This window comes from Deferrivibrio essentukiensis (assembly GCF_020480685.1).
Classification (GTDB): Bacteria; Chrysiogenota; Deferribacteres; order Deferribacterales; family Deferrivibrionaceae; genus Deferrivibrio; species Deferrivibrio essentukiensis.
In genome coordinates this window covers 1-57,671 of record NZ_JAJAFU010000009.1, presented here as the reverse complement: position 1 = coordinate 57,671, position 57,671 = coordinate 1, and the positions used below count along the sequence as shown (strand labels likewise).

The 57,671-nt window shown below is 30.9% G+C and carries 64 protein-coding genes, 1 tRNA gene and 1 pseudogene (1 of these 66 running past the window's edge); 58 read left to right on the top strand and 8 right to left on the bottom strand.

Features of this window, described 5'->3' with window-relative positions; all coding sequences use genetic code 11:
- From LF845_RS06190 to LF845_RS06175, 4 genes and pseudogenes are all read right to left on the bottom strand, one after another.
- Positions 1 to 975: the 5' portion of a helicase-related protein gene (locus LF845_RS06190; protein WP_242820135.1), read on the bottom strand. It extends 2,259 nt beyond the left edge of the window; 975 of the gene's 3,234 nt are visible here — the first part of the coding sequence; the start codon lies at positions 973 to 975; its stop codon lies beyond the left edge, outside the window.
- Positions 976 to 1,099: 124 nt separating this feature from the next.
- Positions 1,100 to 1,279, bottom strand: a pseudogene (locus LF845_RS06185) (IS256 family transposase); the annotation flags it as partial.
- Positions 1,280 to 1,350: 71 nt separating this feature from the next.
- Positions 1,351 to 1,773 (bottom strand): hypothetical protein, encoded by a 423-nt coding sequence (locus tag LF845_RS06180; protein WP_242820134.1) that lies wholly within the window; start codon positions 1,771 to 1,773, stop codon positions 1,351 to 1,353.
- Between the two features lie 16 nt (positions 1,774 to 1,789).
- Positions 1,790 to 2,308, bottom strand: a complete 519-nt coding sequence (locus LF845_RS06175; protein ID WP_242820133.1) for a thermonuclease family protein — start codon at positions 2,306 to 2,308, stop codon at positions 1,790 to 1,792.
- Positions 2,309 to 2,509: 201 nt separating this feature from the next.
- On the opposite strand from LF845_RS06175, the gene LF845_RS06170 reads away from it, so the two are divergent.
- The 22 genes from LF845_RS06170 to LF845_RS06070 all read left to right on the top strand — a co-directional run bounded on the left by LF845_RS06170 (position 2,510) and on the right by LF845_RS06070 (position 20,980).
- Positions 2,510 to 3,235 carry an XRE family transcriptional regulator gene (locus LF845_RS06170; protein ID WP_242820132.1) on the top strand — a complete coding sequence of 242 codons (726 nt, stop codon included), beginning with the start codon at positions 2,510 to 2,512 and terminating at the stop codon, positions 3,233 to 3,235.
- 15 nt (positions 3,236 to 3,250) lie between these two features.
- The gene (locus LF845_RS06165) at positions 3,251 to 4,147 is read left to right on the top strand and encodes a DUF5655 domain-containing protein (RefSeq protein ID WP_242820131.1); all 897 of its coding nucleotides are present in this window, start codon (positions 3,251 to 3,253) and stop codon (positions 4,145 to 4,147) included.
- The gene (locus LF845_RS06160; protein ID WP_242820130.1) at positions 4,137 to 4,466 is read left to right on the top strand and encodes a hypothetical protein; all 330 of its coding nucleotides are present in this window, start codon (positions 4,137 to 4,139) and stop codon (positions 4,464 to 4,466) included. Before LF845_RS06165 ends, LF845_RS06160 begins: the two co-directional genes overlap by 11 nt.
- On the top strand, positions 4,463 to 4,729 hold the full coding sequence (locus LF845_RS06155) for a hypothetical protein (protein ID WP_242820129.1): 267 nt from the start codon (positions 4,463 to 4,465) through the stop codon (positions 4,727 to 4,729). The genes LF845_RS06160 and LF845_RS06155 overlap by 4 nt, the downstream gene beginning before the upstream one ends.
- Positions 4,719 to 5,210 (top strand): putative molybdenum carrier protein, encoded by a 492-nt coding sequence (locus tag LF845_RS06150; protein ID WP_242820128.1) that lies wholly within the window; start codon positions 4,719 to 4,721, stop codon positions 5,208 to 5,210. Before LF845_RS06155 ends, LF845_RS06150 begins: the two co-directional genes overlap by 11 nt.
- Positions 5,211 to 5,456: 246 nt before the next feature.
- A complete protein-coding gene (locus LF845_RS12115) occupies positions 5,457 to 5,714 on the top strand; it encodes a pPIWI-associating nuclease domain-containing protein (protein ID WP_479723419.1) in 258 nt (85 codons plus the stop codon).
- A 16-nt stretch (positions 5,715 to 5,730) separates the two neighbouring features.
- The gene (locus tag LF845_RS12110; protein ID WP_479723418.1) at positions 5,731 to 5,937 is read left to right on the top strand and encodes a pPIWI-associating nuclease domain-containing protein; all 207 of its coding nucleotides are present in this window, start codon (positions 5,731 to 5,733) and stop codon (positions 5,935 to 5,937) included.
- A 371-nt stretch (positions 5,938 to 6,308) separates the two neighbouring features.
- Entirely contained in the window at positions 6,309 to 7,124 is an 816-nt protein-coding gene (locus tag LF845_RS06140) for a hypothetical protein (protein ID WP_242820127.1), read from the top strand.
- Between the two features lie 30 nt (positions 7,125 to 7,154).
- The gene (locus tag LF845_RS06135; RefSeq protein ID WP_242820126.1) at positions 7,155 to 7,829 is read left to right on the top strand and encodes a nucleotide-binding protein; all 675 of its coding nucleotides are present in this window, start codon (positions 7,155 to 7,157) and stop codon (positions 7,827 to 7,829) included.
- A gap of 318 nt (positions 7,830 to 8,147) precedes the next feature.
- Positions 8,148 to 8,366 (top strand): hypothetical protein, encoded by a 219-nt coding sequence (locus LF845_RS06130; RefSeq protein ID WP_242820125.1) that lies wholly within the window; start codon positions 8,148 to 8,150, stop codon positions 8,364 to 8,366.
- A gap of 14 nt (positions 8,367 to 8,380) precedes the next feature.
- Positions 8,381 to 10,147 carry a hypothetical protein gene (locus tag LF845_RS06125; RefSeq protein ID WP_242820124.1) on the top strand — a complete coding sequence of 589 codons (1,767 nt, stop codon included), beginning with the start codon at positions 8,381 to 8,383 and terminating at the stop codon, positions 10,145 to 10,147.
- Between the two features lie 1,139 nt (positions 10,148 to 11,286).
- A complete protein-coding gene (locus tag LF845_RS06120; RefSeq protein WP_242820123.1) occupies positions 11,287 to 12,138 on the top strand; it encodes a dCTP deaminase/dUTPase family protein in 852 nt (283 codons plus the stop codon).
- Between the two features lie 19 nt (positions 12,139 to 12,157).
- Positions 12,158 to 12,427: a hypothetical protein gene (locus tag LF845_RS06115; protein WP_242820122.1), complete on the top strand. Its 270-nt coding sequence runs from the start codon at positions 12,158 to 12,160 to the stop codon at positions 12,425 to 12,427.
- A 17-nt stretch (positions 12,428 to 12,444) separates the two neighbouring features.
- Positions 12,445 to 13,437, top strand: coding sequence for a hypothetical protein (locus tag LF845_RS06110; RefSeq protein WP_242820121.1), 993 nt, complete (start codon positions 12,445 to 12,447; stop codon positions 13,435 to 13,437).
- A gap of 13 nt (positions 13,438 to 13,450) precedes the next feature.
- The gene (locus tag LF845_RS06105; protein ID WP_242820120.1) at positions 13,451 to 13,993 is read left to right on the top strand and encodes a hypothetical protein; all 543 of its coding nucleotides are present in this window, start codon (positions 13,451 to 13,453) and stop codon (positions 13,991 to 13,993) included.
- An 80-nt stretch (positions 13,994 to 14,073) separates the two neighbouring features.
- Positions 14,074 to 14,871 (top strand): hypothetical protein, encoded by a 798-nt coding sequence (locus tag LF845_RS06100; protein ID WP_242820119.1) that lies wholly within the window; start codon positions 14,074 to 14,076, stop codon positions 14,869 to 14,871.
- The gene (locus LF845_RS06095) at positions 14,861 to 16,504 is read left to right on the top strand and encodes a type IV secretory system conjugative DNA transfer family protein (protein WP_242820118.1); all 1,644 of its coding nucleotides are present in this window, start codon (positions 14,861 to 14,863) and stop codon (positions 16,502 to 16,504) included. The genes LF845_RS06100 and LF845_RS06095 overlap by 11 nt, the downstream gene beginning before the upstream one ends.
- 10 nt (positions 16,505 to 16,514) lie before the next feature.
- On the top strand, positions 16,515 to 18,110 hold the full coding sequence (locus LF845_RS06090; RefSeq protein ID WP_242820117.1) for a hypothetical protein: 1,596 nt from the start codon (positions 16,515 to 16,517) through the stop codon (positions 18,108 to 18,110).
- Positions 18,111 to 18,214: 104 nt separating this feature from the next.
- Positions 18,215 to 19,231, top strand: coding sequence for an ArdC family protein (locus LF845_RS06085; RefSeq protein ID WP_242820116.1), 1,017 nt, complete (start codon positions 18,215 to 18,217; stop codon positions 19,229 to 19,231).
- Positions 19,232 to 19,234: 3 nt separating this feature from the next.
- On the top strand, positions 19,235 to 19,459 hold the full coding sequence (locus LF845_RS06080; protein WP_242820115.1) for a hypothetical protein: 225 nt from the start codon (positions 19,235 to 19,237) through the stop codon (positions 19,457 to 19,459).
- 89 nt (positions 19,460 to 19,548) lie between these two features.
- Complete coding sequence (locus tag LF845_RS06075) at positions 19,549 to 19,767, top strand: hypothetical protein (RefSeq protein WP_242820114.1); 219 nt, start codon at positions 19,549 to 19,551, stop codon at positions 19,765 to 19,767.
- Positions 19,768 to 19,798: 31 nt separating this feature from the next.
- Positions 19,799 to 20,980: a site-specific integrase gene (locus LF845_RS06070; RefSeq protein WP_242820113.1), complete on the top strand. Its 1,182-nt coding sequence runs from the start codon at positions 19,799 to 19,801 to the stop codon at positions 20,978 to 20,980.
- Positions 20,981 to 21,010: 30 nt separating this feature from the next.
- Here LF845_RS06070 and LF845_RS06065 read toward each other — a convergent pair.
- Positions 21,011 to 21,108 (bottom strand) — tRNA-Sec (locus tag LF845_RS06065).
- Positions 21,109 to 21,212: 104 nt separating this feature from the next.
- Here LF845_RS06065 and LF845_RS06060 point away from each other — a divergent pair.
- From LF845_RS06060 to LF845_RS06045, 4 genes are all read left to right on the top strand, one after another.
- Positions 21,213 to 22,133: a ketopantoate reductase family protein gene (locus LF845_RS06060; RefSeq protein ID WP_242820112.1), complete on the top strand. Its 921-nt coding sequence runs from the start codon at positions 21,213 to 21,215 to the stop codon at positions 22,131 to 22,133.
- A complete protein-coding gene (locus LF845_RS06055) occupies positions 22,130 to 22,993 on the top strand; it encodes a DMT family transporter (RefSeq protein ID WP_242820111.1) in 864 nt (287 codons plus the stop codon). Before LF845_RS06060 ends, LF845_RS06055 begins: the two co-directional genes overlap by 4 nt.
- Positions 22,994 to 23,076: 83 nt before the next feature.
- Complete coding sequence (locus tag LF845_RS06050; protein ID WP_242820110.1) at positions 23,077 to 24,294, top strand: type II secretion system F family protein; 1,218 nt, start codon at positions 23,077 to 23,079, stop codon at positions 24,292 to 24,294.
- A 2-nt stretch (positions 24,295 to 24,296) separates the two neighbouring features.
- Positions 24,297 to 24,659: a type II secretion system protein GspG gene (locus tag LF845_RS06045; protein ID WP_242820109.1), complete on the top strand. Its 363-nt coding sequence runs from the start codon at positions 24,297 to 24,299 to the stop codon at positions 24,657 to 24,659.
- Positions 24,660 to 24,663: 4 nt separating this feature from the next.
- Here LF845_RS06045 and mltG read toward each other — a convergent pair whose 3' ends face one another.
- From mltG to LF845_RS06030, 3 genes are read right to left on the bottom strand one after another with little or no spacing between them, the layout of a single operon-like run.
- Complete coding sequence (mltG, locus tag LF845_RS06040) at positions 24,664 to 25,659, bottom strand: endolytic transglycosylase MltG (protein ID WP_242820108.1); 996 nt, start codon at positions 25,657 to 25,659, stop codon at positions 24,664 to 24,666.
- The gene (carA, locus tag LF845_RS06035) at positions 25,659 to 26,780 is read right to left on the bottom strand and encodes a glutamine-hydrolyzing carbamoyl-phosphate synthase small subunit (RefSeq protein ID WP_242820107.1); all 1,122 of its coding nucleotides are present in this window, start codon (positions 26,778 to 26,780) and stop codon (positions 25,659 to 25,661) included. The genes mltG and carA overlap by 1 nt, the downstream gene beginning before the upstream one ends.
- A 54-nt stretch (positions 26,781 to 26,834) precedes the next feature.
- Positions 26,835 to 28,079, bottom strand: coding sequence for a S1C family serine protease (locus LF845_RS06030; protein WP_242820106.1), 1,245 nt, complete (start codon positions 28,077 to 28,079; stop codon positions 26,835 to 26,837).
- Between the two features lie 97 nt (positions 28,080 to 28,176).
- Between LF845_RS06030 and LF845_RS06025 the strand changes: the two genes are divergently transcribed.
- The 32 genes from LF845_RS06025 to LF845_RS05870 form a co-directional block, all read left to right on the top strand.
- The gene (locus tag LF845_RS06025; RefSeq protein WP_242820105.1) at positions 28,177 to 29,721 is read left to right on the top strand and encodes an ATPase, T2SS/T4P/T4SS family; all 1,545 of its coding nucleotides are present in this window, start codon (positions 28,177 to 28,179) and stop codon (positions 29,719 to 29,721) included.
- 1 nt (position 29,722) lies between these two features.
- On the top strand, positions 29,723 to 31,507 hold the full coding sequence (locus LF845_RS06020; RefSeq protein ID WP_242820104.1) for an ATP-dependent DNA helicase: 1,785 nt from the start codon (positions 29,723 to 29,725) through the stop codon (positions 31,505 to 31,507).
- Positions 31,494 to 32,849, top strand: a complete 1,356-nt coding sequence (locus LF845_RS06015; protein ID WP_242820103.1) for a glucose-6-phosphate isomerase — start codon at positions 31,494 to 31,496, stop codon at positions 32,847 to 32,849. Before LF845_RS06020 ends, LF845_RS06015 begins: the two co-directional genes overlap by 14 nt.
- Complete coding sequence (gene tilS, locus LF845_RS06010; RefSeq protein ID WP_242820102.1) at positions 32,833 to 34,065, top strand: tRNA lysidine(34) synthetase TilS; 1,233 nt, start codon at positions 32,833 to 32,835, stop codon at positions 34,063 to 34,065. Before LF845_RS06015 ends, tilS begins: the two co-directional genes overlap by 17 nt.
- An 8-nt stretch (positions 34,066 to 34,073) precedes the next feature.
- Positions 34,074 to 34,613, top strand: coding sequence for a hypoxanthine phosphoribosyltransferase (gene hpt / locus LF845_RS06005; RefSeq protein WP_242820101.1), 540 nt, complete (start codon positions 34,074 to 34,076; stop codon positions 34,611 to 34,613).
- Between the two features lie 8 nt (positions 34,614 to 34,621).
- Positions 34,622 to 36,457 carry an ATP-dependent zinc metalloprotease FtsH gene (gene ftsH / locus LF845_RS06000; protein ID WP_242820100.1) on the top strand — a complete coding sequence of 612 codons (1,836 nt, stop codon included), beginning with the start codon at positions 34,622 to 34,624 and terminating at the stop codon, positions 36,455 to 36,457.
- Entirely contained in the window at positions 36,441 to 37,628 is a 1,188-nt protein-coding gene (gene folP / locus LF845_RS05995) for a dihydropteroate synthase (protein WP_242820099.1), read from the top strand. Before ftsH ends, folP begins: the two co-directional genes overlap by 17 nt.
- Positions 37,621 to 38,406, top strand: a complete 786-nt coding sequence (gene cdaA / locus LF845_RS05990) for a diadenylate cyclase CdaA (protein WP_242820098.1) — start codon at positions 37,621 to 37,623, stop codon at positions 38,404 to 38,406. The genes folP and cdaA overlap by 8 nt, the downstream gene beginning before the upstream one ends.
- Positions 38,399 to 39,301 carry a CdaR family protein gene (locus tag LF845_RS05985; RefSeq protein ID WP_242820097.1) on the top strand — a complete coding sequence of 301 codons (903 nt, stop codon included), beginning with the start codon at positions 38,399 to 38,401 and terminating at the stop codon, positions 39,299 to 39,301. Before cdaA ends, LF845_RS05985 begins: the two co-directional genes overlap by 8 nt.
- Positions 39,298 to 40,650 carry a phosphoglucosamine mutase gene (gene glmM, locus LF845_RS05980; RefSeq protein WP_242820096.1) on the top strand — a complete coding sequence of 451 codons (1,353 nt, stop codon included), beginning with the start codon at positions 39,298 to 39,300 and terminating at the stop codon, positions 40,648 to 40,650. The genes LF845_RS05985 and glmM overlap by 4 nt, the downstream gene beginning before the upstream one ends.
- Before the next feature lie 24 nt (positions 40,651 to 40,674).
- Positions 40,675 to 41,400 (top strand): pyridoxine 5'-phosphate synthase, encoded by a 726-nt coding sequence (locus LF845_RS05975; RefSeq protein WP_242820095.1) that lies wholly within the window; start codon positions 40,675 to 40,677, stop codon positions 41,398 to 41,400.
- Complete coding sequence (gene acpS, locus LF845_RS05970) at positions 41,394 to 41,741, top strand: holo-ACP synthase (protein WP_242820094.1); 348 nt, start codon at positions 41,394 to 41,396, stop codon at positions 41,739 to 41,741. The genes LF845_RS05975 and acpS overlap by 7 nt, the downstream gene beginning before the upstream one ends.
- Before the next feature lie 11 nt (positions 41,742 to 41,752).
- Positions 41,753 to 42,478, top strand: coding sequence for a 3-deoxy-manno-octulosonate cytidylyltransferase (kdsB, locus tag LF845_RS05965; RefSeq protein ID WP_242820093.1), 726 nt, complete (start codon positions 41,753 to 41,755; stop codon positions 42,476 to 42,478).
- A 15-nt stretch (positions 42,479 to 42,493) separates the two neighbouring features.
- On the top strand, positions 42,494 to 44,119 hold the full coding sequence (locus LF845_RS05960; RefSeq protein ID WP_242820092.1) for a CTP synthase: 1,626 nt from the start codon (positions 42,494 to 42,496) through the stop codon (positions 44,117 to 44,119).
- On the top strand, positions 44,116 to 44,898 hold the full coding sequence (kdsA, locus tag LF845_RS05955) for a 3-deoxy-8-phosphooctulonate synthase (RefSeq protein WP_242820091.1): 783 nt from the start codon (positions 44,116 to 44,118) through the stop codon (positions 44,896 to 44,898). Before LF845_RS05960 ends, kdsA begins: the two co-directional genes overlap by 4 nt.
- Positions 44,877 to 45,839 (top strand): KpsF/GutQ family sugar-phosphate isomerase, encoded by a 963-nt coding sequence (locus LF845_RS05950; protein WP_242820090.1) that lies wholly within the window; start codon positions 44,877 to 44,879, stop codon positions 45,837 to 45,839. The genes kdsA and LF845_RS05950 overlap by 22 nt, the downstream gene beginning before the upstream one ends.
- Positions 45,836 to 46,336, top strand: a complete 501-nt coding sequence (locus LF845_RS05945) for a KdsC family phosphatase (RefSeq protein WP_242820089.1) — start codon at positions 45,836 to 45,838, stop codon at positions 46,334 to 46,336. Before LF845_RS05950 ends, LF845_RS05945 begins: the two co-directional genes overlap by 4 nt.
- A 20-nt stretch (positions 46,337 to 46,356) precedes the next feature.
- Positions 46,357 to 46,824 carry a hypothetical protein gene (locus LF845_RS05940; RefSeq protein ID WP_242820088.1) on the top strand — a complete coding sequence of 156 codons (468 nt, stop codon included), beginning with the start codon at positions 46,357 to 46,359 and terminating at the stop codon, positions 46,822 to 46,824.
- Positions 46,814 to 47,287: an LptA/OstA family protein gene (locus LF845_RS05935; RefSeq protein WP_242820087.1), complete on the top strand. Its 474-nt coding sequence runs from the start codon at positions 46,814 to 46,816 to the stop codon at positions 47,285 to 47,287. Before LF845_RS05940 ends, LF845_RS05935 begins: the two co-directional genes overlap by 11 nt.
- On the top strand, positions 47,271 to 47,993 hold the full coding sequence (gene lptB / locus LF845_RS05930; protein WP_242820086.1) for an LPS export ABC transporter ATP-binding protein: 723 nt from the start codon (positions 47,271 to 47,273) through the stop codon (positions 47,991 to 47,993). The genes LF845_RS05935 and lptB overlap by 17 nt, the downstream gene beginning before the upstream one ends.
- On the top strand, positions 47,990 to 49,384 hold the full coding sequence (gene rpoN / locus LF845_RS05925; protein WP_242820085.1) for an RNA polymerase factor sigma-54: 1,395 nt from the start codon (positions 47,990 to 47,992) through the stop codon (positions 49,382 to 49,384). Before lptB ends, rpoN begins: the two co-directional genes overlap by 4 nt.
- Position 49,385: 1 nt before the next feature.
- Complete coding sequence (gene hpf, locus LF845_RS05920) at positions 49,386 to 49,916, top strand: ribosome hibernation-promoting factor, HPF/YfiA family (RefSeq protein ID WP_242820084.1); 531 nt, start codon at positions 49,386 to 49,388, stop codon at positions 49,914 to 49,916.
- An 11-nt stretch (positions 49,917 to 49,927) separates the two neighbouring features.
- Positions 49,928 to 50,389, top strand: coding sequence for a PTS sugar transporter subunit IIA (locus LF845_RS05915; protein ID WP_242820083.1), 462 nt, complete (start codon positions 49,928 to 49,930; stop codon positions 50,387 to 50,389).
- Positions 50,389 to 51,366, top strand: a complete 978-nt coding sequence (gene hprK, locus LF845_RS05910; RefSeq protein WP_242820082.1) for an HPr(Ser) kinase/phosphatase — start codon at positions 50,389 to 50,391, stop codon at positions 51,364 to 51,366. The genes LF845_RS05915 and hprK overlap by 1 nt, the downstream gene beginning before the upstream one ends.
- Entirely contained in the window at positions 51,367 to 52,218 is an 852-nt protein-coding gene (rapZ, locus tag LF845_RS05905) for an RNase adapter RapZ (RefSeq protein ID WP_242820081.1), read from the top strand.
- Between the two features lies 1 nt (position 52,219).
- The gene (locus LF845_RS05900) at positions 52,220 to 52,618 is read left to right on the top strand and encodes a PTS sugar transporter subunit IIA (RefSeq protein WP_242820080.1); all 399 of its coding nucleotides are present in this window, start codon (positions 52,220 to 52,222) and stop codon (positions 52,616 to 52,618) included.
- Positions 52,615 to 53,106 carry a PTS sugar transporter subunit IIB gene (locus LF845_RS05895; RefSeq protein ID WP_242820079.1) on the top strand — a complete coding sequence of 164 codons (492 nt, stop codon included), beginning with the start codon at positions 52,615 to 52,617 and terminating at the stop codon, positions 53,104 to 53,106. Before LF845_RS05900 ends, LF845_RS05895 begins: the two co-directional genes overlap by 4 nt.
- The gene (locus LF845_RS05890) at positions 53,099 to 53,752 is read left to right on the top strand and encodes a PTS sugar transporter subunit IIC (RefSeq protein WP_242820078.1); all 654 of its coding nucleotides are present in this window, start codon (positions 53,099 to 53,101) and stop codon (positions 53,750 to 53,752) included. Before LF845_RS05895 ends, LF845_RS05890 begins: the two co-directional genes overlap by 8 nt.
- Positions 53,749 to 54,447 carry a PTS system mannose/fructose/sorbose family transporter subunit IID gene (locus LF845_RS05885; RefSeq protein WP_242820077.1) on the top strand — a complete coding sequence of 233 codons (699 nt, stop codon included), beginning with the start codon at positions 53,749 to 53,751 and terminating at the stop codon, positions 54,445 to 54,447. Before LF845_RS05890 ends, LF845_RS05885 begins: the two co-directional genes overlap by 4 nt.
- Positions 54,448 to 54,449: 2 nt before the next feature.
- A complete protein-coding gene (locus LF845_RS05880) occupies positions 54,450 to 54,737 on the top strand; it encodes an HPr family phosphocarrier protein (protein WP_242820076.1) in 288 nt (95 codons plus the stop codon).
- Positions 54,734 to 56,476: a phosphoenolpyruvate--protein phosphotransferase gene (ptsP, locus tag LF845_RS05875; RefSeq protein WP_242820075.1), complete on the top strand. Its 1,743-nt coding sequence runs from the start codon at positions 54,734 to 54,736 to the stop codon at positions 56,474 to 56,476. The genes LF845_RS05880 and ptsP overlap by 4 nt, the downstream gene beginning before the upstream one ends.
- 29 nt (positions 56,477 to 56,505) lie before the next feature.
- Positions 56,506 to 57,671, top strand: a 1,166-nt coding sequence (locus tag LF845_RS05870) for a hypothetical protein (RefSeq protein WP_242820074.1), incomplete at its 3' end; no start/stop codon positions are given.

The following is a 57,671-nucleotide window of genomic DNA, read 5'->3' as shown; positions in this document are numbered from 1 at the left end:
ATCGTATGAAAATCTATCGTTTAACAATATGTTTCTTCTATCATTTTGCCTATAAATCAGCCAATTTTCTCTAAGCTTTTTTGGAGCTAAAACTAAAACTCTATAGTTTTTAAGTTCGTAATACTTAATTATTGCCAACGCTTCGAAAGTTTTTCCTAATCCAACGCTGTCAGCAATTATACAACCACCATGAGTTTCAATTTTATTAATAGCTCCCAAAACAGCATCTTTTTGAAAATTATATAATTTATTCCATATGTTAGTGTCTTTAAAACCTGTCCGGTATTGAATATTCTCTCTAAATTTGTTATCTTCTAAAAACTCATTGAATATATTATATAATGTAACAAAATATATGAATTCAGGCGTGTTATCTTTAAATAGCAATTCTATTTTTCTTAAGATTTCTTGTTTAACATCTTTGACTAACTTTTTATTGTTCCAAATATTATTGAACCAAGTTAAATAGTTATTGTTACTTTTTTCTTCTAATGCTGTAACAATGTAATTGTTTGATGTTGTAATAAATCCTAATCCACTTGTAGTAAATGGTGTTCCGCCTATAATAACAATACTTTTATTCTCATTTTCAATATTATATAAATTACCCTCGATTTTATTGTTTGTTATAGATTTAAATTGAGCACTACTTTTTACCCACTCATAAAATTTATTGGCAATATATGAAGTATTTAATTTATTCCTATAAATGTTTTCATCATCGATTCCAAAAAGGGCTTCTTCGAAGGGCTTTATTTGGTTTTTTAATAATTTGTTTTCTGTTCCCACAAAAACTGGGTTAGTATACAAAAATCTAAACTCAGATGCATTGTTAAGATTTTTCATTAATTCATAAAAAGCATAAATAGATATTGAAGAAGCAGCTATTGAAATTTTTGAGCCTTCTTTGATATGTTCCTTAAGTATTGTACCTACCGGTAGTTTCTGTTTGCCATTAAACACACGACTATTCATCGAAAGTCTCCGTTAAAATAACACTTTAAACATTCAGATACATTTTAACATAACATAATTTTTTTTCTATAAAAATAACGGTAGTGTCAATTTAATTGTGTCATCCATCCCCCTTGAAATCTTTTTATTCATTGAAGGTTTCTTCAAGAATATGTGAATATCTTAATTTTCTTAGCTGATATTTTAAGCTCTTGTCATTAAAGAGTAAGTATAATAATTTATTGGCTCTTTTCTCTGAGTGATAATATCACCTAGTTCTGATATTATCTTTAAGTTTCTTAAAACATCTCTCAATCCAATTAGTGAGTATCTATAAGTAGTTAAATCCTAGCTACCCATATTTTAATTTGCAAATTTTAGTAGAGTTATTCAGTTTTATTTACTGAACACACTTTTATTAATAATTTTAAGTATCTCTGTGAACCCTTTTTGTACTTCATTTGTCGATATTTCATCTGCCATAATATCTTCAATATTGTTACATAGTTCGTTTAGTGGAGTAAAATTAACAGCAGAAAAATTAGAACCTTTACTCCATCCTATTTCACGTGCAAAACTGACATTAATACTGTGGATTATTCTTCTTATTTTACCTTTATTAGCTAATTTTATGAAATTTTCCATAGACTTGTCGTTAGTACTTGCTTTATCCCACCTGCTTTTTAAATATGATATAACTGGTTTAACACAAACAATAATTTCGCCTGTATTTATATCTAAGTATAAAGGTAGTGCTATATTCATGTCCTTATCCAATGTAACTAAAATGCATTCATCTTGAGATAATTCTTTTTTCATTTGTAACCTCCTAATCTTATTCTCCACATAAACATTTCATTACTTTATAATCAACTCCCCAAAGTCCTCTACGTTCTAACTTTGCTCTCTCTAAAAGAGTATCTAATACTTGTTTAGGATACTTTTCTTTTTTGTAGATACATGCATAGCCATCTGCTACTATATCAAAATTATATGGTATCTCAGAACCTCTTTTATAAACTACAGCAAGACTTCGCTGATAATAGCCTTTGCCATAAAAATCGACTTCTACATTTTTAGAACCTGAAAAATATTTTTTAGCATAACTTGTAGCTAAATTACCTAATTTTATCATCCTACCTTTATCTACTCCACATTTATAAGCATCCTTTTCAAGTTTTTTGGAATTAAACTTTTCAGGTGTGTCAATCCAAATAAGTCTTAATGTAATATCTTTGCCATCTTGTAAAATATGGAAGGTATCACCGTCACTTATTTTTGTTATACGAGCAGGTGTGCCTGCAAAGGCAGTAACTGAGAATAAAAGAATCAAGATTGATAACAATTTTTTCATATCGATTCACCTTTTATTATAATATTTGTGACATTTGCTTTAATATTTCACCGAATATTCCTAAATGTTTTTACTATGGAACTTAATGGTTGTCGAGGATTTTTCAAAAATAAACAAGAAGGTAAAGTTGTTCAATATAATAGTGATTCATTTATTTTAAATTTAATTTGCAATATTATAACCAATCGGCTATAGTTAAGTATGTTTAATTTTGATGTTCTTATTAAACGACTGAAAACTGCTATAGAAGAATCTGGTCTATCTGTTAGAAAAGTAGCTAAAAAAGCAGGTATTCACGAAGTTTCTTTATATCGTTATTTAAATGGTGAAAGAAAGTTAAATAACATTGATGTAGTTTACAAAATATCTAAAGCATTGGAGATAAATATGGATACTTTTTTTAAAGATTTTAATGCTTATGAAGAAAATTCTTTATCTGATGTGTTTGTTACCTATGGTGATGAAGAATATATTAATAACAAATACGATAATTATATCAAACTACCTCTTATGGAATGTAAAGTAGGTGCTTATCCAGGTATTATTGAAATTGCAGATGATAAAGTAGATGGTTGGGTTTGTATAGATGCTAAAAACCTACCTAAAAATATATCTGAAAGATGTTATGCTTTTAGAGTGAAAGGCGATAGTATGGAGCCATACCTTTGTGATAACGATTTAGTAGCTATACTACCTTATCAAGAACAACCATCTTTAGAAACAATAATTAAAACAAATGTTTACCTTGTAAAAATCCCTGACGGATTTGGAAGCTATGGGCTTTCAATTAAGCATATACACGTTATTGACAATAAAACAGTTGAGCTTGTATCAGATAATAAGCAATACCCACCATTAACTATAAATCTTGAGGATAGTGATTTTAGGATAATGGGCAGGGTGGTTTGGATGTGGAGAGAAATGTAAAATGAAGGTGAAGTTATGGCTGACATAAAACTATTCAAGATTAAAAATAGTAAAGCTATTGAGCTCTATGGAACAAATGTAACTTTGGAAAAATCCTTACAAAATTTAATAGAAAAAAACTTAAACGAAATATTAGGTATTAAATTTATATGCTCTGAGCATACAACAGGTAAAACACATGCAGGAAGAATTGATACTTTGGGCTTGGATGAAAATGGTAATCCAGTAATAATAGAATATAAAAGAACAATGACTGAAAACGTAATCAATCAAGGTTTATTTTATTTAGATTGGCTTTTAAGTCACAAAGCAGAATATGAACTTCTTGTCCAAGATATATTAGGAATTGATGAACGGAAAAGAATTGACTGGAGTATGCCGAGACTTATTTGTATAGCAGGTGATTTTACTAAATATGACCTGTACGCCGTTCAAGTAATGAATAGGAATATTGAGCTTATAAGGTATAAGTATTTTGAAGACGATTTATTATTACTGGAATTAGTAAATACTGTTACAGCCGAAAATAAACCAAAGAATAATGGTGAAAAGAAATACTCAGGAGTATCAGACTTTATACCAAAGCTGAATGGAGAGCTTTCTGATTTACTCGAAGACTTAAGGAATTACTTAAAATCTTTAGGCGACGATGTTCAGGAAAAGTTCCTAAAATATTACATAGCTTATAAACGTTTTAAGAACTTTGTTTGCTTAGAAGTACATCCTTCTAAGGAGTGTTTAACCTTATATTTAAAGATAGACCCCACAAAAGTAGAATTAGAGGAAGGTTTTTCTAGAGATGTTACTCATGTAGGACATTATGGAACAGGAGATTTAGAGGTTATTATTAAAAATAGGACTGATTTAGAGAAAGCCAAACAATTAATAGAGAAAAGCTACAATGAAAACTAAGGTATTTATAATTACGGTAATTCTATTTATATTCTTTATTTTCTTTGACGTAGGCTTTGCACAAGACAATAAAACTGATGATGGCTACTATTGTAACGACAAGGAAACATTACAGGAATATGAGGATTTAATAAAAAAATATCCTGATGATATGAACGTACAAACATTGCACGCTTTGTGGTTGGGGCTATGTCTCAAAACAGGTAGGGGAGACATAACAATAAATCAAGGGAATGAAATATTTGATAAATATAGAAAGCAAATTATTGATAAACTACACAAACAAAAAATGAAGGATGAATCGAGCAAAAGCCTATGAAAGAGCTGAATATTAACCAGATAAAGGATATAGTTTTTCAGATTGAAAAAAGAAATTTGTATAGGAAAATTAAGATTTACGAATACGGAAAAGGATTGCCTTCCAATTGTTTCATCTACAATATTTCTGAGTATGAAAACAAAGATGTTTGGTTTATAATATATTCTATTGAAGACTTATGCCTTAAGAGTTCTTCTGTTATTATTCTTGAAACAGGTACTAACAAGGTTTTGTACGAAGGGAGTTGTCATGATGAAGGATAAAATAAAGATTGTCTCTGGCGGCCAATCAGGAGCTGATAGGGCTGGTTTAGATTTTGCAATTGCTAATGGTTTCCCATACGGCGGTTATGTTCCAAAAGGTTTTAAATCAGAAGATGGTGGGTTAACTAAAGAAAAGTACCCTAACTTAGTTGAAACTAATAGCTCAGATTATAAAGTAAGAACAGAAAAGAATATAATGGAATCTGATGGCACATTAATTGTGTTTTGTAGTTTATCTGGAGGAACAAAATTAACTGTTAAATATTGCGAGAAACATGACAAACCTTACATCCTCATAAATATGAAAGATGATATTTTAGAAAATGCTAAGAGTGTTGTTGAGTGGCTACAAAAGAACGGTATAAAAGTGTTAAACGTAGCAGGCAATAGAGAATCCAAATGTAAGAATAGTATTTATAAATACACATACTCTCTATTGAATACTACCTTTAATTTAAAAGACTCTATTTATAGTATTTGATTGTATCAAAGCTATAAAAATAGGTCAGGTAATGTAAACTTTTGTTTGTAATTTACTTACTGATAAAAAAGGACTACGTTTTTAAAAGTTTTTATTGTTACCCAATCTTCCATACTTATCACCCCTTTCACCTCCACAGTTAACTCTCTGGAGGCTTATTATATTCACAGGTGGGTCAATTTTAATGAAAAAACTGGGTCAATTTTACATGAAAATTTACACAAAATAAATAAATCAATAAAAATATTGAATAAGTACACTCATATTAATGAAAATACATTTAATATTAATAGGGTTGAAATTGAAGAATATGTGATTGAGGTAGTTAAAGCATTTAGTGACTTTTTTTATACTATTCAAGAAACTAAGGATAAAATAAAAAATAAACTTTATAATTATTCCATTCATAAAGAACTTTTTGCTTATACAATAGAGAATTATATAAATGAATTAGATTGCTTAGCAACTCACTATTTTGTTAAAGATATTAATATTGAATATTAAAAATGATTTAATTTTAGTGGAAATAAAAGGCTATGTTTTTGTTTATTTACAATGGGGATCTTCAAGTGATTTAAAAAAAGGTGATGGAGTTGAAACGGAACATGCTTTCCCTTTTAAAGCTTTACTTAATGTTGCAATAACTGAAAATGGTAATATTTATCTTAATGAACTAGACATAAAAATTCAGAATTTTAACGTAAATAATAGGAGTTGGTTTGAATAAAAACTAATTCTGCAGGAAATAATACAAACTTTGCGAAAGCAAAGTAGTTAATACACGCAAATTTTTTTTGCGGATAGTTTCAATTTATTTTTCTTATAAAAGACTTATAAAAGACTTATAAAAGACTTATAAAAGACTTATAAAACTCTATAAAACTCTTATAAAACTTTATAAAACTCTATAAAACTCTATAAAACTCTTATAAAACTTTATCAAACTCTATAAAACTCTATAAAACTCTTATAAAACTTTATCAAACTCTATAAAACTCTATAAAACTTTATCAAATATTATAAAATACTATCAATCATTTATAAAAATTCTACTTTAAAATTACAGTATATATGTTGAAAACAAAAAAGGAGGTAAAAATGGATAACCTAGAAAAATTAATCGACGAAGTAAAAATAGAATATGGTGAGCAAAACAAAAAGAAAAAAAGATTTATTTTTAAAACTGTAAAAACAGAAGATATTTTAAAATTATTAGAATCGAATTTGCCGTTACATTTGCAACTGGAAGTAATATGTAAAGCTTATAAAATAAAAAGCAATATAATGAGTTATTCTAATTTTTTAAAAAAGTTTTATCCTGCTGAATATGAAGCCTTTTTGTTGCGAACTGGTACTAAAAAGAAAACTAAAAAACAAAATATAAATAATGATAATAATGTACAAAATAATAATAATGATAATAATAATGTACAAAATGATAATAATAATAATGTACAAATTGAATTACCAAATAATGTAAAAACTATACAACATATTGATAATAATGAATTTATTAAAAAAGAAGATGATTTTTATGTTATTACGTTTGATAAATTTGAAGAATATCTAAATTTAGATAAAAATGAAATTAAAAGCAAAATTACAAAATTAAAACAAGAAAGTAATTTAAGCACATATAAACAAAAGCAACTGGAATATTATAATAATATTTTAAAAGGTTATATCGAAACTGTAGTAAATAATGAAGTAGTAAAAGTCAGATTTCCATTTCATTTTCAATTAACTAAAAATTTGGAAGATACAATTTTATTAAATACCGAGTTTTTAAATAAGCAATTAACTGTCGGAATTAAAAATAATACAATATATTTGAAATGGGATGCTTTAACCCCGATTGATTACTATTCACTGGATACAATACAGCAATACCAACGTATTGCATATAATTTATAAAATAAAATAAAATAAAAGGAGGTAAGAACTATGAGCAAAAAATTTAACTTAAACTTAGTTATGCAAGGCAAAGGCGGTGTAGGTAAAAGCTTAATAAGCAATATGCTAATGCAATATTATATGTATAAGAGGAAGGTAGATGTTATAGGCTTTGATGTAGATGCAGAACAAAACACGTTGTCAGAATGGTTTAATAATAAAGTTATTACAGTTGATATTGTTAATCCGGAGCTGGACGATATTGATAAAGATAAATTTTACGATTTTGTCGAATTAGTAACTAAAAATAATAATAAAAATATAGCGGTTGACGTAGGTACAAGCATTAGCAAAAGCTTTTTGGCGTTTCTAAAAGAATTAAATGTATTAACAATTTTAAATGATTTATTTAATATTAATGTGTTTAGTATAGTAACGGCAGACGAAAATACTGTAAAATACTTAAAAAATATTTTTGCATTTAATCAGCCTGCACATGTATTTAAAAATGAATATTTTGGCGAAGTAAACTACGATACAGAATATACTTTTTTTAAATTGCACGATTTAAATAAACGTCCTGTTAAAAAGGTATTGGAAAATAAAATACATTATACTGATATTAATAACACTAAAAATTTACATGTAATCGAAAAGGCTTATGCTTCCTACATGTATAAACATTACTTTGATCAGTTCGATAAAATATTTCAAGCAGGGGAGTAATCTCCCCTTTTTTTTGTAATTTAAACTCAAAAATTTTTTTTTACGGTTAAACAAAAAAGGTTGCTCCCTGACTCAAAAAAAGTAATGTTGTCAATATCTTAAAACTGTCGACACAAGGTCCCATTCCCTTTTTAATATTCTAATTATTTATTAATAAGTTAAAGCTTTTTCACTTAAAAATTACAGTATATGTATAAAAGGAAGGTGATAACTAATGTTAAAAAAATTAAATTTTTTTTTTAAAAAATTTGAAACCCCTGTTATATACCAAATAATATATATAACAAATAATATATATAACAAAAAAAGGAGGTAACAATGAGTTGCAAACTGCAAAAAACAAACAAAAATGAAATTAAAAACGACATTAAAAACGACATTAAGTATACCGGGATATCTTTAAGTTTAACCACTTACAAAAAATTAAAAATATTAAGTGCGCTAATTAACAAGTCAGCTTCAGCTGTAATTGAGGATGCTTTAAAAGAGTATTTTGATAATAATTACAAGCAGTTACAAAACTTAAATATTTTATAAAAAGAGGTGCACTTATGTCAAAAAAAGAGAAGGCTACACAACAAAATGTAGTGCAGCCTGCTGAAAAAATTGCAAAAACAAACGTAAATAACGCTAATTGTAATTTAGCAAATACAACACAAAATGTCAATAATAATACTATAAATAAATTAAACGATGTAGTTATAACTGAAAATTTTGGCAACTGGTTTAGCAAACAAAATGAATGGATTTGTAAAGTTGGTTTAAAGTTTAAAAACGATAGTATATATACACACAACCGACAAGCAGCTGTGATGAATAATATTGCAAGCAGAGTATTTATTACACAAAATAAATATTTATTTTTAGATAGCATAAGTAACGACTTAAAAATTATTAAAAATAAAAACGAATTAATTGACGTGCTAAACCGACGCTATTTATTAAAAAATAATGTCGATGAAAATTTTTTGAAAGAGTTATTAATACAAAATTATGTCGAAACGATACAATACGAAATCGATCCTTTTGCTACTAAAGTGCAATTGTACAAAAAAGATACTGTATTACATATTATATTAAATACAATAAAAATTAATACGTTTAAATTAAACATTAATATAACAAAAAAAGAATACAATGAAATAATAGCAGCTTATAAAAATCATTTTGAGCATTTAGACGAAATTATGCAGTTTTTAGTTGCTTGCAGATTTACCGAAAACCGACGCAAATCTTTTTTATATGTAAACGCACCGGCGGAATGGGGTAAATCTTTTTTTAAAAATATACTATTTGAGATAGGTTTAGCACATGAAATAAATTATGTAGATTTAACAAAGCAGCCTTCAGGTTTGTCTCCTCAAGATTTTTTAAATACATTTGTGCTGGTGGTCGACGAATTTAAATATTTTCCACATGAGATGAAAGATTTAACAAATTACTTTAGAGTTGAAAGTAAAAATCAGCTACGCAGTGTAGTACCTGTTTATGCTAAGTTATTTTTAAGCAAAGAGTTTTCCGAAAGCTTTACAAACGGAGTTGACGAGCAAATTTTGGATCGAGTTTCTGTTATTAAAATAAAAAATACAAAAAAACTTAGTAATATCGAATTATTTAAAAAAGATAGGTACAAATTTTATTTAGTTGTTAAGCATTATATTTATAACTATATTAACAAATTAATTAAGTATTATATAAATTTAGGTAAACACGAAGCTTATAATAAAGCAACAGATTTTTTAGAGCAATTTAACAATAAATATAAAATAAAAGCATTAAATTTAGATACATTAATAAAACAAAAATTTTATTATATAATTTATAATGTAGCGGAATACTTAAAACTTAAAGAAACAAATTTCGAATATAATGCAACATACGCAACACTTAGTAAAATTATATTAAAATATGAGAATATTTTAGATGACTTTATACTTTATAAAAACAAACTTATCATAAAAAGATTAACTAAAGTTTTTGAATATATATTAAAAACAGAATTTGATGAATCAGAATTCAAAAAGGCAAGATACAGAAAAACAGAAATATTTGATATTTTAAGCTGCGACGAAAGCAAAACATATAAAGTAAGCGGTGTAAGTGTTTTCGGTGTACTTTTTGAAATAAATGTAATTAAAAATACATTAATTGAACTAGGTATAAATATAGATAACGATAATAATAATAATAATAATAATGTTGAAAACAATACAATAAACTGTTTAAATACTATAAATAATGTAGAAGATTTTGAAGATTATGATTTTTATAATACTAATAATGATTTAGAGGAATCTATAACAAAAAACGGTTGGTAACTATTTGTTATCAGCCTTTTTTTTGTTTTTTTACGATTAAACAAAGAAAAGCTGCTCCCTGACTCAAAAGTGTAATGTTGTCAACAATTTAAAACTGGCGACACAAGGTCCGATTTCCTTTTTAATCGGGCTTTTGCCTTTTTTGTGCTAAAAAACTCAAAAAAAATATTGTACTTTTTATTCATTCTTTTTTTTGAATGGACTTTTTACTTAAAAAATTTTTCCCGGTTAAAGAAAAAAGTTGCTCCCTGATGCAGAAACTGTAATGTTGTCAATATCTTAGAGCTGTCGACACAAAGTCCCCTTTCCTTCTTAATCGGGCTTTTTGCCTTTTTTGTGTGCTGTAGTACTTTTTAAAAGGTGAGAAAGGTGAGAATTTTACTGTCAAAATTTCTCACCTCGAAGTTGTTATCTATCAATAATTTACGTAGTCAGGTGAGAAAAGGTGAGAATTTTAAAATCAGTATTTTTCCAATAATATCAATTATTTATTATAAAAGGTGAGAATTTTTTAGTAATTTATACAATAAAAAGTGTTTCCAGATACCGTATTTTAAAACAGTGTTGTATTATCATATATTTTGAGTATATAAAATGTAAAAAATAGCCAAATTTTTCTCACCTTGCCTATTTTTTAGGGTTAACTTATTGATAACTAAGAATTTTTAAGGTGAGAATTGTTTTCTCACCTTTTCTCACTTTTCTCACCTTTTGCTTTTTTTTTAAGCTAAATCATTGTTATTATTGGATTTTCAAGGTGAGAATTTTTTTCTAACTTTTTCTCACCTTTTTTTTTGTTTTTACAAAATATATTAAAAATATACTAAATTAAATTAGTATATTATATTTAAATTGATTTAATAATATATAACTTTATATGTATATATTTTTTCTATAAGCCCTCTCTATATTTTTCAAAAAAAAAAGTTATATAATTTTTTATATTCTATTTTTTTAATTATAAAAAATTTCATTTAATTAAATTAACCTCTATAAATTATTGATAAAAAAAAGAAAAAAAAGTTTATTTTTTTTATTTTTTAGTTTTTTGAAATTTTTTTCATGTTATATACCTGAATAGGATGTTATTATGATTTTCTATAACAAAATATATTTAGTATATAAAAAGGAGGTAAAAAATGTATTTAAAAACAATAAAAGTGGCTAAACACGAAAAAGATGCATTGCGTTCTTTGTTATTTCTACATTATGCAAAAAATATACATATAGAATATATTGTTGATTTTCTCTTTATGTTAGAATCTGTTAGCGGAAATATTAATTATAGTAATGCTTTAAAAACTTATTTAAGCAATATTGCGAAAAAAAGATTAAACCTAACTGAAAATGAACTTAATATTATTAATAGTGTTAATGTCGATGTCAACGATTATGCTAATAATATTAATAATAAAAAATATGCTAAAATAACAAATCTTTTGGATCAAAAAATCAATTTGTTAATTGGTAATGACATAAACATACAAAGCATATTTGCCGTCGGATTAAATAAAAGTAATATTAAAAACACAAGTAAAAATATTAATTACACAGCAGACTTGTCGGCAGCGGCACAGTATTATAACGACTATGTAAGCTATGACGATAGCATTGCCTCTGTTGATTTTTTTGATACAAATAGTAATAATAATATTGATTTTACAGATATTAAAACTGTATTAACTACATTACACAAATTAAATACTAATAATACTTTTTTTACTAATTTTTTTATAAATATATCAAAAGAGGAAAGAGAAGCTTTTTTGTTTAATGTTTATTTAAACAATGTAAATAACATAAAAGTTAAAAACAAGTTAAATACTATTATTAAAAAGTTAAAAGAATATAACTATATCGACAAAAAATTTAGTTTAACTAAAGAGTTGCAAACATACAACCAACAAATTAAAGAGGCTGAATTATTTAATAATGATAATAATTTACAGAAAAATAAAGGTAAAACTACAGTATATTGTATGAGCAGATAAAGAAAAGAGAGGTGCAAATATGTTTAATTGGTTGATAGGTAGCATCAAAAAAACATTAAGGGAAGACACAGCGTATTACAAAAAAATTTCGGATGACTTCAAGGCTTTTTTGAAACAGCAAGATGAAGAGTACAAAGACTGGAAAAAAAGAGATAGGGAAGGCAGGTTAACAGAAGCGGAAAAAAAAGAACAAGAGCAGTGGCTTCAGGATGATTTGAAATGGGCACTAGAAAACCCCGACATGTACAAAAAAGCGTATGAAAATTTTGTTTTAAAACGCAAAAAATAAAAAAGAAGGGTTAAACTATGGAAACTATAGAACTTAACGAAAAAGAATTGGAACTGCAAGCTGAACATATTGATAATAGAGTAGAAATTAGTTTGAATGATTTTTGGCAAAAAATAGAAGAGGATATTACTAAAGAAGAAGCAGAAGAGCAAGAAGAAGAAAAAAAATATAATTTTTTTGAGCATTTGCTGGGCATGTTAGCTGATAATGTTAACGAAGACGATAATATCAGGTTAAGACTAAATTTGCCGGAAGAGGTAAAATTTAGTAATGACAAGGACTTGTACGATAATATTAAACATTTTTTAATCGAAAATAATATAAATGATGAGCAATACAAAGACTATATAGAGTATGCAAAAACAAATTTAGGTTTAAATTTAGAAAAAGATTTTACTAAAAAAAACAATGTGAATATGCAAATTGAAAATGTATTAGAAAAAGTTGAAAAACATACACTAAACCATTTAAACATAAATATTCATACAAGCAATCCTGTTGTTGACTTAACCGTTAAAGCTACACAATTAACTCTAATGCTACAATTTATGCAATTAATGTTGTTTTTAAAAGTATTGATGGAAATTAAAAAAGAATACGACAAAAAGAAGCAAAAAGAAAAGTTTGACAAATTCAAAAAAGCAACTGAAATGCTAGAAAAAACTACAAAAAAACATGAAAAATTTATTTTAAATTTAGAAAATCCACTTATTGTAAAACAAATTAAAAATATGCACGAAATACAAAAAAAACAAAAAAATACACTAACTTTTAACGATGTTTTGAAGCATATACATAATAACGCATTATTAATTAAAACAGACAGACAGTTAAAAAAAGAAATAAAACGATTTACAAATAGCAATAGTGTAGCAAAAAGTAAAAAAATAAATATATTGCAGAGTTTGCAAAAAAAACAAGAAAAACAACAAAAACAAGAAAAAAAAGTGCAAAAACAACAAAAACAGCAAAAAATTAATATTCCTAAAATTTCTTTTAAATTAAAATAAAAAGAGGTGACATATGCAAAGTAATACTAATTTTGCAAAAATAATACATTTAAATTTTGTAAAAGAAGTTAATAAATTAAGCAAAGAAGATGTTATTTTAATTTTATCTAATTTTAAATATGTTGTTGTTAATATTAAAAAAGATGAGCAATTAAAGTTTATTAACGAGTTTTTTTTATATATAAAAAATAAATACAATAAAGATAAAGATGTTAAAACTGAAATGAAAAAGCTATTTCAAAATGTTAGTAAAGACTATTTTTTTGAAAATATTATTGTAAACACGATACATAGTAAAAATATATCTAATTTTTTTAATATTGTTAATACTTTTCAATATTTTAGCTACGGTTTAAATATGTTTTTTATTACAAATAATTTACTTAATAACAAAAAGCAAAATAAAGATACTGTACAAGTATTAAAAGCAATAGCAAAAAATTATAAAAATACTGAGTTAGCTGACGAAATACTTGATGAACTATTAAAAATAGAAAAAGAAAAAGAAATAGAACAAGCAAAACGTCCATCCCCTGCTTTCAGTCGACATTTATAATACTATCAATCATTTATAAAAATTCCATTTAAAAATTACAGTATATTAGTTGAAAACAAAAAAAAAGGGAGTTATAAGTAATGTACAACGAAAAAAAACATGCAGCAAAAGGAAACTTGTACAAATTAAGTGTAGGTATTATTGTTGCATTGCAGTTTTTTTTATTTGTTGGGTTTAAAACTGATGTTAATCAATTTATTCCTTTTGTTAATAATTATCTAACTTCTTTTTATATATATTTTATAAAATTAAACACTATTGTAATATATAACATTTTAGTTATTTTGAAAAAATTACATTTACTCAATTTTTTTGAAAGTGCAGTAAACTTATATAATAATTTGTTTTTTGTTATTAATAATAATCAATTTTTTAATATAAATTATTTTTTAGTAAATAAATATATAGCATTATTTTACTTAGTAATTATGTGTAGTTTATTAATTTTGTATTTTTTATTTAAACAAGTAATCAAATTTTTTATAAATGTATTTTTTGTAGACAATGCAGCAAATAATAAAAAAACAACAACATATAAAACATTAAATCATTTAATTAATAGTATTAATAACATTAATACAACAGACATAATACGTTTAAAAGCAAATTTTGATAAGTATGTCGAAAAATACGGAACTACTGATTTAATATTTTTAAATAAAAATGCTGATTTTTATAACAGCAATGTTTATTTTGGTTATATATTCGAAAATACTGATAAAAAAATAAATTTAATTAAGCATAGACATTTATTTAACGATAATAACTTATATTTGTTTTTAAAAAGTTTAAAAGCAACTAAAAAAAATACACAAATAAAAAAATATATTAATGTATATAAAAAAATAAAATCAGGGGAAGTGCTTTATGAGTTATAAAATTATTGAAACTGAAAAGCTAAAAAATTTTGATGATATACTAAAAAAACGCAGAGCTTTATTTGTTGCTAATACAATACTTACAGTTGGTACATTAAATACACCTCTGTCTTTTTTCTTTTTCTTAACAAATTTAATTGCTTTTAAATATTATAAAAAAATAAAAAATTTAAAAAAAGAAGAGTTGCAAAATATTGATAGCAAAGGGGATATCTTTTTTGGTAGTGCAACATTATACAATAAAAATTTAGATATATTAAAAACTAAAACTGAAATAGATTATTATTTTAGTTATAACGACTTAACAAAACATACACTAATTTTAGGTACAACAGGAAGCGGTAAAACTACGGCTTTTATAAATATAATCGGTCAGCATGTAGACAAAGGTGGTGGTTTAATTTTTGTGGATGGAAAAGCGGATGTAGATATACAACAAAAAATTATAGCAATAGCACAAAAGCAAAACAGAGAAGACGATTTATTTATATTAAATTTTATTAGCAATCAAAAAACTAATACTATCAATATATTAAGTGGTAGTAGTATTGAAATGAAAGAAGTACTCACTAATTTAATCGTACCTGAAGGGGTAAGCGGTGATAATCAGTATTTTTATGACAATGCTTTAAGTCTGCTGCAAATTGCACTTAGTTGTTTAGTGTATTTGCGAGATATAGCTAAACAAAAAATTAATATACAACAAATAATTAGTATAACAAGTAATTTAAACAATTTAGTTAATTTATATAAAAATAATTTTAAAGGTATCGATGTAAATTTTAAAGATGAAAAAATAAATAAAACGATCAAACAGTTAACTGTGGAATATTTTGATGCGATGGGACACGTAAATTATGAAAGTAATGATTTTAACGAAGAAACGATTAGACAACATCAGTATGCTTTTAGCACGTTAAAAAATGGCTTGGAAATTTTAAGCAGCCAATTTGGGCATATATTCAATAGTGATGACGCTGATATTGACCTAAAAGAAATTATTAAAAATAACAGTATTTTGTACGTTGCATTGCCTGCACTTGAAAAGTCTAATGAAACACTTAAAAAATTAGGAAAGTTAATTATTACTATGCTTCGTCAGGTCACGGCTGCACAGCTAACAAATTTAGATTTAAGAACGGAAATACCGTTTTTATTAATGTTAGATGAATTTGGAGCATATTCTACAAGTGAATTAACTACTATAATGCAACAAGCACGTAGCTTAAATGTTGCAGTAATTGTAGCTATGCAAGAGTTGACAAGCTTAAAAAACAGGGACGAGGATAAACTTTTAGACAGTGTGTTGAGTAATACTAATACACAAATATTTTTAAAAGCAAAGGAGCCGAATACTTTGCAAAAAATAGAGCAACTTGCCGGCAAAGAAAAGGTTTTTGAAAGAACGGAATACACAGCAAACAGTGTCGATGTGCTTAAAAATATTACATCGTATGAAAAAACATACAAAGCAACAGAACAAAATCGTATAAGTACGATACATTTGCAGGAGTTTTCTAATGGGCAATGTATAATAATAAAAGACGGTAAAATATTTTATTGTAAATCGCAGTACTTGCATGTTGATACTGCTAGTACTTATAATTTTAAATTAAATAAAATGTTTAGTTAGTGTGTCAAAAATGAAAACTAACTGGAACTTGCACGCACATATAGAAAAAAATAATGCTTATGGAAAGGAAGTTGGCTTTGCAAAAGAAGACTTTAAAAAACATAAGCAAAATTTTGTGCATTTAAAATTTAGTTTTAACGATTTAAGTTTTTTTAAAGCGGGTTATACGACAAAAAACGATATTTTAAAGGTACTGAAAAATATTTTAAATGAATTTACAGAGCAAATTGAAAACGGGTATAGCTACACAGAAAAGCGTAGAAACGGTAAGCAGTATGCACGCACTTTGCAAATAACTAATTTTAAAATTGCTGCACATTTAGATAAAATAGATCACCCGCACCTGCATTTTTTATTTAATAAAAAAGAAGCTAAAAATTTAGGTAATAAATATATACAATTACGTAAGTTATTGGCAAATATATCAAAAAAATATAATTTAGAAAATATAAGTTTTGAAAATGAAAATTATGTTAATAAAAATAAATATTTAAAAATAAAGCTGGAAAACTTTTTTTGGCAAATAATACGCAATAGCGAGTCAACCCCGGATTTTAATGTACAAAATGAAATTAAAAAAAGATTTGGTAACATAGAAAATTTTGAAAACTTGTTATTTAATTATGTTGAAAATTATAAAAATTATAGTTTTATTAATAAGTTAATAAAAAAGATTAATGATTTAGCAAATGAAAAATTATTTGATTTTATATATGAAGAACAATATTTTGAAATTTTAGAATTAATTAAACAAAAAGATATAGAAAAATTAAAAAATTTTAGTAATAGCAAATTGTTACGTGAGTATATACGTTATTGTTATAATTTTAATTATAGCAAAAGTTATATAAATTTTGATCACTTAAATATAACTAAAGATGTTGATTTTGTTAGTACATTAATAAAAACAATAGATTTTTCAACTACTACTAAAACAAATAATACTAATAATAAAAACAAGTATAGTGATATATTTAAAACATTAAATATTATAGTTAATTATGCAATTAATGTTAGTAAAAACGAAAAAGAATTATTAGACAACTTAAATGTTAACAGTAATATAAAAGTAAAATGGCATACAAAAAATAGTGTAAAGTTAGGTTTTACTTTTATTATAAACAACACTAAGTATGTTTATACGTTTAATAAAAGCAAATATAAAAATATAAGTAATGTTAGAAAAGTTTTAAAGGAAAATAATTATAATTATGTTAGTGCATTATTAACAGACGGTAATATCGGTAATATAAATAATAATATAAATATTGAGCAACTGCAAAAATACTATAATTTGTTGACAAAAATCGAAAAAGAAGAGCCGATAAAAGCTGCAGATTATAGCTTGCTTTTTAATAATGCTTGTATAAATAATTTTAATAACATAACACAAAATAAAAAAATAACTAAACAAGTATATTATAAAAAAATTAAAGAATTGTACGCTAAAAGACAACAGGAGATGCAAAAAAACTTTGCATATAGAAAGCAAAATTTTTCTTATAAAAATATAAAAAATTATATAGGCAACGAAAAAGAGCTAAAAACAGAAATATTTACTTATTTGTTTGCAAATAAAAATAAGTACAAAGCTAAAAGATATTAAGCAAAATAAAATCTCTACGAAATTCCCATTATTTATTAATAATTTAAAAATTTTTTACTTAAAAATCACAGTATATTTGTTGAAAACAAAAAAAGGAGTTAGTGATGTTTAAATTAAGTAGTAGTAATAACAATAATAAAACTGAAAAAAGTATATATGCAGAAGTGACTGATATAATTTTACAGAGCTTAAAAGAGGGTAACATTCCTTGGCAACGTCCATTTGCTAAAACTGGGTTACCTGCAAACTTTACAACAAAAGAGCAGTATAAAGGCATTAATGTACTTTTGCTTAATAATGCTATTTTAAAAAATAATTATGAATCTAAATATTTTTTGGGTTTTGTACAAGTCCAGAGTCTACAAGGTATGGTTAATAAAGGTGAAAAAGCACATCCTGTTGTCTATTTTACCGTAAAAGAAAAGGAGATAACTGCTGAAGAAAAAGATGAAATTATAGAAAAAAGACCTGAGGCAAATATAGTAGAACATTCAGAAAAAGAAGGTATGTATATATATACATATCCAGTGCTAAAAAGACATTTCGTTTTCAATGTTTGTCAAACTAATTTAAAAGATAAAATAATTAACGAGGAAATTAATGAAGTTAAAATATCAAATTTAAAAGATGATGATAAAATACAAAGAATAGAAAATTTTTTAAATTCGATCGAAAATAAACCGAAAATAATAAATACCGCAATAGGTAGAGCTTGTTACATTCCTTCGACAGATACAATACAAATACCAAAAAAATCACTTTTTGTTGGTATTGATGAATATTACTCTACACTTTTTCATGAACTTGTACATAGTACTTTACACGACAGTAGATTAAATCGTAAAGCTGAAGGATTAGATTTTGGTTCCCAAGAATACGCAAAAGAAGAACTCATCGCAGAACTCGGATCAGCATTTTTGTGTTGGCAATTTGGTATACAAAAAGTAATACAAAATCAAGCTGCTTATATTAAAAGCTGGATACAAATACTGGAAAACGACAAAAAAATATTGTTGCAAGCAAGCAAAGCAGCACAAAAAGCTGTTGAGTATTTAAATGAGGCAGGCAGGCAAATAAAAAAAGAAGATACAAATAAAAAAATATATGTAAAAAGGAGATAACTTATGTATGCCGATGTTAATTTAATTTTTGATATTGTTTTAGAGAAAAATAAAAAATATAAAAAACCGACAAAAATTGAATTAAAAAGATACATAAAAAAAGTTAAAGCTAAGTTAAATAAAGATTATAAATATTTGTCAAATAAAGATAAAAAAGATATTTTGATAGAAACGCTTAGGCAAGTGTACCCTAATTTAACTGTACACGTAATACAAAAATATATTTAAATTTATTTATATTTTTTTTTAAAAAAATGACATTTTATGTTATATATAAATGTATATAATAAAAAATATATATTTTAAAGGATATATATATGCAAATAAATAATAATTTAAACGAAAATAATGAATTTATTAATTATGTGGAGTTAGCAAATATTTTACATTTAAAGGTTTGCACTTTGAGAAAGTGGATGGTGGAGGGTAAATTTAAGCCGGGTAGAGATTATATTAAGTTAGGTACTGCTAAAAAATCTAAAGTTTTATTCAAAAAGGATATTATAAATAGAATTGATAAGATTGCGAAATTTTGATACTATTTTAAGAAAATATAAAGGTTGAAAATTGAGAAAAACTGTAAAAGTTAGAACAGATAAAGGAAAGCTTTTATTAGATTTTTATTACAAAAATGTTCGATGCAGGGAATATCTCGGAATTGATAATACGAAACAAAATTGGCGATTTGCTGAACGTTTAGCAAGTGAAATAGAGCAAAAGATTCTATTAGATACTTTAGATTATGCGGAGTATTTTCCTGAAAGTAAAAAATTAGAATTACTTGGTATAATTAGAAAAAAAGAATATTTATTTTGTGAGTACGCTAATAACTGGTTAGTACGCACGCAAAAAAAAGTAGAAGCTGAATTAATGGATAAAGGTACTTTAAGAGCGTATATAACAGGCTATAAAAAACTTAAAGAAAGCGAATTTTGGTATAAAAAATTAAATGAAATAACTAAAATTGATGTTGAAGATTACATAACTTATTTAGCAAAAAACAAAAAAAATAAAACTGTAAATAATTTATTAATACCGTGCAGATTAATATTAAAATCTGCTTTTGAAGAAGATTTACTGACTAAAGATTTAGCTAAATTTGTAAAAAGTTTAAAAAACGAAAAAGTGGATATAGATCCTTTTACTGCAGAAGAAGTAATATCTATTTTAAAACATTTTGAGCAAAAATACCAACATTTACATTTATTTTTTGCTGTAGGTTTTTTTACTGGGATGAGGTTGTCGGAAATAATTGGTATGCTATGGAAAAATTTTGATTTTAATAGAAATACTTATTTAGTTAATAATGTTATTGTTAATGGACAAGTAAAAAATAAAACTAAAACAGTTGAAAGCCATAGGGAAATTGTTTTGCCTGATATTTTAATACCTATTATACACAAACATAAACAATATACATATTTAAAAAGTGAATATGTTTTTGTGAATCAGTACAATAAACCTTTTACAAGACCTGATAAAATTGCAGAGTTATACTGGAAACCTGCTTTAAAAAAACTTGGCTTTAGATACAGAAATATGTATCAAATGAGGCATACGCATGCAATTTTAAGTATTCTTGCAGGTGATAACGTGCATGATATTGCTAAAAGATTAGGACATACAAATTTAGAAACTTTCTTTCGCAGGTACGCAAAGTATTTAAAAGATTATTTATCTAAAAGTAAAATATCTGATTTATTCTCTAAACAAAATTGCAGAAAACTGTCAGAAACTGATAACACCTAAAAGCTATCTTATTGGTAATAAATGAGAATATGGCGGGAGTGTGAAGGAATCGAACCTCCCTCCCAACCAAAAAGGCGGGACAGTCGGCTTTGAAGGCCGCGGGGGACACCAGAACCCCATCCACTCCCATGCGATTTAAACATACTTCAACTTTATAAAAAATTCAATTTGTAAAATGTATGTTTTATATATATAGTGCTTTTTTTAAAAAATGATTCAATGGGAGCATATTATGTATAATGTTTTGGTGATTGGAGCAGGCGCTATGGGGCTTTTGTATGCCGCCCAACTTTCAAGCTCTGAAAAAATAAATGTGTGTTTTGGGGCAAGTGGTGAGAGATATAAAAGGCTAAAAGATCACATATTTATATTTAACGAAAAAAAATATGATTTTAAAGTAATTGATATTGAAAACTATTCGGACAAGCCGTTTGACTTGGTAATAGTTGCAGTGAAGTTTTTTCAGTTGGATGAATCAATCAGGAACCTTTATAAGTTAATTGGAGAAAATACTGTTTTTGTGTCTCTTTTAAATGGTCTTGATAGTGAAGATATAATTGCAAATATGTATGGAGAAGAAAGGGTAGTATATTCAATGACAGTTGGTATGGACTCTGTTAGAAATGCTGATGGCTCTGTAACTTGTGAGAATTTTGGCAAACTAGTCTTTGGTGCAAAAAAAGCCAATCAAATAAAAAATGTAAAGTTGGTAAAGAGTATTTTTGATACTGCTAAAGTTGCTTACGAAATACCTGAAAATATAATGAAATCTATTTGGTGGAAATTCATGGTAAATGTAGGGATTAATCAGGCATCTGCGGTACTTGGCCTTAATTATGGTGGGTTTCAGAAAAGTGAAGCTGCAAGAGCCCCTATGCTTGGGCTGATGAAAGAGGTAATTTTGATTTCTCAATATGAAAATATTAATCTTAATGAAGACGAAGACTTGAATGTCAAATGGTTTAAAGTGCTTCACAGCCTTTCTCCTACTGCAAAGACATCTATGCTTCAAGATATTGAGGCAAAAAGGAAAACTGAAGTGGAGATTTTCGCAGGTAAAGTTATAAAACTGGCAAATAAGCATGGTATTGATACCCCTTATAATAAAATCTTTTTTGAGATTATTAAGGGGATTGAGAGCTCTTATTTATGACTTACTTGAAACTTCTATTTGCAGTCTTGTTTTGGGGTAGCTCATTTACAGCAGGTAAAGTGGCAGTGAGATATTTGCCTGTATATACCGTAGCATTTTATAGATTTTTTATTAGTTCAGTTTTATTGATAGCAATCTTTTATTTTTATAATTACAGGTTTAAGCTCAAGGAGTTTGTTTTTTGTATATTTGGAGGATTGACCGGGATATTTGCTTATAATTATTTTTTCCTTAAAGGGCTTTCAATCACTATGGCGTCCAAAGCATCAATTATTGTTGCTATCAATCCCGTCTTATCGGTAATAGGCGCAGTTTTTTTATTTAAAGAGAAGATAAATATTAAGCAAATTGTTGGCATTATATTGGCATTTTTGGGGATAATACTGCTTATTACCAAAGGGAGAATTGATTTGATTTTGACAGGCGGATTTAATAAAGGGGATATTTTTATACTATTTGCGGCGGTTTCTTGGTCGTGTTATACATTATTTGGTAAAAAGGTATTGACTAATATCTCTGCAATAGAGTCGACAACATATTCGGTTATATGGGGGACATTTATATTATTCCCTTTATTTTTAAGTGAAAATATTGAAAATTTTTATCATATTAATGCTAAATCTTTGCTTAGCATTTTGGTGCTTTCAGTTTTGGCTACAGTTTTGGGGTTTATATGGTTTTACGATGGGATAAAGAAAATTGGAGCATCAAAAACAGTTGTTTTTATATACCTTGTGCCTGTGTTTGGAGTGTTAATAGGTTTTATACTCTTGGGTGAAAGGCTTAGTTTGGCTGCATTGGTCGGTGGTATGGTTACAATAACCGGTGTTTTCATTGTTAACAAGTTTAGTGAAAAATAAAGTTGCCAAATTATTTGATAAAAAAGAACAAGTCATACTACATTAAATATTTAAAAATATTTTTTTTGTGATATAATGAAACTATGCGATTTAAGTATACCGGCGAAAAAAACAATATTAAGGTAAACGGCATTATTGATGCTTCAGACTCAAATGAGGCGTCTCTCATTTTATTTGATCAGGGGATAAATTTAATTAATCTGAAAGAAGTAGGTTTTATTGATGAGTATCTCTACAAGATAAAAGCGTTTAAAACAAAAACATCAAAAGTTAAGCTGGAAGAGCTTATCGTTTTGACAAGGCAGTTTGCCACTCTGTTTGATGCGGGGATTCCGGTTGTTAAAATACTTGATAGAATGTCAAAACAGAACTTTTCCGAAAAACTTTTAACTGCAATTTTGAAAATTAAAGAGGATGTAGAAGCAGGACTTTCACTAAGTGCGGCTTTTGGAAGGCAGAAGGGGATTTTTTCACCTTTATATATAAATATGCTTAAAGTAGGTGAGGAAGGCGGAGTCCTTGATATTGTACTAAGCAGGCTGGCTGATATCCTTGAAACCGACCTTGAGACAAGAAACAGGATTAAACATGCGACGAGATATCCGAAGCTTACCGTAGGGGCAATAGCGGTAGCTTTTAGCATCTTGGTAGTGTTTGTTATTCCAAAATTTGTTGGCTTGTTTAATAAATTTAAAGCGGAGCTTCCTTTACCTACCAAGATATTAATATGGATAAATTACTTTGTGCAAAACTATTGGTGGCTTATTATTTTTATAATCTTTTCCGCTATTTTTGCCTATAAAAAGTATAAGTCCACGGAAAAGGGGAAAGTTAAGATCGATTTGCTTGTTTTTAAAATTCCAATAATCGGACCAATTTTGCATAAAATATACATATCAAGGATTACAAGGATATTAGGACTACTTTATAGAAGTGGTATTCCAGTTGTTTCAAGTTTTGATATTGTGTCTGAAGTTAGCGGAAATGAAATAATCAAAAAAGAGATACAAAATGTTAAAATCAGAGTGTCTCAAGGTAACAATATTGCCGCTTCTTTTGGTTATTCTGAGTATTTTCCAGAGGTAGTTACGGATATGATTGCTGCAGGGGAAGAAACAGGTAGGCTGGATGAAATGCTTGAGAAAATTGCCGATTATTATGATGAAGAAACTGATTACGCTATTAAAAATCTATCAACTGCCATAGAGCCGATTCTTCTTGTATTAATAGCTGGCATGGTAATATTGCTTGCCCTTGGTGTATTCCTCCCAATGTGGGATATGATAAAAGTTATAAAATAATTATGACATTAGGCAGACACCCTGAACCTACTCATAGAATCTCAAGAACAGTTGAAATCATAATTGTGCTTTGCGTTATATCTGTTTTTGTGGCAATTATTTATAATAAATATAACACTATTCGGGATGAAGCTTTGGCAAATATGAGAAAAATGGAAGTAAATACGATATCTTTGTCGATAAAATTGTATCAGATAAAAAACGGCAAATATCCCAAATACTTAACGGATATTATAGATGAGAAAGTACTGGATGAGGAAACTGCAAAGATGCTTGGGTTTGATGAGCGTTTAGAAGGGAAAACCTTGCTTGACCCATTTGGAAAACCCTATATTTATGATAACACTACCGGATTTGTTAAATAGTCTTTTACCTTTTTTGAAACTTGTACACCTTTTTTAAATGCTCTGCGTATGTTTTTGAAAAGTGATGTTTTCCTTCCTTATCTGCTACAAAGTATAGGTAATCTGTAGACGCTGGATTTATTGCGGCTTCAAGAGAATATTTATCAGGGTTGCAAATAGGGGTAGGTGGCAGTCCGGATATTTTGTAAGTGTTGTATATATTACTTCTGTCGGTTAAATCTTTTTTTCTAATATTACCGTCAAAATCTTCATATATTCCGTATATGATTGTCGGGTCGGATTCAAGTCTCATTCTTTTCTTTAACCTGTTATGAAATACGGACGATATCAAAGGTAATTCATCTTTGTAATAAGATTCTTTTTGAATAATAGATGCGAGTATCACCGCTTCGTAAATATTTAACCCCATGTTTTTAGCTTTTTCTTCAAACTGTTTGGGTAGATTTTTAAAAAATGTTTCAACCATTTTTTCTATTATTTTTTCAGGTTCGGTATTTTCATCGAAAAAATATGTTTCAGGATACAGAAAGCCTTCCACATTTTTGACATTAATGCCGATAACAGAAGATGCAAATTGAGCATCAAGGCATTTTTCTGCAAATTTCTCAAATTTGGCAATGTTCAATTTGTCAAGTGTGCCTGCTATATCATAAATATTATAACCTTCCGGTATTGTAACCTTGATTTGATATGTTTTACCGTTGATAATATAGTTTAGAGCTTCATTAATTGAAATATTTTCAAATTTATAAGTCCCATATTTTATTTTTTTATCAAAGTGATGCACCTTTATTAGATAATATTTGAATAAAACAGGTGTTTTTAAGTGGGTAAAAATCTTATTGTATACTGAAGTGAATGGTTCATTTTTTTCAATTTTAAGGTTGTAAGTTATAAAAGTCCTTTCAAGGAAGTTTTTACAATTAATAATCCACACCCCTAAGAGTGTGGTGATAGTAAAAGTCAAAATTATAGCTAATAAGAAAAATTTTTTAAGCATTACTTGTGGGACTTAATAAGCTTTACAAACCTCTCAAACAGATAGGCTGCATCATGAGGCCCGGGTCCGTTTTCAGGATGGTATTGAACTGCAAAAGCCGGTTTCCCTTTTACTTCTATCCCTTCTACTGTTTTGTCATTAAGATTTATGTGGCTGACTTCGACTTTATCCTTTATGGACTCTACATCAACAGCAAAGCAGTGATTTTGCGCAGTTATTTCAACCTTTTGAGTTCTTAAATCCATAACTGGCTGATTCCCGCCATGATGACCAAACTTGAGCTTATACGTTTTTCCGCCAAGGGCAAGGGACATAATTTGGTTGCCAAGGCATATTCCAAAAGTTGGGATATTATTTTCGATAGATTGTTTGGCTATTTCTATACCACTTTTTATTGGCTCAGGGTCACCAGGTCCATTTGAAAGAAATATACCGTTAGGTTTAAGTTCTTTTATTTGAGAAAATGTGTAAGTATAAGGCACAACAGTGACTCTACATCCATTATCGGCAAAATACCTCAAGATATTTCTCTTAACTCCGAAATCAACTGCAACAATGTGTAAATCAAAGTTGTTATATTTTTTATAGCCGTTTTCCAAATCCCATGTCCCTTCTGTCCACTCATAAGGTGATTTGCAACTGACATATTGGACAAGGTCTTTACCAACTATAGACGCAATATTTTTTGCCTTTTCAGTTAACTCATCTATGTTGTCACTTACTGTTGATATTACGGCATTCATTGAACCTTTTTCCCTTATATGTCTGACGAGCTTTCTTGTGTCAATTTTCTCTATCCCTATAATATTATGTTTTTTTAGAAAATCTCCAAGACTCGTTGTAGCACGATAGTTAGAATAGACTGTGCTATATTCTTTTATGATAAAAGCAGATACAAAAGGTTTTATGGATTCAAAATCTTCTTCATTTATACCATAATTTCCAATTAGAGGATAAGTCATTGTAACCATTTGTCCGTAATAAGAAGGGTCGGTTAAGATTTCCTGATAACCTGTAATTGAAGTGTTGAAAACAACCTCACCGGTTATTTCCCCTTCCGCGCCGAAACTTATACCTTTAAAAAACGTGCCATCTTCCAACACAAGAAATGCATTAGCCATTTTGACTCCTTTAATTTTTATCAGAATATTAAGGATTTTTAAGATTTTTTCAAGTTAGAAAAAGAGCTCAAATTTAAAAATTCTGTCATTTCTGTAAATTGTAAAAATATTTTTATCAAATATGTTGTTTATGATAATTTCATTTATATCCGAAATCTTTTTGATTTCTATATTATTTATTGCAAGAAGAATATCCCCTTTTTTAAGATATGCCGGTATGGAGCTGTCTGTAACTTTTACGTAATCCCCACTTTGTTTAAATTTGATACCAAAAAAATCATTTAGAAGTTTTAACCCATAATTTTCAGGCATTGTGTCAGTCTTGATTTTACCCTTTAAAAATTTATCCCCTCTTTTTGCTATTATTTCAAAGGAATTGCCCGGCGGATAACTTTTAAAAATATATTTAAGGGCGGATTTTGTAGCAACAGGAATATTATTGAGCTTATAGATTATATCCCCCTTTTTTAACCCTATCTTTTCGGCAGAGCTCCCTTTGTCTACCTTTTCTACGCTAAGACCATCTTTTGTTTCTTCTATTATCATCCCTGTGTATGTTGGTCTTATTTTACCGTATTTTGTTATTTCTTCTGTGACCCTTTTTAATATGTCTATTGGTATTGAAAAGCCTATACCTTGAGCTTCTTTATAAATAGCAGAATTTATCCCAATAACTTCTCCGTCTAAGTTTACTAAGGGACCACCGCTATTTCCAGGATTTATAGGTGCATCAATTTGTATAAAAGTTGAAAAAGAGTTGTTTATATTTAAAATACGGTTAGTGTTACTCACGACGCCTGTACTTACTGAGCTTTCAAGTCCGTAAGGATTACCCATTGCGATAACAGTTTCTCCAAGCATAATATCACTACTTGTGCCAAGAGTTACAGGGGTAACATTTTTAATATTTTTTACTTTTATTATTGCTATATCCAGGTCTTCGTCACCACCTATCAGCTCAGCTTCGTATTGGACTTCATCCCCGGCTACAGCATAAATTTTAGAAGCCGATTTTATAACATGATAGTTTGTAACAGCTGTTCCAACTGTGTCGATAAAAAAGCCTGAACCTAAGCTTTCTGTTTTATATGTTTTTTTAAAGCCGAAAAATTCACCAAAAAAGGGGTCATCAAAAAAAGGGTTAAAATCCCGCTGAACGATTTTTTCAGTTCTTATATTAATTACACTATTTTTAATGAGTTTAACTGCTTTGACGACTTCAGTCTCCCTATGGGAGGAAAATGCAAAGCTTGCTGCAATAAGTAAAATAATTAGTGATTTGATAAGGTTGTCCAGCATGGGTATAATAATAATTGAAAAAATAATTAAATTCAATGAAATATCTGCTAAAATATGTTATGATTTTGTAAATACTTTGGTTGAGAAGGAGTATATAATGAATCGTTTAGGTGAAGATCTGTTAGCAAAAGGTTTGATATCAAAAGAGCAGCTGAGTACAGCTCTTGAAAGGCAAAAGGTTACTAAGGAAAGATTGGGCAATATATTGGTAAAACTTGGATTTATTACTGAGCAGGATCTGTCGAATTTTTTAATAGAAAAGTATAATGTGCCGAAATATTTGGAAGAAACAGTAAATATCCCTGCAAGTCTACAAAAGATGGTAGATTTTAATTATGTTATAAATTATGGGATTATCCCTTTCAAGGCTGATGATAAATCGATTTATGTTGGGATTAATAATTTTAACAATTTGACTGAAATCGATTCGTTAAACCAAAGATTAGGGAAGAAGGTTATTCCGTATTTTTTCAAAGATTCGATGTTTGAAAAGATTATGAGTGATTTTTCTAAATTTCCTTACGGCGTTAAAGATTATGAGTTTAAACCTTTCAAGGTATTTGCTAAGGATAAGCTTAATTCCAATTACACCCTTGCAGACTTTTTAAAGGTGCTTGAAGATTTTGACAACTCATTGAAATATGTAATATTTATGGAAGGGGAGAGGCCTGTTGCTAGAAAATCAAGAGTAAATTACAGACTTGTTTTTGATGAGATTAAAAGGGCTAAGATTCTTGAGTTTATTAAACAGACAACAGGGGAAGATGAACGTAAAAAGCTTGTTAAGGATGGGTATGTTAATTTTAAAAAAGAGTTTAACAATAAAACATATTCCTTTTTAATTTTTAAAAGCCAAGATAAGTTTAGTATCCATGTAAAAGATGCATCATCAACTATTCCTGATATTGAAAACTTGGGATTTAAAGAAGATATACAAAAATACTTAGTCCAAGTCCCAAAAGGGCTGACTATTTTTACCGCTCCGTACAGACACGGAAAGAGCACCGTATTTTCTTCCATTGTAAATCTATATAACAAGACTAAGCCTTTTAATATTGTAATGATTGATACTAATATTGAAAATTATATTCCTCAGAATAAGTCAGTTGTTACTATAATTGAGTGCGAAGAAAAGAGTCAGTTTTCAAAGAAATTGAGAATTGCTAACGAATTGGACCCCGATGTTGTTTTTGTTTCTGACATCCCGGATGTTGAAACACTTGATATGCTGTTAAATATATGTGAGTCAGGGGTTTCTGTATTTGTTGCAATGGATTGTGGCAGTATTAGTGTATTTTTTGAAAAGATAAACCTGATTGCTGCAGGTGCCAGCGACTACTATTTGAGCAGGCTTGCAGATATGATAAACGGCATTATAAATATGCGTCTTGTTCCTGTAAAAGGGATTGATAGAAGAATTTTGGTTTATGAATCGATATTTAACGCATTTAAGCTTAAAAAGGCAATTAAAGATAAAAATTTCTCTTATATTGATAACCAACTTAAAGGGACTCCTGATTTTATTCCGATAGAGAAAAAGCTTGCAGAATTATTTAACAAAGGTACTATTGAGTATGATGTGGCAGAGACTTTTTCAAATGATTTGGAGCTTTTCAAGAGGTATGCCAATATAAATATTTAATATGGATATACAGACCTTTTTTTCTGCAGATTCCCCTCTTATTTCGCTTCTTCCTGATTTTAAAGTGCGAAAATACCAAGGGGATTTGTCTGCATTTATTAATGATACGATAGAAAATTATGAGACATCTGTGATAGAAGCTCCAACCGGGAGCGGCAAGACCTTGGCATATCTTATTCCAGCATTCTTATCAAATAAAAAGGTGATAATATCTACTAAATCTAAACAACTTATGAATCAGCTTTACTATAAGGATATATCGGCACTTAAGCAACTCACCATGTGGGATAAGTATGTAAGCGTACTGAAAGGTAAAAAAAACTATTTCTGTCTTCAGAGATATTTTAAGTATATATTGCCCTTTGCAGATGAATATCCTGATGTAGTGGCGTGGTATAGCGATAATAAAAATGAAGAGATTGTAGAAGTCCCGTATTATAGATTTGATGAAGCAACCTATGATAAGATAACTGCTGACAGTTTTCAGTGCAGTGCCGGCAAGTGTGAATATTTCGGGGTGTGTCATTTTTATAAAGCAAAAGAGATTGCCAATATGTCTGATATTGTCATAACAAATCACTATTTGCTTCTCACTGATATAGCGTCAAAAAGTAAATCGGGCTTTTTGTCAAACTTTGAAAATTTTGACCATATTATTTTTGATGAAGCTCACTCGATTGTTGATATTTTTCCTATGTTTGCCGGGGAAGAGGTATCTTTAAACAACTTGAAATCCTTTTTAAAGGATAACAAAGATTTAATGAGAATTGACTTATACATAGAGATAAGAAACAAAATTAGAGTTTTTGAAGCAAAAATTAAAAATAAAGAAACTCTGAATGAAATTCATATAACCACATTTGAGAACATCTTAAATTTTATAAGAGAAAACATATTGGATTTATTGGATAATGACGAAAGGGAAAATTTTAAAAAGATTGAAAAAAGCTTTAAGTTTATACTTGAGCATACGGGGGTAAAGTTGGTTGAGCCCACCAAACAATCTGCAATTATAAAATTATTGCCACTTAAAGTTAATGATATATTTTACGAAGGGCTTATTAAAACAGCTATTAGTGCTACTTTTATCAGTGCTACCCTTACTACCGACAAATCATTTGATTTTTTCAAGGAAGAACTTGGTTTGCCAAACAATATCTCTGAATATATTGTCGATCAAAACAATTTTAGAAAAAATTCCGTATATGTAATTCCTAAAAATATCAAAGATAAGTCGAAGTTATATATAGATTATGTAAGTAGAGTTGATGCGCCTATGCTTATAATTTTTAACAGCATAAGCATGATGAATAAAATGTATGAAATATTAAAAGATAATGTTAAAAATAAGAATATTATTTTGCAGCAAAGTGTAAATATGGGTGAGTTTTTTGCTGATAGCAAAGATGTAATACTTGGTTGTGCTGTTTTGAGGGAAGGGATAGACATAAAGACAAATTCCAAAATAAAATGTGTAATTATAGACAAACTTCCCTTTGAAAATATCAGTGATGTTTATCTGAATATGAAGGCAAAAGATATTGAAGAAAACGGCAAAAATTCTTTTAAAGACTTTTATCTGCCGCGCGCAGTTATATATTTCAAACAGTCTATCGGAAGATTGATTAGAAGTGAAGATGATTCAGGTGTTTGTATAATTTTGGATGACAGGGTACTTACTAAAAATTATGGGAAGTATTTCCTTGAAGAAATAGATAAAAATAGAATATATGATGATTTGCAGTCTGCACTTAATGATTTGGAGGATAGTTATGAACAGTATTAAATTGGACTATAATTTTTGTATGAGCGATAACGTTAATTCATCTATTTCATACGATGACTTGCTAAAAAAGATAAATCAAGTCAAGTCAGGCTATTCCAAACTTATGGAAATGGTTTCAAGTGGTGAGGTAGGATTTACTAAGTTGCCTGACAAAGACTTAAGTAAGATTGTTGATTATGCAAAAAGTGTAAGCGGGCAGTTTAATGATATGATTGTAATTGGGATTGGTGGCTCATCACTGGGGTTGGAAGCTATAGAAAATGCTCTTTTACCATTTAATTTTAATACATTAAGCCTTGCGGAAAGAGGATATTTTCCAAGGCTTTGGGTAGCAGATAATATTGACCCGGTAAAGATAGGGTGGATACTTAAAAAGTGCAATCCAGAGGATACTTTGGTCTTGATAGTGACAAAATCGGGTAGCACCGTTGAAACAGCCGCAAATGCTTCTGTTGTCGTGGAATGGCTTAAAGAGTCCGGTGTTGATATTAATAAGCATGTTGTGGCGATTACCGACCCTGAAAGCGGGAGTTTGAGAAAATATGTGAATGAATCAGGTATTCAGTCATTTGAGGTGGAAAAGAATGTAGGTGGGAGATTTTCAGTTTTATCTGCGGTGGGGCTTTTACCTGCTGCAATTTTGGGCGTAAAGGCAGAAAAATTATTAGAAGGTGCTAAAGCTGCCCTTGAAAATGAAAGACAGTTTTTAACACTTTCAGCTCTTTATTTGCACTATTATCTTGAGAAAAGGATTAACGTGTTAATGCCTTACAGTTCAAGTTTACAAAAGTTTTCTTTTTGGTTTTCTCAGCTTTGGGCTGAAAGTCTTGGTAAAAAGTATGATTTAAGCGGCAATGAAGTGTTTACGGGGACGACTCCGTTTCCTGCAATAGGTGCTAATGACCAACACTCATTGGTACAGCTTTTTAGAGAAGGCCCTGATGACAAATTGGTTACATTTGTGGAAGTGAAAAGTCACACTTTGGAGAAATCTATCAAGGAGCCTTTTTATGAAGATTTCAATTATTTGAAAGGGGTAGAGCTGTCAAATCTTTTAAATACCGAGCTTGCTGCCACTGAAGCAGCCCTTTTAAAAAGTAAAAGGCCAAGTTTAAAAATAATTGTAGACTACCTTGATGAATTTTCTTTGGGGTATCTTTTTATGTTATATGAACTTACTACCGCTATAGTAGGTCTTAGTTTAAATGTTAATCCGTTTGACCAGCCCGGTGTTGAGGAAGGAAAACAGTTTGCATATGGAATTTTAGGTAGAAAAGGTTTTGAAGAAAAACTTATGGAATTTAAAAAACTGAATAGTAAAATTGATGAGTACATTATTTGAACAAGAGCTGTTAAAAAATCTAACTTACTGTAAGAATAAAAAAATACTTGTTGCCTTTTCAGGTGGGGCTGATTCATCAGCTCTTTTGTATGCTCTCGTAAAAAATAATTTTGATGTAATTGCTTGCCATGTGAATCATTCCATAAGGGGAGAGCTTGCAGATAGGGATGAAAAGTTTTGCGAGGATTTTTGCAAAAAACTTAATATTGAATTGATAGTAAAGAGAATAAATGTCCCCGAATATGTAAATAAAAATAATGTTAGTGTTGAGGATGCTGCAAGAAAACTTAGATATGAAGAGTTATTTAAGGTGTTTGAAGAGAAAAATGCCGATTATATCTTTACTGCACATCATTTGGATGATCTTGTAGAGACATTTTTTGTAAAGCTTTTTCAAGGAAGCTCTATTTACAACTTAAAGGGGTTTGGATTTAATGAAGAGTTTTTAAAAAGACCGTTACTTTACGTTGAAAAGGGAGTGATTCTTGATTTTATTGAAAAGAAAAATATTCAATTTGTTGTTGATGAGACTAATTTTTCTTCAGATTATGTTAGAAATTGGCTGAGAGCAGAAATTATCCCTGCGATTAAGAGTTATAGTGCTGGATATTTAAAAAATGTTATTAAGCTTCAAAATGAATCTGGTGAGTTGAAAAATTATCTTTTGCATAAAACAAGAAATGTAGAGTTTGATAGGCATAGTGGTTATTATTCCTGTAATTTGGAAAGGATTGTCAAATTAGATTCTTATGAAAAAAAGTTTGTTTTAGCAGAATTTTTTAAAAATTTTTTTAGAGTAGAAAAAGTACATGTTGAGTTGGCTTTAGAATGTTTTGAAAAGAGTGAGCACTCTGTGAGAATAAATTTACCAAAAGACTATATTTTTGAAAAAAGTTATGATAAAATCTATTTTTTTAATAAAAATATGCTGGGAGGGTTTAAATATAATAAAAGCTCCGGAGTAAGTAATATTTTTATAAGTGAAATTGGTAAACATATTGAGTTTTCAGGAGAGTTTGTTCAAAAGGAGTTAACTGTTAGAAACAGGCTCCCCGGGGATAGATTTAAAGGGAAAAAAGTAAAAGACCTTTTTATAGATAAAAAAATAGACCTTTTTTTAAGAGATATTTCATGTGTAGTTGAAAGTTGTGGCAAAATTATTTATGTTGAAAACATTACAGAGAGTGAAAATATAAAAATAATAATGATAGATTAGGAGAGTGTATGGACAAGCATGTTTTGGAACCTTTTATAAAAAAGGAAGATATAGCAGTTAAGGTAAAGGAGTTAGGTGAGAAAATTACCAGAGACTTTAAGGGTGAGAAGGTGTTACTTGTTGGTGTATTGAAAGGTGCCTGGATGTTTCTTAGTGATTTGTCTAAGAATATAGATCTCGATGTTGAAATTAGTTTTATAAGTGTTTCAAGCTACGTAGGGGAGAAGACTACCACAAGTGGTGTTGTTCGTTTAATGTGTGATATAGACAGACCGCTTGAGGGTAAAAATTTGATTTTAGTGGAAGATATTGTTGATACAGGTTTGACCTTAAATTACTTGAAAAAGCTTCTGTCGGTAAGAAAACCAAAATCTATCAGTATTTGTACTCTTTTGGATAAACCGTCAAGAAGGGTAGCTCCGATTAATCCGGATTATTCTGCTTTTGAAATACCGGATGAATTTGTTGTAGGCTATGGGCTTGATTTTAATAACAGATATAGAAATTTGCCTGAAATATACAAATTAATTATTAGTGAAGATAATTAGGAGGAATAATGAAGAACAATTTTTATAAAAACATTTCTTTATGGTTTGTAATAGCATTACTAATGGTAGTAATGTTTAATTTTTTTGATGCAGGCCAAGGGGTAAGACAAAAAATATCTTATTCGGATTTTATTAATAAAGTAGCTACTGACCAGGTGCAGACAGTCCTTATAAAAGATAAGCTTATAACAGGGACATTTCAAAATGGCGAACAATTTGAAACATTTGCTCCAGATGATAACGAACTTGTCAAAATGTTGAGAGAGCATAATGTTCAAATATTTGTCAAGCCACCTGAACAAAACCCTTGGTATTTACAGATTTTGATTTCATGGCTTCCGATGATTCTTCTGATAGGAATATGGATTTTCTTTATGAGGCAGATGCAGGGAGGAAGCGGAAAAGCGTTTAGTTTTGGCAAAAGTAAGGCTAAACTTTTAACTCAGGATCAACATAAAGTTACTTTCAAAGATGTTGCAGGGGTTGAAGAGGCTAAAGAAGAGCTTGAAGAGATAATAGAGTTTTTAAAAGATCCTCACAAATTCCAAAAGTTGGGTGGAAAGATTCCAAAAGGTGTCCTTTTAGTTGGCCCTCCGGGGACAGGTAAAACACTTCTTGCAAAAGCGGTAGCAGGGGAGGCTGGTGTTCCCTTTTTTACGATAAGTGGTTCTGATTTCGTTGAAATGTTTGTCGGTGTTGGAGCTTCAAGGGTAAGAGATTTATTCGAACAAGGTAAAAAGAATGCTCCATGTATAATTTTTATAGATGAAATTGATGCGGTAGGTAGACATAGAGGTGCAGGACTTGGCGGAGGCCATGATGAAAGAGAGCAGACATTGAATCAGCTTCTTGTTGAAATGGATGGTTTTGAGTCGGCTGAAGGGGTAATTCTCATAGCAGCTACTAACAGGCCTGACGTGTTAGACCCTGCTCTTTTAAGGCCAGGAAGATTTGACAGACAAGTAGTAGTTCCAAGGCCAGACTTTAAGGGTAGATTTGAAATATTAAAAGTTCATGCTTCTAAGACACCGCTGGCAGATGATGTTGATTTGGAAGTAATAGCAAAAGGGACGCCGGGATTTGCAGGTGCTGAGCTTGCAAACCTTGTAAATGAAGCAGCGCTCCTTGCGGCAAGAAAAAATAAAGATAAAGTTGGTATGGCAGAATTTGAAGAGGCCAAAGACAAGGTAATGATGGGGAAAGAGAGAAGGAGTATGGTTATCTCCGAGGAGGAGAAGGAGAATACTGCTTATCATGAGGCTGGTCATGCCATTGTAGCAAAATTTATCCCTGGCAGTGACCCTGTTCACAAGGTGAGTATTATTCCAAGAGGTATGGCGCTTGGTGTTACCCAGCAATTGCCTAAGGATGATAAATATATGTATACAAAAGAATATCTTGAGGGAAGGTTGGCTGTATTGATGGGTGGCAGAGCAGCTGAAGTATTGATTTTTAATAGATATACGACAGGTGCAGCGAATGATATAGAAAGGGCTACGGATATAGCAAGGAATATGGTTTGTTCTTGGGGTATGAGTGAAAAGTTGGGGCCACTTGCTTTCGGAAAGAAGGATGAAGCGATATTTTTAGGAAAAGAATTGTCAACTCACAAAAATTTTAGTGAAAAGACTGCAGTAATGATAGATGAAGAGGTAAAAGCTATTGTAACAACAAGCTATAGAAGAGCTTATAAGATTTTGGAAGAACATTTGGATGTGCTTCATGCTGTATCTAAGTTGTTGTTGGCAAAAGAGACTATTGATGGCAAAGATATTGATTTAATTATAAATGGTGCTGAAGTTAGCGAAGAAGTTGAAAAGAAGGAAGATGTTACAGCAGATTAGTCCAGAGAAAGACAGGCTGATATATGAAATTAAAAAGATAGGTGCTGACCCATATGCCCTGAAGATGTGGGAAAAAGGGGTCAATATCAATATAAAGCTTAAAAATATAAGCTATGCTCAGGCAAATATTATTAAGCAAGAAGCAATTGCAAGTGGTATTGATGCTGTAGTATCCAGAGGCACAGTATCAGGGGCAAAAGAGAAGACAGATATTTTAATTTTGGGAAACATAAATGGAGTAGCAAGGCTTGTAAATCGGCTTAAGCTTCAGCCTTTCGGTTTGGAAAAATTGGCAGAAGATATTATTTATTTTATGTCTGAAAATAGGAAAAATTATTTTTTGGCAAGAGATAAAAAGATTGAATTATCAAAGACTGTTGTTATGGGTATATTAAATGCCACTCCTGACTCTTTTAGTGACGGAGGGGAGTATCTTTCAAAGGAAAGGATTGATGAGCGGCTTACATTTTTAAACAAGTATTCGGATATTATAGATATCGGCGGTGAGTCGACAAGGCCTGGAGCTGTTGAGATTACTGATAGTGAGGAGAAAGACAGAATTTCTTACCCACTTGAAAGGGCATTGGAGCTGACTGATAGGGTAATCTCTGTTGATACTACAAAATCAAAGGTTGCAGAATATGCTCTTAATAAAGGGGCTCACTTGATAAATGATATCAGCGGACTTACATTTGATGCTGATATGGCAAGAGTTTGTGCTGATTTTGGAGCTGCTGTCTGTATTATGCATATCAAAGGGAGACCAAAAGATATGCAAGAAAATACTGACTATGTAAATATGCTTGAAGAGATAAAATACTTTTTGTATGACCGTATAGATTACGCTTTAAAAATGGGAATCGACGAGAATAAAATAATAATTGATCCGGGTATAGGTTTTGGGAAATCATTGGAAGATAATTATGTTATAATTAAATATCTTAGTGAGTTTGAAAAGCTTGGCTTCCCTTTGTTGATTGGCTTGTCAAGAAAATCTTTGATAGGTAAGGTAGATGGAAGTAGGGCTGGCGAAAGGGATTTGACATCTAAGGCACTTGAGGCAATTAGTGTTGTAAATGGTGCAGATATTATTAGGACGCATGACGTGGAGAGCTTGAGCAAAATACTTACTGTTGTCGATTTTTATAAAAAGGTGAATATTAATGGTTGAAATATTAAAATCGTTCTCCATTGTTGATGTTATAGATATCGCAATAATCAGCTTTATTATTTATAAAGCTCTTATCCTCATTAAAGGGACGAGAGCCTTCAACATGATATTCGGGATTGTTGTAATAATCATTTTATCACTTATTTCAAAATATGTGGGACTAAAGACAACCAGCTGGGTAATGAGCAATCTTTCTGGTTACCTGTTTTTGACGATTATTGTGCTGTTTCAACCTGAAATAAGAAGAGCTTTGGCATTTATAGGCGATACAAAGGTTTTTGGTACAGGTGTGGTAAGTTATGAAAAAATTATTGATGAAATTACAAAAGCAGCAACCATACTTGCAAACAGGCAGATAGGTGCTTTAATTGTTTTGGAAAATGAGACAAAGCTGGAGCACTACATTCAGGCAGGTACGCTTATAGATTCTTTGGTTACAAAGGATTTGCTTGTGAGCATATTTATTCCGTATTCTCCGCTGCATGATGGTGCCGTTATTATCTCGGAAGGGAAGCTAAAATTTGCTGGTTCCATTTTACCTTTAACCAAGAAAGAGAATATTGATAAAAAGTTTGGTACAAGACACAGGGCAGCCCTTGGCATTACCGAGGAAACCGATGCTATATGTATTGTGGTCAGTGAAGAAAGAGGTACTATTTCATTGACTTACAAGGGTAAAATTTCAAGTGAGCTTGATGCAGAATTGCTGAAATCTTCATTATTTGATATTGTAAATATGTATAAAAGTAATAGTAAAAAAGGGAAAGTAAGTGACTAATAATCTTTTACTTAAAATTACAAGTGTTATTTTGGCTATCGGTCTATGGTTTTTTATAGCCACTTCAGATTATACGGAGGTAAGTTTTACTGTACCTATAAAGATAGAAAATCTTGACAGTAGCCTGGTAGCCATAAATAAAACAGGTCTTGTAAATGTTGTTTTAAGGGGGCCTAACTTTTCACTTAAGAATATGTCATACAACGATATAAAAATAAGTATTGATGCGTCAAACTTCAATGTGGGTGAGATAAAATACAGAATAAAGCTTAGCGAAGTCAAAGTGCCGGCTGGGATAATTGTTGTAGAAATTGTGCCTTCTGAAGCCGTTTTCTTGGTAGACGAAGTAATTACCAAGAGTGTAAAAGTTAACCCTACTTTTATAGGTGAGCCTTTAAAAGGGTACAAGGTGTCGAGTGTTAATATGATTCCTGACTCAGTTAAATTGCAGGGTGCTAAGAGAATATTATCGAAACTTGATTTTGTTGACACACTGCCCATTAATTTGTCTTCAAGATATGAGACTTTAATTTATAGTGTCGGATTGAAGTTGCCTGACGGTGTTAGTGTCGTTGAAAATACGCAGATTGATGCGATAGTAAAGTTTTCCGAAGATATTGTGGAATATAGTTTCAATGATTTTGTTATAAATTTCAGAGGAGCTAATCCTGACTTTAAGTATGAAATTATTGACAAGGAGATAAATGTAAAACTTAAAGGCAGATCTGACAGACTAAATTCAGACAATGCAAAAAAACTTTTAGAGCTATATGTGGATGTTTCTAAGGTAGATAAGCCGGGGAAATATCTTTTAAAGGTAGATAAGCTTTTAAAAGATGACATAGAGGTAGTATCTATTAATCCTGATAAAGTAAGAGTAAAGGTGGATAGATGAGAAAGTATTTTGGAACTGATGGTGTAAGAGGAAAAGCTAACGTTTTTCCAATGACTGCTGAATTTGCATTAAAGCTTGGGATGGCAGCGGCAAAAGTATTTAAAAATGGCAGTAAAAAACATAAAATCGTCATCGGTAAAGATACAAGAATATCAGGGTATATGTTTGAAAATGCAATAGTGTCGGGTATTTGTTCAATGGGTGTGGATGCAATAATTGTCGGTGTTTTACCTACCCCGGCAATTGCATTTATTACAAGAAGCTTAAGAGCGGATGCCGGTGTAGTGATATCTGCTTCTCACAATCCGTATTATGATAACGGGATAAAATTTTTCTCATCAGAAGGATATAAGCTTCCAGATGATTTGGAATTTAAATTAGAGCAGCTTTTGGATGAGAATCTTGAATGTGCAAGTTCTGAGGATGTGGGGAAAGCTTACAGAATAGAAACCGCTATTGGCAGGTATGTGGAATATGCCAAAGCATCGTTTGATAAAAGATATGATTTGAAAGGCCTGAAAATTGTACTTGATTGTGCAAATGGAGCTGCTTATAAGGTTGCTCCAATGGCAATCAGTGAATTGGGGGCGGATGTTGTAGTTATAAATGACAGACCAAGCGGTAAGAATATTAACGAAAATTGTGGTGCTGTTTACCCTGAGCAGCTTTGTCAGACAGTTAAAGATGTGAAAGCGGATGTGGGTATATCTTTTGACGGAGATGCGGATAGAGTAATTTTTTGCGATGAAAATGGCGAACTTGTTGATGGAGATTTTATTCTTGGTATTTGTGCAAAGGATATGAAAGCTGAAGGAATTCTTAATAAAAACACTTTGGTTGCAACGGTAATGAGTAATATCGGTTTTGAAAACTCCCTTAAAAGAGAAGGGATTAATGTATTAAGAAGTCAGGTAGGGGATAGATATGTTCTGGAGGACATGATTAAAGGTGGTTATAATTTAGGTGGTGAACAATCGGGGCATATTATTTTCTCAGATTATAATACTACTGGGGATGGTCTGATAAGTGCTTTGCAGTTATTAAAAATTTTGGTTAAAACAGGTAAACCTTTAAGTGAACTGAAATCGTTTATATCTTTATACCCACAGGTATTAAAAAATGTTGAGGTACCGTATAAAAGACCTTTGAATGAAATGACAAAAACGGTGCAAAAAATTAGATCCATTGAAGAAAAATTGGAAGGGCAGGGTCGCATATTTGTAAGATATTCAGGGACTGAGAATAAACTCAGAGTCATGGCTGAAGGTGAAGATGAAAAAATAATAACAGCTTATTGTGACGAAGTTATACAGATTGCTTTAGATGAAATTAATAAGAATGATAAATAAAAATGAAATTTTCAGGAGGCAGAGTTGGTTAAGCTTGGAGTTAATATTGATCATGTAGCTACTGTTAGACAAGCAAGGAGAATCAATGAGCCTGATCCTGTTTATGCGGTAACGTTGGCTGAGCTTGGCGGAGCTGATGGTATTACAATTCATTTGAGGGAAGACAGACGTCATATTCAAGATAGGGATGTCTATCTTATTAAGGAAGTTGCAAAGACAAGGCTTAATCTTGAAATGGCTTGTGTAAATGAAATTATTGAAGTTGCTCTTGATGTCAAACCTGACATGTGTACACTTGTCCCTGAAAAAAGGGAAGAGGTGACTACTGAAGGTGGGCTTGATGTGATTCAAAATTTTGATTTAGTTGCTTCTACAGTAAAAAGATTATCAGAAGCAGGTATTGAGGTAAGTATTTTTATTGACCCTGATACAAAACAGATAGACAAAGCTTTTGAAACAGGGGCAAAGGTTATTGAGCTGCATACCGGTAGATATGCCGATACAAAGGGTGAAGAGCAGAAAATGGAGCTTAAACGTTTGAAGGTTGCAGCTGCACATGCCATAGATAAAGGGTTTAAAGTTAGTGCAGGTCATGGTTTAAATTATATCAATGTGAGAGATATTGTTAAAATTCCTATGCTTTATGAAGTCAATATCGGGCATTCTATAATAGGCAGAAGTATTTTTGTAGGTCTAAAAGAGGCTGTCAGCCAAATGAAAAGTATTATAAATAGCACGTTAAAATGTTAGGCTGCGATATAATAGAGCTAAGCAGAATCAGGAAAAGTTATGAAACTTATGGAGATAAGTTTGTCAGGCGGATACTTTCCAAAGAAGAGCTTGAAATTTTTTTAAAAAGAAGTAATAAGGTTGAGTTTTTGGCCGGGAGATTTTCAGCTAAGGAAGCCATTTCAAAAGCTCTTAAAACGGGCATTAGAGGTAATCTATCTTTTGGAGGTATTTCTATTTTGCCTGATGAGTTTGGTGCTTTAAAGATTTATATAAACGGCGAGCTTAAGGAAAATATACAAGTGAGTATATCACACTGTAAAGAATACGCTATGTCAGTTAGTATGATAAAAAATGTTTAAGAAGGAAGATTATGAGTGCAGTTATTATCCCCGCAAGATTTGCTTCTGAAAGGCTGCCGGGAAAGCCTTTAAAGAAGATTGATGGTATTCCTATGATAGTGAGGGTTGCCACCGAATGTATGAAGAGTAAGGCAGATAGGGTCATAGTAGTTACTGATAGCAAAGAAATTCTTGAAGTATGTGAAAAAGTTGAAGGTTTAGAAGTTACGATGAGTAGTCCGGATATAAAATCAGGAACTGACAGGGTGGCAAAAGCTGCAAAGTATTTAAATGATGAAATAATTATTAATGTTCAGGGGGATGAGCCATTTATACCGTATGAACTTATTAACACCCTTATTGATGATTTACAGTCCAATAAAGATGTATTAATGAATACAGCTTGTACAAAAATTGATGGTTTAGAGGCTGAGAATCCCAATGTAGTAAAGGTAGTGTTTGATGAAGAGATGAATGCGATATATTTTTCCAGGGCAAAAATCCCTTACAATAGAGATAAAAAGGCATGTGATTACTATAAACATATTGGCATTTACGGTTTTAAAAGGGGGTTTTTACTTAAATATGTTGATATGCCGCAGACAAGGTTGGAAAATATTGAAAAATTAGAGCAGTTAAGGGCACTTGAAAACGGTTTTAAGATAAAAGTATTGCAAACAAATTATAAACCGATTTCTGTTGATACGGAAGACGACCTTAGGTTGGCTGAAGAGTATATAAAAAATAAAAATAAATAAATTTAAGGTGAATTAATGGCTAAATTTATATTTGTTACAGGCGGGGTTTTATCCTCATTGGGAAAAGGTATTACAGCTGCATCAATAGGAACATTGCTTGAAGCAAGAGGCTACAAAGTTATAATCAAAAAATTTGATCCGTATCTAAACCTTGATCCTGGTACGATGAGCCCCTTTCAGCACGGAGAGGTATATGTTACTGATGATGGTGCAGAAACCGACCTTGACCTTGGTCACTATGAAAGATTTCTAAATTCGAGTACTACCAGAGATTGTAATGTTACAGCTGGGAAAATATACTACAAGGTCTTGGAAAAGGAGAGGAAAGGGGATTATCTCGGTGGAACGGTTCAGGTAATTCCTCATATAACCGATGAGGTAAAAAACAGCATATACAGTCTTTCAGAAGAATATGACATTGTTATTGTGGAAATAGGTGGTACTGTAGGTGATATTGAGAGCTTACCTTTCTTGGAAGCTATCAGACAGATTAGGTTTGATCTGGACGAAAACGACGTATTGTATCTTCATGTTACCCTTGTCCCATACATTAAGAGTGCAGGGGAGCTTAAAACAAAGCCTACTCAACATTCTGTAAAAGAGTTAAGAGAGATAGGTATTCAGCCGGACATGCTTGTTTGCAGGTCAGAGTATCCACTTGATGATAGTATTAGGAAAAAAATAGGCTTGTTTTGCAACGTATCAAAAAATGCAGTTATAAATGCTATAGATGCTTCGACAATATATCAAGTACCGCTATTGATGAACAAAGAAGGTGCAGGCAGATTTATTCTAAACAAACTTGGTTTAGAAGAGAGAGAGCTTGATTTGTCTGTGTGGGAAGAGATTGTTTACAGGATTAAAAACCCTGAAGACACGGTAACTATCGGTGTGGTTGGAAAATATGTAGGTTTAAAAGATGCTTATATTAGTTTGACGGAATCATTAATTCATGGTGGAATAGATAATAAAGTAAAAGTTAATATTAAATGGATTGATGCTGAAGATTTGGAAACACAAAATCCTGATAAGTTTTTGGATGATGTCGACGGTATTTTGGTGCCGGGTGGATTTGGTGAGAGAGGTGTTGAAGGTAAAATTAGAGCTGTTAATTTTGCAAGAAACAAAGATATCCCATTTTTTGGTATCTGCCTCGGTATGCAGTGTGCAGTGATTGAGTTTGCAAGGAATGTTTTGAAATATGATGATGCACACAGTACAGAGTTTAACCCTAAGACCGAGCATCCGGTTATAGATTATATGGAAGAGCAGAAAAAGATTAAAAAGCTTGGCGGTACAATGAGGTTGGGTGCCTATGAATGTAAGTTGACTGAGGGTACAAGAGCTTACAGTGCATATAAAGAGGAGACAATTTTTGAAAGGCACAGACATAGACTGGAGTTTAATAACAAATTTAGAGATGAGTTGGTTAAAGCCGGTTTAATCATTTCGGGGGTTAATCCAGAAAGAGACTTGGTTGAAATTATAGAGCTTAAGTCTCACAGGTGGTTTGTCGGTTGTCAGTTTCACCCTGAATTTAAGTCAAAGCCTACAAAACCACACCCACTTTTTAGCGGATTTATAAATGCTGCTTACAAGTTTAGTCAGGATAAAAGTAGTATTCAGGAGAGTGAAAAGTGATTTTGCTTGCCGGTCCGTGTGTCCTTGAAAGTGAGGAAATAGTATTTAATACGTGTGAATTTTTGTCGAGAATTGCAAAAGCAAGAGGCTATGACTTTTACTTTAAGTCTTCCTATGATAAGGCAAATAGAAGTTCCGTAAAATCTTATCGAGGCCCAGGCATCAAGGCTGGTGTGGAATTTCTAAAGAAGGTAAAAGAAAAGTATAAAGTTAAAATAGTCACTGATATACATACCCCAACTGAAGCTTTTATAGCCGGTGAAGTGGCAGATATGATTCAAATCCCTGCATTTTTATGCAGGCAGACTGATATGCTTAAGGCAGCTGCTGAAACAGGTAGAATTGTTAATGTAAAAAAAGGGCAGTTTCTTGCTCCTTGGGATATGAAAAATGTTGTTGAAAAATTAAGATATTATAATGCAAAAGATATCATACTTACTGAAAGGGGTACCACTTTTGGTTATAACAATCTTGTTATAGACTTTAGATCATTTAAGATTATGAAAGAGTTAGGTGTTAAAGTGGTTTTTGATGCTACTCACTCTGTTCAGTTACCCGGCGGGGCGGGAGAATCTTCGTCTGGCCAGAGGGAGTTTGTCCCTTATCTTTCAAGAGCTGCTGCAGCTTTTGGTGTAGATGGGTTTTTTATGGAAGTTCACCCAAAGCCTGAGACTGCGCTTTGTGACGGACCAAACATGATTGATTTTAAGACCACTGAAAATATTTTGGATGATATAGATGCGATAGGGAGCTTAAATTGGAAATCATCGAGTCTGTAAAGAAAACATTAAAAGTTGAGGCTGACTCTATTTACGATGTTTATAATAGGGTTGGTAAGGAATATGAAGTTGCTGTTGATTTGATGTTAAACTGTAAAGGTAAAGTAGTTGTGACAGGTATGGGGAAATCAGGGCAGGTAGGCAAAAAAATCGCTGCTACACTTTCCTCTACCGGCACGCCTGCTGTTTTTTTACACCCTGCAGAAGGTGTCCATGGTGACCTTGGAATTATACGCTCGGAAGATGTTGTGGTGGCTATTTCAAATAGCGGAGAAACGGAGGAGATTATTGCACTTTTACCGGTTATTAGAAGGTTTGGCGTGAAGATTATTTCAATTGTTGGGAGATTAAACTCTACTCTTGCCGAAAGGAGTGATTGCGTAATTGATGCAAGTGTCCAAAAAGAGGCTTGCCCTTTGAATCTTGCTCCTACCGCAAGCACTACAGTTGCTCTTGCAATAGGGGATGCTTTGGCTGTAGCCCTTCTTGAAAGAAAAGGGTTTAAAGAAGAGGATTTTGCTGTTTTTCACCCATCAGGCTCTTTGGGGAAAAAACTTTTAACAAGGGTAGAAGACCTTTATCATAAAGGTGACCTTGTGCCTATAGTCGAAATAGGGACAAAGGTTGCCGATGCTGTGTATATTATTAGTAGTAAAGGGTTTGGCTGTGCTGCCATCGTAGATAAAAATAAAATCGTTGTGGGGATTATTACTGACGGTGACTTAAGGCGTGGTATGCAAAAATATACAGATGTATTTGAAAGAAAAGTTGAAGAGCTTGGCTCTAACTCCCCTAAATTGATCACCAAAAATGAGCTTGCTGCCAAAGCATTGAAGATAATGGAAGAAAATTCTATTACCTCTTTATTGATTGTGGATGAAAATAAAAAAATTGATGGAATAATTCACTTGCATGACTTGTTAAGGGCAAAAATAGTATGATTAAGCTGTTGGTGTTAGATGTTGATGGTGTATTAACTGATGGAAAGATTATTTATAATGAGAGTGGAGCTGAAACAAAAAATTTTCACGTAAGGGATGGCCTTGGGATTAAAATGGCTCAAAAGGCCGGTATTGTTATAGCAATTATTTCGGGAAGAAAATCAAAAGTAACTGAGCTTCGAGCAAATGAATTAGAGATCAAGCATATTTTTACAGGGGTGGATAATAAACTTGCTTGCCTTAAGCAATTATGTGAGGAATTAAAAATTAATTTAACGGATGAAGTAGCATTTATAGGTGATGACATTAACGACTTAAGTATCTTAAAAGAATGTGCATTTTCAGGTACAGTTGATGATGCACCGGAGTATGTTAAAGAAAATGTTCACTTTATTTCAAAATTTAGTGGTGGAAATGGTGCTGTCAGGGATTTTATTGAAGCGATTTTAATGAGAAATGGGCAGTGGGAAAATATATTCAAATCTTATTTGGCTTAATTGCCATTATCCTGATTTTGGTGTTTAACAGGGAGGAAAAAGTCCCGTTACCGAAGGTTGAAAAAAATACCTTACTTTTGAAGAAAATGACTTTGAAAGAAAATATTGGTGATGACGGCTTTTATGAGCTTACTACTGATAAAGCCTATGTATATGATAATTATAAAATTATAGATATGGATAACTGTTCTGTAATTTTCCAGGACAGAGGGAATACCTTAAAAGCCAAATCTTTAAAATGTAAAATTTATAACAATGTAAAGCTTGAAATGTTTAATAAGATTAAAGGTAATTTTAACGAATACTCTTTTGCAAGTGGAGATGAAGGTTATTTTGTATATTTTTTTGATAATGAGACCGGCTTTGCAAATGGCAACTTGCAAATAAGTTCAAATACTTCTAAAGTATATTCAGAAAGCGTGTATTTTAATAAGCAACTAAATACGGTAGAGTTTAAAGGGGCTGTTGAGGTAGAGTATGAATATTAGAATTATATTGGCACTTTTAATGATTTTTGTTGGAGTATCTTTTGGCGCTGACAAGCCTTCTGTTAAAGTAGAATCTGATTCACTTGTTTTTTCAGGTGATAGTAATATTTCCGTATTTAAAGGGAATGTTGTTGCTCACTATGAAGATATCGTAATAAAATCTGACAATATGACTGTATTTTTTAAAAAAGATAAAAAAGTTGATAGAATATTAAGTGAGGGGAATGTTCAGGTAACTAAAGGGGACTTGTATTCATTATCCGAATATGCGGAAATAAATGTTGACTTAGATAATGCTGTTTTAAGGAAAAATGTAAAAGTATGGCAGGGGCAAAATTATTTAGAAGGGGATGAAGTCATAATCTACAATAAAGAGAATAGAGTTATTGTAAATAAAGGGGATAACTCGAGAGTTAAAATTATATTTTTTCCTGAGAGTGAGGATAATGGAACTAAGAACTAATGAGTTGATAAAAAGATATAAAGATAGAAATGTTGTTGACGGGGTGAGTCTTAAAGTTAGGGAAGGTGAGATTGTCGGCTTGCTTGGTCCGAATGGAGCGGGGAAAACTACCACTTTTTATATGGTAGTGGGTATTGTACGCCCTGATTCCGGAGATGTTTATTTGGATGACAAAAAAATTACAAATTTACCGATACATGAAAGGGCAAAATATGGGATAGGTTATCTTCCTCAAGAGGCTTCCATTTTTAGAAAGTTAACTGTTGAAGAGAATATTTTATCCGCACTTCAGATAATAAAATATCCAAAAAATTCTATAAAAGAGCGGTGTAATGAACTTATTGACGAATTTGGGCTTGAAAAGGTTAGGAAATCTTACGGTTATGCACTCAGCGGGGGTGAAAGGAGAAGGGTTGAAATAGCCAGATGTCTGGCGGTCAATCCTAAATATATTTTACTTGATGAGCCATTTGCCGGTATTGACCCTATTTCGGTTACCGATATACAAAATATGGTTTTTACTCTTAAGAAGAGAGGGATAGGAGTGCTAATTACAGACCACAATGTCAGAGAGACATTGAAAATTACTGACAGAAGTTATATCGTATTTGAAGGGAAAGTGTTGGCAGAAGGGGATAAAGAGCATATAATCAACCATCGGGAAGTTGTAAACAGATATTTAGGCGAGGGGTTTACTTTGCAATGAATAAAATGAAAATAAATCTGGAGACAAAATTAGGGCAAAAGCTTCTGATTACCCCCCAGATGAAACAATCATTAAAAATCTTGCAAATGCCATATATGGAGCTAATTACCGAATTGAATAATGTGTTGGAAGAAAACCCTGTCCTTGAAGAAGTTGAAGTGCAAGAGGTTAAGGAAGATAAAAATACAGATGAGTTTTTAAGGGAGTTGCAAAAGGTTGACTGGCAGGATTATTTTAGTGATATTTCAGAAAGTTTGTCTTATGTTCCAGATGATGAAGATTCTGTCAATTTTGACAAATTCATAGGGAAGAAAGAAAATCTGTACGAGCATTTACTTTTTCAGTTGAATATTTTAGGACTGGATGATTATTTACTTGATATAGGCAAATACATAATTGGCAATATTGATGAAAATGGATATCTTACGATTTCCGTAAGTGAGATAGTTAGTTATTTTAACGGTGATGAAGAAAGTGTATTGAAAGTTTTGTCTTTGATTAGAGAATTTGACCCTTCCGGGGTTGGCAGTGTTAGTTTAGTGGAATGTTTACTAAAGCAATTGGAGCACATGGGGGTTGACCCTATTGATATTGAAATAGCTGAAATTATCCTGAAAGAATGCTATGAGGAGATTGCTTTTGGCAATCATAAAATGGTTGCAGAAAAGTTGGGGCTTAGTGAAGAGTATGTTGGAGAAATTATTGATTTTATAAAAAGGACTGACCCTAAACCGGGGCTTAAATTTTCTTCTGAAGGAAAGTTTGTAGTGCCTGATGTTTATATTTTAGAAAAGGACGGTAAATATGAAGCTGTTTTAAATGAAGATGAAGTGCCGGCTATAAAGCTAAACAGCTATTATATAAAAATGCTTAAAGGGGACACTCTTGACTCTACTTCAAGAGAGTTTATTGAAGATAAGGTAAAAAACGCTATCTGGTTTATAAAAAGCATGAATCAGAGGAAAAAGGCAATATTAAAGGTCGTAGAGGCTCTTATAAAACATCAAAAGGATTTTTTGGATAAAGGGTTAAAGTTTATAAAGCCGTTAAAGTTGAAAGATATCGCTCATGAAACGGGGCTTCATGAATCAACTGTAAGTAGAGTTACATCAAATAAATATGCGATGTGCAAATACGGTGTTATTGAACTTAAATCATTTTTTATGAAAGGGCTTTCTGGACACGACGGAAGCGAGATAAGTGTTTCTAAAATAAAAGATTTGATAAATGATTTGATAGAACAAGAACCCAAAGACGAGCCTTACTCTGACCAGAAAATTGTGGAAATTTTGTCAAAAAAAGGTATAAAGATTGCTAGAAGGACTGTAGCAAAGTATAGGGATGAGCTAAATATCCCAGGTACATCAGTGAGAAAAAAAATGAGGAGGTAGTATGAATATTCAGATTACAGTAAAAAATGTCGAGCTTACGGATGCTATTAGAAGTTATGTTGAAAAAAAAGTTTCAAAAGTAAAGAAGTATTTTGACCAGGTGGTTGATGTACATGTTGTGTTGGATGTTCAAAAGAATGTTCACATGGCTGAAATTCTAGTTAATGCTAAAGGAGTATTTTTAAAAGGTATCGAGAAGTCAGAAGATTTATATGCTTCAATAGATTTGGCTATCGATAAAATAGAAAGACAGCTTGTTAAGTATAAAGAGAAGCTGAAGTCTAAAAAACTCATTGATAAAAAGTTTGAAGTACCTTTGAAGTTGGACGTTTATGAAAGTGAAAGCTTCGATGATAAACCTGTTTCAATTATTACAAAAGAGATACCTGTTAAGCCTATGGATATTGAAGAGGCTGTTATGCAAATGGATTTGTTGAATAAAAATTTCTTTGTTTTCAGAAATGCCAAAAACTCTGAAGTTAATGTTGTTTACAGAAGGGATGACGGAAATATAGGCTTAATTCAGCCATAGGTGAAGGATTGATGGTGATATCAGAAATAGTAGAAAAAAATGATATAATTTTTCTTGATGGTGATTTTACAAAAGATGATATTTTTAAAAAATTTTCGGAGATTTTTGTAGAAAGAGGGAAAATTAAGAATTTTGATGAAGTTTATAACTCTTTGCTTGAAAGGGAAAAATTAGGAAGTACTGCCGTGGGGGAAGAGATTGCTATCCCCCACGCAAAGTTTAAGGATATTGACAACACATGTATAGTCATTTCCATATCTAAAAATGGTATTTTATTTGATGCTCCCGATAAGCTGCCTGTGAAAGTTTTTTTCGTAGTTTTGTCACCTGAATCAAATATAGCCGGGCACTTAAAAACATTGGCAAAAATATCAAGACTTGCAAAACTGACTGATTTTAAAAATAGGGCTGTTAATGCCACAAATGCTGAAGAAGTATTGAAAATATTGGTCGAAGAGGAAAGTAAAGTGTAATGGAAAAGGTCCCAGTTTCTGAATTATTGCTTCCGGAAGCCAAAGATTTGGAGCTTAAATTAATTTACGGCAAAAAAAGTATCCACTCCAAATTACTTACAAATTACCGAATCCAGAAACCGGGGCTTGCACTGGCGGGTTATACCGATCATATTCATTCTGGTAGAGTTCAAATACTTGGTAATACAGAGATATCATATCTTTCAGGGTTGTCTGAAAGTGTGGCATTAAATAATCTCAGAAAATTGTGTGAAAAAGATATAGCGTGTTTTGTAGTTACGAAAAATCTTAGAATTCCTCATATATTAATTGAAATAGTTAAAGAATTTGAAATCCCTTTGTTTCGTACAAGGCTATTAAGCTCAATGGCTATTTCCGGGATATCTTCATATCTTGAGGACAGACTTGCACCTGAGATAATTGTCCATGGTGTGTTGATGGATGTTCATGGGATTGGTGTTTTGGTTATAGGGAGAAGTGGAATAGGAAAAAGTGAGTGTGCACTTGAGCTTATTAAGAGGGGGCACAGGCTTATAGCAGACGATGCTGTTCATATTAGCAGAAAGCAGGATTACCTTGTTGGGACAAGTAATGACCTCTTAAAATATAATTTAGAGGTCAGAGGGCTTGGGATATTAAATGTAAAAGATATGTATGGTGTCAATGCCATTAGACTTCGTAAAAGGGTTGAGCTTGTGGTTAATTTTATAGATTGGAAGCAGGACGAATATTATGATAGAACTGGGCTTGATGAACAAAGGTATGATATTTTGGGCTTGAAATTACCATTAATTACTTTACCTGTTTCACCTGGAAGAAATATGGCTGTAATTGTAGAGGCTGCAGCCAAAAAACATTTGCTTAAGTATATGGGATATGATGCGGCAAAGGAGTTTGAAGAGAAGCTGCTTAAAAAAATAGAGAGTAACAGAAAAGTTGAAATCAAAAAGGTAATGAGGACTCAGGGGGTTGAGTAATTGTATAATTTATCGCTTGTTATTTTGACCGGTTGTTCCGGTGCCGGGAAATCTACAGCAGCAAAGGCATTGGAAGACTTAGGCTATTATACAATAGATAATTTGCCGCTTTTTATTATGGACAAATTTGTGCAGGTGCTTTTTGATTTCAATGTTGAGGTGCAAAAGATTGCCCTTGTGCTTGATTCAAGGAGTAAGGACATTAAAAAAGTCGGCGAAATTATATCTATTCTAAAATCAAAGTATGCGGCAGATGTCATATTTCTTGATGCAGATGAAGATTCTTTGATAAAGAGGTATAAAGAAACCAGGCGGACTCACCCTATGGGGGAAGACCTTGTGGCCTCGATTAGAAAAGAAAAAGATATGCTAAAGGATATAAAAGAGATAGCTGATATTGTTATTGATACTTCAGATATGAATGTGCACGAGTTGTCCAGACAGATTGAAAGCTATTTCATTGACTCATCAAACTCAATGTATATTACAGTGCAATCATTCGGTTTTAAGTATGGTGTTCCACCTGAATCGGATATAGTTTTGGATGTGAGATTTCTTAAAAATCCTCATTTTGAGGAACATTTGAGAGGGAAGACAGGTTTGGATGATGAAGTCTTTAGTTATGTATTTTCAGATAAAAGGACAAAGGAGTTTTTGAGGAAAATAAAACCTCTTTTAACCTTTCTAATCCCTAATTTTATTCAAGAAGGGAAAAAATTTTTGACAGTATCTTTTGGTTGCACAGGTGGAAAACACAGGTCAGTTGCAATTGCAAAATTTATTGGTGATTATATATTTAGAAAAACATCGCAGAAAGTTTATGTAAAACACAGAGATATAAACAGGAGCTGAAATGATTGGGATAATTATTTTAACTCACGGCTCACTTGGCGTGGAGTTATTGAAGACAGCAGAGATGATAATCGGTAAGCAGGACAAAGTAGACATTTTATCTGTTCAGAGCGGGTCATCACTTAGTGAACTTGCTACAAGGTTGGACTCACTTAAAGAGAAATATCAAAATGATGGTCTTTTAATCCTAACGGATATGTTTGGGGGTAGCCCTTCAAATATTGCCATGGCATATCTGGATGACAAAAATGTAGAAGTTGTTACAGGTGTGAATTTACCAATGATAATAAAGGCTTTCAGTATTAGAAAAGATGTTGCATCCCCACAGGAGCTTGCAAAATTTGCATCTAATACAGCAAAAGATAGTATTATCATTGCGGGAGAATTATTAAAAAAATGAGTATTGGGAAGATTATTTTCAGAGTAGATGACAGATTAATACATGGCCAGGTAATAGAAGGGTGGGTTAAGTATCTGAAACTTAAAGATTTAGTTCTGTTAAATGACCGAATTGCCGGTGACCCTTTGCAAAAGATGATTTACTCAAGTATTGTTCCACCCGAGTGTACTTTGAATATTTTAAATAAAAGTAACTTTACGGCTGATTTTTTATATAAATTAACTAATAAGACAATGATATTGGTAGAGTCGGTGAAAGACTTGTACGAATTGAAAAATATATTGACCGCCGATTATTATATAAATGTAGGTTGTGTAGCATCAAGAGAACATAAAATTGAGATAACGGATACCGTATTTTTAGATTTGAATGAAATAAAAATGCTCAGCGAATTAAGGGAACTATATGATATACATATAAAAAAATTACCTTGGGAAACTGAGGTAGAGATTAAAAACTTTCTGTACCTTTTGGAGGAAAATGGCTAAGTGGGCATTTATAATATTTTTTTCAGGGCTTATTTCTGCTGATAGAAGTACTGCCCTTCATATGATGTTTTCGCGCCCTTTGATTGTTTCTCTGGTCGTGGGGCTTCTTACTTCCCATTTATACTTGTGCCTTTTATGCGGAATAATGATTGAAATTTATGGAAGTGTTGATGTGCCTGTTGGCACTAAAATACCAAAAGATGATACTTTTATGGCATATATTATGTCTTTGCTTATAGGTTTTGAGGCTTTAACCACTCCGACTGATTTTATATTGGCAGCATTTTTGGCAATTCTATTTGTTTATCCGGTTACTTTTTTGGAATATTCATTGAGAAAAATTAATATGGCAATGTATGAGTCTTTTATGAAAAAGAATTTGTTAGACCCTAAAAGACTTATAGTCAGAAGCTTTTTGTTATCATTTTTGAAAGGGGTTATAATTTATAATGCTGTATTTATGTTAGTTTTTTTTATGTTAAATCAGTTGGAACTTGATTTGAGGATTTTTGGGGAAACCAATCAGTATTTTCTGATAATGATTATATTTTTAGCTGGCTATCTTATTAGGTTTTTATCTTTTAAAAGCGTATACAAATATTTGGTTTTTGTCGCTGGAGCGATAATTGGGTGGTTTGTAATATGAAAAAGGGGCTAATATTGCTTAAAAGTTTATTCTTTACTGCTAATCAAAATATTACAAATATGCAGGGGACAGGTTATAAGTATCTTGTTGATGAGATTTCAAATAAAAATAAGATAAATATAGATAATGAAACTTTAAGAAATCAGCTTGGTTATTTCAATTCGCACCCATTTATGATTAATTTTATTATTGGGATGTGGTTTAAGGAGTATCTTAACAAAGGTGATCCTGACTATTTTAAAAAGGTTTATGGTTCAGCTTTGGCTGCTCTTGGTGACAGCTTTTTCTGGCATACACTTAGACCTTTGTCTTTCGTATTAAGTGCAATTCTTGCCATATATGAGCCTGTTGTTGGCCTTATTTTTTATTTTGTTTTCTTTAATATTTTTCATATCTTTTTCTTATGGATAGGTTTTGATGCCGGTTTTAAACTTGGTAAAGAGGTGATAAGTTGGTTTAATTATATAAAGTTTAATAGTTGGTCTAAATATGGGGACCTTATTGCTGTTTTTGGATTTGGAATTTTGCTTTCTATGCTGATTAAAATAAATATAGGTTTTAATGTAGATTTGCTAAGTTTGGTCAGTTTTTTCGCTGTACTTGGATTTTTGTTTGCTAAAAGGCTTGATGTGTCTTTGGCATTTATAGTTGCACTGATTTTATTGTTACTAATAGTTTATGTAAGGGGTATGTAGTTATGAATAATTCTGTTGATATTAAATCTCAAACCGTTCAAATTGTTAATGAGCTTGGGCTTCATGCGAGAGCAGCTGCAAGTTTTGTAAAAGTTGCAGGCAAATATCCGTGTGAGGTGAAAGTTGAAAAGGATGGAATGGAAGTTAATGGGAAAAGTATTATGGGGGTAATGATGCTTGCTGCGCCAAAAGGCTCATTTATCAAAATAAATGTAAGCGGAGAAGGTGCAGAAGAAGCGTTGGCTGATTTAGTAACACTGATAAATAACAAATTTGGTGAAGAGAGATGATTACTTTAAATGGGATTAAAATCTCTGATGGTGTAGTTATTGGTAGAGCGTATATATTTGATAAACGGACGATTAATATAAAAAAGAGAAACATTAAAGAGTTTGAGGTCGAAAATGAAGTACAGAAATTAAAAAATGCTGTCAGTGAAACGGAAAAGTATATGGTTGCCATAAAAGAGATGTCCGAAAATGATTTTTCAAGCAGCCATAAATTTATTTTTGATGTTTATATGATGCTTTTAAAAGATGAGGCTCTTATTGGAGAAACAGAAAAGTATATAAGGGAGCATCTTGTTAATGCCGAATACGCTTTAAGTGTTGTTTCCGGCAATCTTATGAAAATGTTTGGTAAGTCTAATGACGAATATCTGAAAGAACGTAAAAATGATATAAAACATATAGTAAAAAAATTACTTAACTTTATGGTAGACAAGGGGTATCAGTATGCATGCGATATAAACAGAGATTTAATAGTAATTGCGCATGATTTATCCCCTTATGAAGCAGCCCATCTTTTTAAACAAAATGTAAAAGGCTTTGCCCTTGATATGGGGAGCAAGGTATCTCATACATCTATAATTATAAGAGCTCTTGGTGTGCCTGCAGTGGTAGGTATCGAGAATGCTACCTATAGTATTTCTGACGGTGACACAGTAATTATTGATGGCATAAATGGACAGGTAATTGTAGACCCTGATGATGAAACTTTGAGGAAATATAGGGAAAAAGAGGAGAGATATTTAAATTTTGTATCGGCTTTAAATAAATTTAAGGAAAGTGATGTTTATACAAAGGACGGAGTAGGAATTAATCTACTTGCCAATGTGGAAATTAATGATGAAATACCCCTGGCATTAGAATATGGGTCTCAAGGGGTAGGGCTTTACAGGACTGAATTTTTTTACCTTGAAAAGGGGGATTTGCCTGAAGATGAGCAATTTAAAATTTTAAAGGAGGCTGTAGAATTAATTCAAGGAAAACAACTTACAGTGCGTACTTTTGACTTGGGAGGAGAGAAATTATCAAACCTTTTGCCTCATCCAGATGAAAGTAATCCGGCAATGGGGTTGAGAGCGATACGTTATTCCTTGAGATTTAAAGAATTCTTTAAAAAACAGATGAGAGCTATATTGAGGGCTTCGGCCTTTGGGGATGTGAGGATAATGTTTCCAATGATTTCGGGGCTTGAAGAGATTGATAAGGCTAAAAAGCTCCTTGAAGAATCCAAAGAAGAATTAAAAAGAGAAAACATTGAATTTAATGAAAATATAAAAATAGGTATCATGGTAGAGCTTCCATCTATTGCCCTTATATCCGATTTGGCTGCGCAGGAGGTTGATTTTTTTAGTGTGGGCACAAATGACCTGATTCAATATACTCTTGGTATTGATAGAAATAATGAATATGTTGCCTATCTTTACCGTCCGTCTCATCCTGCAGTTTTGACACTTTTGAGGAATATTATTGAAAGTGCAAATAAATTTGAGATAGATGCAACTGTTTGTGGAGAAATGGCAGGGGACCCGATGTATATCCCAATTTTGTTAGGTCTTGGATATACAAATTTAAGCATGAGTCCATCACAGCTGCTAAAAGCCAAATTGTTAATAAGTCAAATAGATACAACCGAATGTAAAAAATTGGTGTCTGAAATGGCTGTGTGTAAATATGCAAGGGTAGCCGAAGAAAAATTAAGCGGCTTTGTAAATCAATTTGCAGGTAATTTGTTTATAAATTAGCTATATGCGAAAAGGATTTTAGCGAGCTGATGAGAATATTTTTTTTAGTATCTTTATTGTTCTTGGTTGGTTGTGCGACTGTAACAGTTGAACGTCAAAATAATACAAAATATAAAATTACCAATATCATGGATTACCAAACAGTTTCTGTTGAAACTCCTGAAGATTTTGAAAAAAAAATACCGCAAAGTAATCTTATTTTAAATTCGGCGGTGCATTTTAAAAAGGGCTTTTATACAAAAAAAATAGCTGAAAACGTTCGTGATTTTGATTTTCAAAAAGGGCTGATAGCGATATTAAAAAATGATAAAATTCAGACTAATTATGAAAATTGCTATGAAATATTATTAAATGAAGCATTTGAAAAAGTTGAAATCAGTGATTTGTTTATTTCTGTGAGAAATGAAAATAGTTTCCAAATTTATGACCTGCAGGCTTGTGGTTTGATATTTTCTTTAAATGCTAAGCAAAAGGGCATTGAGGCTTATGGGGACAAAATATTAGTTTTTGAAAACAGGTATTTTGAAATACTAAATCTGGATAAGTCTGTTTATCTTTCAGGTAATTTATTTAATAGAATATTAAAAGGGCATATTTATAAGGATAAGGTATATTTGATAGATGATAAAAATAATTTTGTAACAGTAAATTTGATTGATAAGACAATGGATGCTTCAAAAAAGTTTGACTTGGAGTATGCAGTTTTTGAGAATGGTAATTTTTATTTACAGCGCGATAACTCACTGTTAAGGATTAATTTGGATAATTTAACTGTTGAAGATAATTTGACAGATGGAAGTTTTATTTCTAAATCGGGAAGTTATATTATTTTAACGGAAACTTTAAAAAATTATTTTAACAGTGATTTTAAAAATATTGAAAAAATAAGATATAAAGATAGTGTGTATTTTGTTTTAATGGGTAAAGAGCTTTACGGTTTTGATTTTGCAAAAGAGATTTTTGAAAAGAGGATTATTTTTGGCAAGTATCAACCTAATGCCTGCTCAAATGGGGAATTTTATAGATTTATTGATGTTAGCGGGGATGAAATTTACATTGACTTAAAAAAGATATCTTTAACTTCAAAAGTAGAAAAATTTATGTGTTATACAGAGTTACAGTATAAAAAAGGTGCTTTTTATTACCCCGATGGGAAAATAGCTTTTCGCTTTGCCGATGTAGTAATTGAAAATGA

Coding starts and splice junctions, on each gene's coding strand:
- LF845_RS06180 (WP_242820134.1), bottom strand. CDS start 1,773: ATGAAAAAAGAATTATCTCAAGATGAATGCATTTTAGTTACATTGGAT.
- LF845_RS06175 (WP_242820133.1), bottom strand. CDS start 2,308: ATGAAAAAATTGTTATCAATCTTGATTCTTTTATTCTCAGTTACTGCC.
- LF845_RS06170 (WP_242820132.1), top strand. CDS start 2,510: ATGTTTAATTTTGATGTTCTTATTAAACGACTGAAAACTGCTATAGAA.
- LF845_RS06165 (WP_242820131.1), top strand. CDS start 3,251: ATGGCTGACATAAAACTATTCAAGATTAAAAATAGTAAAGCTATTGAG.
- LF845_RS06160 (WP_242820130.1), top strand. CDS start 4,137: ATGAAAACTAAGGTATTTATAATTACGGTAATTCTATTTATATTCTTT.
- LF845_RS06155 (WP_242820129.1), top strand. CDS start 4,463: ATGAAAGAGCTGAATATTAACCAGATAAAGGATATAGTTTTTCAGATT.
- LF845_RS06150 (WP_242820128.1), top strand. CDS start 4,719: ATGAAGGATAAAATAAAGATTGTCTCTGGCGGCCAATCAGGAGCTGAT.
- LF845_RS06140 (WP_242820127.1), top strand. CDS start 6,309: ATGGATAACCTAGAAAAATTAATCGACGAAGTAAAAATAGAATATGGT.
- LF845_RS06135 (WP_242820126.1), top strand. CDS start 7,155: ATGAGCAAAAAATTTAACTTAAACTTAGTTATGCAAGGCAAAGGCGGT.
- LF845_RS06130 (WP_242820125.1), top strand. CDS start 8,148: ATGAGTTGCAAACTGCAAAAAACAAACAAAAATGAAATTAAAAACGAC.
- LF845_RS06125 (WP_242820124.1), top strand. CDS start 8,381: ATGTCAAAAAAAGAGAAGGCTACACAACAAAATGTAGTGCAGCCTGCT.
- LF845_RS06120 (WP_242820123.1), top strand. CDS start 11,287: ATGTATTTAAAAACAATAAAAGTGGCTAAACACGAAAAAGATGCATTG.
- LF845_RS06115 (WP_242820122.1), top strand. CDS start 12,158: ATGTTTAATTGGTTGATAGGTAGCATCAAAAAAACATTAAGGGAAGAC.
- LF845_RS06110 (WP_242820121.1), top strand. CDS start 12,445: ATGGAAACTATAGAACTTAACGAAAAAGAATTGGAACTGCAAGCTGAA.
- LF845_RS06105 (WP_242820120.1), top strand. CDS start 13,451: ATGCAAAGTAATACTAATTTTGCAAAAATAATACATTTAAATTTTGTA.
- LF845_RS06100 (WP_242820119.1), top strand. CDS start 14,074: ATGTACAACGAAAAAAAACATGCAGCAAAAGGAAACTTGTACAAATTA.
- LF845_RS06095 (WP_242820118.1), top strand. CDS start 14,861: ATGAGTTATAAAATTATTGAAACTGAAAAGCTAAAAAATTTTGATGAT.
- LF845_RS06090 (WP_242820117.1), top strand. CDS start 16,515: ATGAAAACTAACTGGAACTTGCACGCACATATAGAAAAAAATAATGCT.
- LF845_RS06085 (WP_242820116.1), top strand. CDS start 18,215: ATGTTTAAATTAAGTAGTAGTAATAACAATAATAAAACTGAAAAAAGT.
- LF845_RS06080 (WP_242820115.1), top strand. CDS start 19,235: ATGTATGCCGATGTTAATTTAATTTTTGATATTGTTTTAGAGAAAAAT.
- LF845_RS06075 (WP_242820114.1), top strand. CDS start 19,549: ATGCAAATAAATAATAATTTAAACGAAAATAATGAATTTATTAATTAT.
- LF845_RS06060 (WP_242820112.1), top strand. CDS start 21,213: ATGTATAATGTTTTGGTGATTGGAGCAGGCGCTATGGGGCTTTTGTAT.
- LF845_RS06055 (WP_242820111.1), top strand. CDS start 22,130: ATGACTTACTTGAAACTTCTATTTGCAGTCTTGTTTTGGGGTAGCTCA.
- LF845_RS06050 (WP_242820110.1), top strand. CDS start 23,077: ATGCGATTTAAGTATACCGGCGAAAAAAACAATATTAAGGTAAACGGC.
- LF845_RS06045 (WP_242820109.1), top strand. CDS start 24,297: ATGACATTAGGCAGACACCCTGAACCTACTCATAGAATCTCAAGAACA.
- mltG (WP_242820108.1), bottom strand. CDS start 25,659: ATGCTTAAAAAATTTTTCTTATTAGCTATAATTTTGACTTTTACTATC.
- carA (WP_242820107.1), bottom strand. CDS start 26,780: ATGGCTAATGCATTTCTTGTGTTGGAAGATGGCACGTTTTTTAAAGGT.
- LF845_RS06030 (WP_242820106.1), bottom strand. CDS start 28,079: ATGCTGGACAACCTTATCAAATCACTAATTATTTTACTTATTGCAGCA.
- LF845_RS06025 (WP_242820105.1), top strand. CDS start 28,177: ATGAATCGTTTAGGTGAAGATCTGTTAGCAAAAGGTTTGATATCAAAA.
- LF845_RS06020 (WP_242820104.1), top strand. CDS start 29,723: ATGGATATACAGACCTTTTTTTCTGCAGATTCCCCTCTTATTTCGCTT.
- LF845_RS06015 (WP_242820103.1), top strand. CDS start 31,494: ATGAACAGTATTAAATTGGACTATAATTTTTGTATGAGCGATAACGTT.
- tilS (WP_242820102.1), top strand. CDS start 32,833: ATGAGTACATTATTTGAACAAGAGCTGTTAAAAAATCTAACTTACTGT.
- hpt (WP_242820101.1), top strand. CDS start 34,074: ATGGACAAGCATGTTTTGGAACCTTTTATAAAAAAGGAAGATATAGCA.
- ftsH (WP_242820100.1), top strand. CDS start 34,622: ATGAAGAACAATTTTTATAAAAACATTTCTTTATGGTTTGTAATAGCA.
- folP (WP_242820099.1), top strand. CDS start 36,441: ATGTTACAGCAGATTAGTCCAGAGAAAGACAGGCTGATATATGAAATT.
- cdaA (WP_242820098.1), top strand. CDS start 37,621: ATGGTTGAAATATTAAAATCGTTCTCCATTGTTGATGTTATAGATATC.
- glmM (WP_242820096.1), top strand. CDS start 39,298: ATGAGAAAGTATTTTGGAACTGATGGTGTAAGAGGAAAAGCTAACGTT.
- acpS (WP_242820094.1), top strand. CDS start 41,394: ATGTTAGGCTGCGATATAATAGAGCTAAGCAGAATCAGGAAAAGTTAT.
- kdsB (WP_242820093.1), top strand. CDS start 41,753: ATGAGTGCAGTTATTATCCCCGCAAGATTTGCTTCTGAAAGGCTGCCG.
- LF845_RS05960 (WP_242820092.1), top strand. CDS start 42,494: ATGGCTAAATTTATATTTGTTACAGGCGGGGTTTTATCCTCATTGGGA.
- LF845_RS05945 (WP_242820089.1), top strand. CDS start 45,836: ATGATTAAGCTGTTGGTGTTAGATGTTGATGGTGTATTAACTGATGGA.
- LF845_RS05935 (WP_242820087.1), top strand. CDS start 46,814: ATGAATATTAGAATTATATTGGCACTTTTAATGATTTTTGTTGGAGTA.
- lptB (WP_242820086.1), top strand. CDS start 47,271: ATGGAACTAAGAACTAATGAGTTGATAAAAAGATATAAAGATAGAAAT.
- rpoN (WP_242820085.1), top strand. CDS start 47,990: ATGAATAAAATGAAAATAAATCTGGAGACAAAATTAGGGCAAAAGCTT.
- hpf (WP_242820084.1), top strand. CDS start 49,386: ATGAATATTCAGATTACAGTAAAAAATGTCGAGCTTACGGATGCTATT.
- LF845_RS05915 (WP_242820083.1), top strand. CDS start 49,928: ATGGTGATATCAGAAATAGTAGAAAAAAATGATATAATTTTTCTTGAT.
- hprK (WP_242820082.1), top strand. CDS start 50,389: ATGGAAAAGGTCCCAGTTTCTGAATTATTGCTTCCGGAAGCCAAAGAT.
- LF845_RS05900 (WP_242820080.1), top strand. CDS start 52,220: ATGATTGGGATAATTATTTTAACTCACGGCTCACTTGGCGTGGAGTTA.
- LF845_RS05895 (WP_242820079.1), top strand. CDS start 52,615: ATGAGTATTGGGAAGATTATTTTCAGAGTAGATGACAGATTAATACAT.
- LF845_RS05890 (WP_242820078.1), top strand. CDS start 53,099: ATGGCTAAGTGGGCATTTATAATATTTTTTTCAGGGCTTATTTCTGCT.
- LF845_RS05885 (WP_242820077.1), top strand. CDS start 53,749: ATGAAAAAGGGGCTAATATTGCTTAAAAGTTTATTCTTTACTGCTAAT.
- LF845_RS05880 (WP_242820076.1), top strand. CDS start 54,450: ATGAATAATTCTGTTGATATTAAATCTCAAACCGTTCAAATTGTTAAT.
- ptsP (WP_242820075.1), top strand. CDS start 54,734: ATGATTACTTTAAATGGGATTAAAATCTCTGATGGTGTAGTTATTGGT.